General features: G+C 44.4%; 38 protein-coding genes. 21 read left to right on the forward strand and 17 right to left on the reverse strand.

What is annotated here, in order from left to right; all coding sequences use genetic code 11:
- Positions 1–2,569: tetratricopeptide repeat protein (locus tag VIN08_RS08310; RefSeq protein ID WP_331963026.1), on the forward strand; the 2,569-nt coding region annotated here is incomplete at its 5' end.
- A gap of 225 nt (positions 2,570–2,794) precedes the next feature.
- Positions 2,795–3,289: a thermonuclease family protein gene (locus VIN08_RS08315; RefSeq protein ID WP_331963028.1), complete on the forward strand. Its 495-nt coding sequence runs from the start codon at positions 2,795–2,797 to the stop codon at positions 3,287–3,289.
- A gap of 94 nt (positions 3,290–3,383) precedes the next feature.
- On the opposite strand, the gene VIN08_RS08320 is transcribed toward VIN08_RS08315, so the two are convergent.
- On the reverse strand, positions 3,384–6,653 hold the full coding sequence (locus VIN08_RS08320; RefSeq protein WP_331963030.1) for a S41 family peptidase: 3,270 nt from the start codon (positions 6,651–6,653) through the stop codon (positions 3,384–3,386).
- A 304-nt stretch (positions 6,654–6,957) separates the two neighbouring features.
- Here VIN08_RS08320 and VIN08_RS08325 point away from each other — a divergent pair, with 304 nt between their 5' ends.
- The 4 genes from VIN08_RS08325 to VIN08_RS08340 all read left to right on the forward strand — a co-directional run bounded on the left by VIN08_RS08325 (position 6,958) and on the right by VIN08_RS08340 (position 10,591).
- A complete protein-coding gene (locus tag VIN08_RS08325; RefSeq protein ID WP_331963032.1) occupies positions 6,958–7,332 on the forward strand; it encodes a co-chaperone GroES family protein in 375 nt (124 codons plus the stop codon).
- 89 nt (positions 7,333–7,421) lie between these two features.
- The gene (locus VIN08_RS08330) at positions 7,422–7,628 is read left to right on the forward strand and encodes a hypothetical protein (RefSeq protein WP_331963034.1); all 207 of its coding nucleotides are present in this window, start codon (positions 7,422–7,424) and stop codon (positions 7,626–7,628) included.
- Positions 7,629–7,728: 100 nt separating this feature from the next.
- Complete coding sequence (locus VIN08_RS08335) at positions 7,729–9,192, forward strand: aminopeptidase P family protein (RefSeq protein WP_331963036.1); 1,464 nt, start codon at positions 7,729–7,731, stop codon at positions 9,190–9,192.
- A gap of 166 nt (positions 9,193–9,358) precedes the next feature.
- Positions 9,359–10,591, forward strand: a complete 1,233-nt coding sequence (locus VIN08_RS08340; RefSeq protein WP_331963038.1) for a multidrug effflux MFS transporter — start codon at positions 9,359–9,361, stop codon at positions 10,589–10,591.
- Between the two features lie 16 nt (positions 10,592–10,607).
- On the opposite strand, the gene VIN08_RS08345 is transcribed toward VIN08_RS08340, so the two are convergent.
- Together VIN08_RS08345 and VIN08_RS08350 are read right to left on the reverse strand one after the other, a co-directional pair.
- Entirely contained in the window at positions 10,608–11,792 is a 1,185-nt protein-coding gene (locus VIN08_RS08345) for a helix-turn-helix domain-containing protein (RefSeq protein ID WP_331963040.1), read from the reverse strand.
- On the reverse strand, positions 11,756–12,028 hold the full coding sequence (locus VIN08_RS08350) for an acylphosphatase (RefSeq protein ID WP_331963042.1): 273 nt from the start codon (positions 12,026–12,028) through the stop codon (positions 11,756–11,758). The genes VIN08_RS08345 and VIN08_RS08350 overlap by 37 nt, the downstream gene beginning before the upstream one ends.
- 175 nt (positions 12,029–12,203) lie before the next feature.
- On the opposite strand from VIN08_RS08350, the gene VIN08_RS08355 reads away from it, so the two are divergent.
- The 3 genes from VIN08_RS08355 to VIN08_RS08365 all read left to right on the forward strand — a co-directional run bounded on the left by VIN08_RS08355 (position 12,204) and on the right by VIN08_RS08365 (position 14,470).
- Entirely contained in the window at positions 12,204–12,545 is a 342-nt protein-coding gene (locus VIN08_RS08355) for a YciI family protein (RefSeq protein WP_331963044.1), read from the forward strand.
- 204 nt (positions 12,546–12,749) lie between these two features.
- Positions 12,750–13,187 (forward strand): nuclear transport factor 2 family protein, encoded by a 438-nt coding sequence (locus VIN08_RS08360; protein WP_331963046.1) that lies wholly within the window; start codon positions 12,750–12,752, stop codon positions 13,185–13,187.
- Positions 13,188–13,195: 8 nt separating this feature from the next.
- On the forward strand, positions 13,196–14,470 hold the full coding sequence (locus VIN08_RS08365; protein ID WP_331963049.1) for an RNA polymerase sigma factor: 1,275 nt from the start codon (positions 13,196–13,198) through the stop codon (positions 14,468–14,470).
- Here the strand turns inward: VIN08_RS08365 and VIN08_RS08370 are convergent.
- From VIN08_RS08370 to VIN08_RS08385, 4 genes are all read right to left on the reverse strand, one after another.
- Positions 14,455–15,420 carry an AAA family ATPase gene (locus tag VIN08_RS08370; protein ID WP_331963051.1) on the reverse strand — a complete coding sequence of 322 codons (966 nt, stop codon included), beginning with the start codon at positions 15,418–15,420 and terminating at the stop codon, positions 14,455–14,457. The genes VIN08_RS08365 and VIN08_RS08370 overlap by 16 nt on opposite strands.
- Complete coding sequence (gene pnuC, locus VIN08_RS08375) at positions 15,417–16,082, reverse strand: nicotinamide riboside transporter PnuC (protein ID WP_331963054.1); 666 nt, start codon at positions 16,080–16,082, stop codon at positions 15,417–15,419. The genes VIN08_RS08370 and pnuC overlap by 4 nt, the downstream gene beginning before the upstream one ends.
- Before the next feature lie 136 nt (positions 16,083–16,218).
- Entirely contained in the window at positions 16,219–17,661 is a 1,443-nt protein-coding gene (locus VIN08_RS08380; protein WP_331963056.1) for an aldehyde dehydrogenase, read from the reverse strand.
- A gap of 5 nt (positions 17,662–17,666) precedes the next feature.
- The gene (locus VIN08_RS08385) at positions 17,667–18,452 is read right to left on the reverse strand and encodes an SDR family oxidoreductase (protein ID WP_331963059.1); all 786 of its coding nucleotides are present in this window, start codon (positions 18,450–18,452) and stop codon (positions 17,667–17,669) included.
- 86 nt (positions 18,453–18,538) lie between these two features.
- On the opposite strand from VIN08_RS08385, the gene VIN08_RS08390 reads away from it, so the two are divergent.
- From VIN08_RS08390 to VIN08_RS08405, 4 genes are read left to right on the forward strand one after another with little or no spacing between them, the layout of a single operon-like run.
- Complete coding sequence (locus tag VIN08_RS08390; RefSeq protein ID WP_331963061.1) at positions 18,539–19,069, forward strand: 3-hydroxyanthranilate 3,4-dioxygenase; 531 nt, start codon at positions 18,539–18,541, stop codon at positions 19,067–19,069.
- Between the two features lie 31 nt (positions 19,070–19,100).
- Positions 19,101–19,577, forward strand: coding sequence for a methylated-DNA--[protein]-cysteine S-methyltransferase (locus VIN08_RS08395; protein ID WP_331963064.1), 477 nt, complete (start codon positions 19,101–19,103; stop codon positions 19,575–19,577).
- 32 nt (positions 19,578–19,609) lie between these two features.
- Entirely contained in the window at positions 19,610–20,872 is a 1,263-nt protein-coding gene (gene kynU / locus VIN08_RS08400) for a kynureninase (RefSeq protein ID WP_331963067.1), read from the forward strand.
- A 14-nt stretch (positions 20,873–20,886) separates the two neighbouring features.
- Positions 20,887–22,233 carry an NAD(P)/FAD-dependent oxidoreductase gene (locus VIN08_RS08405; protein ID WP_331963069.1) on the forward strand — a complete coding sequence of 449 codons (1,347 nt, stop codon included), beginning with the start codon at positions 20,887–20,889 and terminating at the stop codon, positions 22,231–22,233.
- Positions 22,234–22,251: 18 nt separating this feature from the next.
- Here the strand turns inward: VIN08_RS08405 and VIN08_RS08410 are convergent, their stop codons facing one another.
- From VIN08_RS08410 to VIN08_RS08435, 6 genes are all read right to left on the reverse strand, one after another.
- Complete coding sequence (locus VIN08_RS08410) at positions 22,252–23,085, reverse strand: hypothetical protein (RefSeq protein ID WP_331963072.1); 834 nt, start codon at positions 23,083–23,085, stop codon at positions 22,252–22,254.
- 121 nt (positions 23,086–23,206) lie between these two features.
- Positions 23,207–24,646: a transglycosylase SLT domain-containing protein gene (locus VIN08_RS08415; protein WP_331963074.1), complete on the reverse strand. Its 1,440-nt coding sequence runs from the start codon at positions 24,644–24,646 to the stop codon at positions 23,207–23,209.
- A 157-nt stretch (positions 24,647–24,803) separates the two neighbouring features.
- The gene (locus VIN08_RS08420) at positions 24,804–25,589 is read right to left on the reverse strand and encodes a glycerophosphodiester phosphodiesterase family protein (protein ID WP_331963076.1); all 786 of its coding nucleotides are present in this window, start codon (positions 25,587–25,589) and stop codon (positions 24,804–24,806) included.
- A 137-nt stretch (positions 25,590–25,726) separates the two neighbouring features.
- Positions 25,727–26,833 (reverse strand): fasciclin domain-containing protein, encoded by a 1,107-nt coding sequence (locus VIN08_RS08425; RefSeq protein ID WP_331963078.1) that lies wholly within the window; start codon positions 26,831–26,833, stop codon positions 25,727–25,729.
- 2 nt (positions 26,834–26,835) lie between these two features.
- Positions 26,836–27,798: a hypothetical protein gene (locus VIN08_RS08430; protein WP_331963080.1), complete on the reverse strand. Its 963-nt coding sequence runs from the start codon at positions 27,796–27,798 to the stop codon at positions 26,836–26,838.
- Positions 27,799–27,824: 26 nt separating this feature from the next.
- Entirely contained in the window at positions 27,825–31,268 is a 3,444-nt protein-coding gene (locus tag VIN08_RS08435; RefSeq protein WP_331963082.1) for a TonB-dependent receptor, read from the reverse strand.
- Between the two features lie 588 nt (positions 31,269–31,856).
- On the opposite strand from VIN08_RS08435, the gene ruvA reads away from it, so the two are divergent.
- From ruvA to lipA, 4 genes are all read left to right on the forward strand, one after another.
- Complete coding sequence (gene ruvA / locus VIN08_RS08440) at positions 31,857–32,450, forward strand: Holliday junction branch migration protein RuvA (RefSeq protein ID WP_331963084.1); 594 nt, start codon at positions 31,857–31,859, stop codon at positions 32,448–32,450.
- A 4-nt stretch (positions 32,451–32,454) separates the two neighbouring features.
- The gene (gene sprA / locus VIN08_RS08445; RefSeq protein ID WP_331963086.1) at positions 32,455–39,720 is read left to right on the forward strand and encodes a cell surface protein SprA; all 7,266 of its coding nucleotides are present in this window, start codon (positions 32,455–32,457) and stop codon (positions 39,718–39,720) included.
- 121 nt (positions 39,721–39,841) lie between these two features.
- Entirely contained in the window at positions 39,842–40,216 is a 375-nt protein-coding gene (gene gcvH / locus VIN08_RS08450) for a glycine cleavage system protein GcvH (RefSeq protein WP_331963088.1), read from the forward strand.
- Between the two features lie 58 nt (positions 40,217–40,274).
- Positions 40,275–41,162, forward strand: coding sequence for a lipoyl synthase (gene lipA, locus VIN08_RS08455; RefSeq protein ID WP_331963090.1), 888 nt, complete (start codon positions 40,275–40,277; stop codon positions 41,160–41,162).
- Positions 41,163–41,256: 94 nt separating this feature from the next.
- On the opposite strand, the gene VIN08_RS08460 is transcribed toward lipA, so the two are convergent.
- Complete coding sequence (locus VIN08_RS08460; RefSeq protein ID WP_331963092.1) at positions 41,257–42,744, reverse strand: M28 family peptidase; 1,488 nt, start codon at positions 42,742–42,744, stop codon at positions 41,257–41,259.
- A 265-nt stretch (positions 42,745–43,009) separates the two neighbouring features.
- Between VIN08_RS08460 and gcvP the strand changes: the two genes are divergently transcribed.
- Both gcvP and VIN08_RS08470 read left to right on the forward strand, forming a co-directional pair.
- A complete protein-coding gene (gene gcvP, locus VIN08_RS08465; protein ID WP_331963094.1) occupies positions 43,010–45,901 on the forward strand; it encodes an aminomethyl-transferring glycine dehydrogenase in 2,892 nt (963 codons plus the stop codon).
- 129 nt (positions 45,902–46,030) lie between these two features.
- Entirely contained in the window at positions 46,031–47,698 is a 1,668-nt protein-coding gene (locus tag VIN08_RS08470) for a HAMP domain-containing sensor histidine kinase (RefSeq protein ID WP_331963097.1), read from the forward strand.
- 90 nt (positions 47,699–47,788) lie between these two features.
- On the opposite strand, the gene VIN08_RS08475 is transcribed toward VIN08_RS08470, so the two are convergent.
- Positions 47,789–49,351, reverse strand: a complete 1,563-nt coding sequence (locus VIN08_RS08475; protein ID WP_331963100.1) for a GAF domain-containing protein — start codon at positions 49,349–49,351, stop codon at positions 47,789–47,791.
- Positions 49,352–49,444: 93 nt separating this feature from the next.
- Here VIN08_RS08475 and VIN08_RS08480 point away from each other — a divergent pair, with 93 nt between their 5' ends.
- Both VIN08_RS08480 and VIN08_RS08485 read left to right on the forward strand, forming a co-directional pair.
- Positions 49,445–49,939 carry a DUF3299 domain-containing protein gene (locus VIN08_RS08480; protein WP_331963102.1) on the forward strand — a complete coding sequence of 165 codons (495 nt, stop codon included), beginning with the start codon at positions 49,445–49,447 and terminating at the stop codon, positions 49,937–49,939.
- Positions 49,940–49,987: 48 nt separating this feature from the next.
- The gene (locus VIN08_RS08485; protein WP_331963105.1) at positions 49,988–50,833 is read left to right on the forward strand and encodes a DUF4440 domain-containing protein; all 846 of its coding nucleotides are present in this window, start codon (positions 49,988–49,990) and stop codon (positions 50,831–50,833) included.
- A 28-nt stretch (positions 50,834–50,861) separates the two neighbouring features.
- Here VIN08_RS08485 and VIN08_RS08490 read toward each other — a convergent pair whose 3' ends face one another.
- Together VIN08_RS08490 and VIN08_RS08495 are read right to left on the reverse strand one after the other, a co-directional pair.
- Complete coding sequence (locus VIN08_RS08490) at positions 50,862–51,767, reverse strand: hypothetical protein (protein ID WP_331963108.1); 906 nt, start codon at positions 51,765–51,767, stop codon at positions 50,862–50,864.
- An 11-nt stretch (positions 51,768–51,778) separates the two neighbouring features.
- On the reverse strand, positions 51,779–52,325 hold a 547-nt coding region (locus VIN08_RS08495; protein ID WP_331963111.1), incomplete at its 5' end, for a hypothetical protein.

Genomic DNA, 52,325 nt, shown 5'->3' on the forward strand with positions numbered 1-52,325 from the left:
ACTCGGCACATGCCAGTATAAAAACAAAGAATATGCTGGTGCTATAGAATCCCTGAGCCGCGCGATCAATGCCGGAGCTACTGCAAAGGAAATATACCTCTATAAAGGAAATGCCGAGTATGCACAAAAGGATTACGACAAGGCACTTACCGACCTGGAGAAAGCTGTTTCATTAGGAGTAAGCGATGCCGAAGCATCTAAAAATATAGGCGATATAAAATTCCTGAAAAGTGATTTCGCCAATGCCATCAAGAATTACGATAACGCTATAAAGCTCGGCACCAACGATGCTATTGTCTATAACAATCGCGGCAAGGCAAAGCTGAATATCAATGATGCACAGGGGTCGCTGGCTGATTTTGACAAAGCCATTCAACTGAACCCCACCTATACCAAGGCTATGTTAAATCGCGGAACAGCAAAGTATATACTGAAAGACTATGCCGGAGCTGTTACCGATCTTGAAAAAGTAAAAACCACCGAAGGCGAAACCCCAGACCTGCTCAGGATGCTGGGTATAGCACAGTATACATTAGGTAAAAAAGATGCTGCTAAACCTTATCTTGATAAAGCTTTACAGTCCGGAGTTAAAGATGGCAAGGTTGCTCTTTATGCCGGATATCTGCGGTATGACGCCAATGAATACAAAGGCGCTATAGAAGCATTAACAGCGGCAGAGATGGCTGGCGAAAAAGACGATGATATACCCTTGAAGCGCGGTAAATCTTCATACCAGCAACGTGAATATACCGCAGCGATCATCGACCTGGAGAAAGTAGCGCAGAAAGGCAAAGCTGATCTGGCTGCATACGAAGCGCTGGCATTATCATATCTCGCCTCGCAAAAAGATAAAGAAGCTATACCTCACCTCGAAAAAGCTGCATCGCTCGATAGCAAGAATAAAGAGATATACTATCAACTGGGGAATGCCCGTTTCAAACAAAGTAATTTTGCCGGAGCCATTACAGCATATGATAAAGCTATAACACTGGGCGCGAATGACGAAGTGATCTATAACAATCGCGGCAAAGCCAAACTCAATGCAGGCAACGCAAAGGAGTCTATCGCAGATTTTGATCGCGCATTAGGATTGAAGAAAGATTATACACAGGCTTTAAAGAACCGCGCTACAGCCCGCTATCAATTGAAAGACTATACGAATGTAATTACCGACCTCGCCATTGTAGTAGCGCGTAACGAAGCCAGCGCTGATGAGTATGCAATGCTCGGAACATCCAAATATACCATCAAAGATTATGAAGGCGCTGTAACGGATCTTACAAAAGCTATTGATGGCGGAAGCAAAGATATAGGTCTATATACTGCCCGCGGTAACGCATTGTTCGAACAGAAAAATTATGAGAAAGCCATTCCTGATTTTGACAAGGTAATTGCCAGCGGAGCAAACGACACAAACCTGTTCTACAGACGCGGTGCTTCAAAATATTATCAGCGCGATTTTAAAGGAGCACTGCCCGACCTGGAGAAGGCCATTACCTCCGGAACCGGTGATGCCGTTGTATTTGATATGCGCGGACATTGCAAGTATGATAGTAAAAATCTCGAAGGCGCTATCAGCGATTTCAACCAGGCTATAGAAAAAGACCCGAAGCTCGCCACGGCCTATTATCACCGCGGCGATGCCAAGTTTAGTACTAACAATTTACCGGGTGCTATTCAAGACTATACGCAGGCGTTAACCCTCGGGTTGAAAGATGCTGTGCTCTATAACAATCGCGGTAAAGCATACTTTAAACAGGAAAATTACCAGGCCGCTATTGCTGATTTTACTGAAGCCATCGACCGTAAGTCAGACTATACCAAAGCATACGAGAATCGCGGGCAGGCATACTATAGCCTGAAGAAATATAACGAAGGTGTAAAAGATTTTCGCGAGGTTGAAAAACTTTCAGAGAAACCTGAACCAGAGCTCTATAAATTATTGGCCGATGGATACTATAACACCGAGCGTTTTGTGCCGGCTCGTGATTACTACGACAAGCTGATCGATGCAGGTGTGAAAGATAAAGACGCATACCTGAGACGCGGACTCATGCAATTGGAAGCTACTGAATATGAAGCAGCACTGAAAGATTTTGACAATGCCCAGAAAGCCGGAGAAAATTCAGTAACACTATATGTAAATCGTGGTCGCGCATATATAGCATTGGAGAATACCAAGTCTGCAGTGCTGGAGTTGAACAAAGCGATTGAGCTTGATCCGAAAAACGTAGATGCACTTTTCAATCGCGGGTATATAAAGGAAACCATACAGGATTACGAAGGCGCTATACTTGACTATAACAAAGTAGTTACACTCAATCCGAAAGATGCCATCGCATTTTACAATCGTGCTACCTGTAAATCAGAGATGGAAGATTATGGTGCCGGTGTATCAGATATGGATGAAGCCATCAAGCTTGATCCTAAAAATGCATCGTACTATAAACAACGCGGCAATTTTTACTATCAATTGAAAGATAAAGATAAAGCCTGCTTCGACTGGCGCAAGGCAGTAGAGTTTGGCGATGCGAAAGCACGTTTTCAGATAGATACATACTGCAAGTGATCCCGAACTGATCTTTTTGCGATCCAAAAATACTACGAGAGCAGCTCCTGATACGAGCTGCTCTTCGTTTTTAAAGCGGAAACGCAATCATTTTATAGTGGTAAAATTTTTGCTCGTATATCTGCAAAACTCTTCTCCAAATCTTACACAAGGAAGCTAACACACGCAAATGATCATTCCTGCACAGTAAGATTTATCAACTTGAACGCATCAAAGATTTACAACATGAGAACGATAAACATAACCCTGCTACTCCTGTGCATGAGTCTGGTTTCTGCTGTGGCGTATGATACAGTAACAGGCAAAGTGACTTCGGTTATTGATGGCAACACGCTGGAGGTATTAGGCGATGACAATCAAACCTATAAAGTAATGCTTGCCGGCATAGATTGCCCTGAGCTGACACAAGTATTTGGCAACCACGCCAAACTATATCTGCAAAAATTAACACTGAATAAAAAAGTAACGGTAAATATTACCGGTAAAGATCGCTGGGGAAATTACCTCGCAGTGGTTCTTGTTAAAGGAACAGACGATCCACGAATCGATCTTTTAAAAGAAGGACTCGCCTGGACATCCGAGAAAAATCCTGATCCGGATTTTGAAGCGCACCGTGTACGCGCGCAGGAAAAAGGGAAAGGCCTCTGGAAAGACAACAACCCTACTCCTCCGTGGACTTACCGCAGAGAGCAAAGCATGATGGAAGCCAAATCAAGTTGATCTATAGTATATATTTCAGCAAAGATTACTTCTTAAACAAACAGCCCACAGAAATCTGCGGGCTGTTTTTATTTATATCGTTCTATACTATATATCAGCGAACTTCATAAGCCGGTGGCTTGGGCACCGTAAAGCCTTTTGTTTTCAATTGATTCTGAATTTCAACAATAGCGCGTTCCAACTGTGTATCTATACCTTTCGCGCCTTGCGTTAAGTCTTCCGCTACCGCTATATCCGGATCAACACCATGGCCTTCTTTAAACCATGTGCCATCGAGATTATACATACGGAATGTGGGCACTGTTACTCCACCACCATCAATAAGAGAAGGTACACCGCTTATACCGATCAATCCGCCCCAGGTACGCGCACCAATCAGCGGGCCGAGTCCTGCCTTGCGGAAGTAATCCGGGAAAGCATCGCCACCACTTCCGCTCCAGCCATTGATCAGCATTACTTTCGGACCAAAGTTACCAGCCGGAGGCCACGGCCATTGTGCACCATCGCGTATAGCCCAGAAAACAACGGGAGGCCTATTGAGCATTTCAATAAAGCGATCAGGTATCTGGCCACCACTATTAAAGCGTTCATCAATAATCAGCGATTTCTTATCGAGCTGCGCGTTGAACTGGCGGATCAATTCATTCTGTCCATCTATACCTGTGCTGCGCACATATACATATCCGGCTTTACCACCGGTTGCTTCTTCTACACGCTTCCGGTTTTGTTCGATCCACGCCAGGTGACGAAGTCGTGATTCATCTCGCAACGTTTCCACTATAGCTGTTTTAGCACCACTCCAAGAAGGCGTTGTGTTATACGTTACTTCAATCGTTCTTCCGGCAAGTCCCTGCAAAGCAGCATGCGGCTCCGCTCCGGTTGTTACAGCAACACCGTTGATCGCCAGTATATAATTACCTTCTTTTATATCTATACCCGGCTGATCGAGGGGAGAACGTACTTCAGCATCCCACGGTGCACCGCGAATGATCTTCTTTACTTTATAGTATTGTCCATCCGCTTGCCAGTCAATCCCTAAATATCCAACAGCCATCTGGCGCGAGTTCTCTTCATCTCCACCACCACGATAGGTATGCGATGCATTCAACTCTCCAATCATTTCACCCAATACAAAGTTTACTTCTTCGCGTGTTATAGCACCGTTCAGCATTTTCAGGTATTGATCTTTTACAGCATTCCAGTTTACACCGTGCATGTTCGGATCATAGAAATAGTCGCGCTCCAATCTCCACGCATCGGTTAATATCTGTTTCCATTCCTCGCGCGGATTTACCAGCAACTGCATTTCATCCGTACGAAGTTTCTTATCCAGCTTTTGATTCTCTTCTACTTTTACAATATAGAAACCATTGTCTTTACGAATCAAAATCTTTTTACCATCAGCCGACACTTCATAGTTATCGACATTATCAACAATCGTTTTGGTTTCGCGTTTCTCCAGGTCGAAATATTTTAAAGGTCTGGTCTTTCCGTCAGAACCTGTATTCGGAAACTGGTGATATAGCAATTTACCTTTCACCGTTTGCAGGTTGCCAACATTACCCGGATCAATAGGCAACATTACCAATCGCGATTCCAAACCATCGAGGTCTATCTCAACCGGTTTTACTTTCTCTTCTTTCTTATCGTCTTTTTTATCATCCGATTTATCGTCTTTCTTCTTGTCAGTCTTCGCATCCTCTTCTTTCTTATCTTCCTTCACATTTACCGCATCGTTCTTGGGTGCGAGCACAGAAGGTGTACTTTTCTTCAATGATATAGCAGCGATCTTGGTGGTGTTCGGGTATATAAATGTATTATCGATATCACTATACGAAGGCTGGAAGAACTGATTCGTTAACAAAAACAAATGTTTACCTTCTGCATCAAACACCGGATCCATTCCGCTATAATAACCACTCGTTACCTGTGTGAGTTTCTTTGATTGATAATCGTACAGATATACTGCCTGATGACCGTTATCGAGATCACGATCATACGCCAGCCAACGACTATCAGGCGACCAGCTTGCCGAGAAGTTTTCCAACCCGTAGTGCATCAGGCGCAAGCCACGATCCACATCGGTTGTTTGATTGGTAGTCAGATCAAATATCTTAATGCGCATAGCCTTATCGATAAAAGCTACCTTCTTGCTATCGGGCGACCAGTATAAATTATACCGGAAGCCGGCACCGTATGCCGTGAGCTTGCGTTCACTGGCATCATTCTTTGTATCGCGTATAGTCAGTTCGTATTCACCGGAACGATCGCTCCAGTACGCTATATATTTACCATCGGGCGACCACGTAGGATTTCGCTCCGCTACTCCGGATGATTGTGTTACGTTCTTCACAAAACCATTCTCTGCCGGAACGTTAAACACTTCGCCACGCGCTTCTACCAGCACACGGTTTCCGTCAGGAGATATAGCACTGTGCTCTATATTTTTAGCCGCCTCTATTGTAGGCTTCAGGCTCGCACCATCCGTTACTACCTCTACCTTTACTTCTTTCGGCTGGCGCGAAGCAAGATTGAAGAGATATAGTTTACCACCATTTTCAAATACTATATCTTCCGGGCCGAGAGACGGGAAGTGTACATCATAATCTTTGAATGAAGTAAGTTGCTGAAATGCCTTGTTGGTAACATTATATTCCCAAAGATTCATGCGTTTCTCGGCACCACGGTCCGACAGGAAATATATACTGTTGCCACTCCACATCGGGAGTTCATCGGCCGCATCTGTACCGACCGATATATTTTCAGACGCCAGTGTTTCGAGGTTGAACAAATGGATCTCTGCATTCCATCCTCCGCGATAGCGTTTCCAGGTTCTGAACACCTGTGTGCGAAATGTAACAGCGAGTTGTTTTCCATCGGGCGATACAGAACCAAACTCGGCATACGGCAAGGGAAGTTTCTCAGGCAATCCTCCTGCTAATGAAGCTTTGAAGAATTGATTGAATCGTTCGCGACCACTCTCGCGTGGCGAGGCAAAAAGTATTTGCTTGCCATCCGGATACCAGTCAACAACACGATCGCTCAAACCATGATACGTTACCCGGTTGGGTATACCACCGAGGCTCGGGATAACATATACATCATCGTTGCCATCATAATTACCGGTGAACGCGATCTGCGTTCCATCGGGCGAGAACTTCGGGAAGACCTCCACACCGGCAGGCGAACTTAAGCGGTATGCAAGGCCACCAACTTTGGGCACTACCCACAAATCGTTGGCGTAAGTAAAAACGATATGCGTTTGTGATACATCCGGAAAACGCAGCAAGCCTGCATCGATCTGGGCCGACACAACGTGCACCAGCAGGCTGAACAACAGGGTTAATGAGCAGATTTTCTTCATGGGTTACAAATGGATTTTTGTTTAATGTTTACATGATATTTCAGGTGATACTATATTTTAAGGTTTCGGGAATCAAACAAATGTATTCTTCTGTTCTTCAGACAACCAACGTACATATACTTTGCGCGGTTGTATATCGTGAGAGGGAAATTACTAAATACCTGTACGGAATGTTAGACGCATGGCTAAAAACTTCCGGTCATTTCTCCTGAAGAAGAGGATGTGACGAACTGAAAAATAGTTTTTAGAGATGCCTCAATGTTTAGGATATTTGCACGTGAATGACTCAAACGCATTTAATAAAATGAAGATTACAGCAGACAATAAACTTAAAAAACTTATTGTTGTGGGCGACCGTGTGTTGATCAAGCCCACGAAACAATCTGACCAGACTGCCAGCGGATTATACCTCCCACCGGGTGTGCAGGAGAAAGAAAAAATTCAAAGTGGCTATGTTATAAAAGTAGGTCCGGGCTATCCGCTGCCCTTACCAGCCGATGAAGATGACGTATGGAAAGGAAAAGAAGACCAGGTAAAATATTTACCGCTGCAGGCGCAGGAGGGAGACCTTGCTATCTTTTTACAGAAGGGTGCCATCGAGGTGATATATGAAGAAGAGAAATATTTCATTGTGCCACAGGCCTCGATTCTGATGCTGGAGCGCGAAGAGGATTTATAGCAGGCGTTTTGTATTTTTGATTATGGACATGCCGGGGCCTATAATAACCAGGCATTTTTTGAACATCCTATATTTCGAAATATTTCTTCATGGCAGGTCTCTCATTCGATGTGTTGCGTACCGGTAAAAAATATCGGCTTATCAATTTTGGCGAACAGCATGAGTTCATTATTGAAAGCATACTGGCCAATGGCGATTTCAAAGTAAAAGACCTCCTTACCCTAGAACGCTATCATTTGAAAGAATTAATCCGCTATGGGCAGGGCAAAGACTTTATCCTGGAAGAAATTTATTAAGATATATAGCAACCACTTGCCCTCGATCGCAGCCGGATATAAAGTCTTGTGCAACGGAACACACAATTTTTACGAACTTTCAAAACTCATGAATACCTACATGCAAAAATTTATCCTCATCATTCTCCTCCTGGTTACGGTAGAAGGATTTGCACAAAATTCTGATATGCCGACCGATTTTCTGAACAAGGAGTTTCACAAAGATCGCAGAGCCAAGCTGCGCGAAAAATTACCGGCCAATTCAGTAGCGGTATTTTTTGCAAACCCGGTTCGTAACCGCGCCAACGATGTGGATTATGTATACCACCAGGATCCTGATTTCTTTTACCTTACTGGCTATAAAGAATCTGACGCTGTATTGTTCATCTTTAAAGACAAACAAACTGCCGCGAACAAAACACAATACGATGAGATCATCTTTGTACAGCCACGCAATGCACAGGCTGAGATGTGGACCGGCCGCAGACTGGGCGACCAAGGCGTAAAAGATCAGTTAGGGCTGGAGCAGGCTTTCAACAACAAGGAATTTAAAAAATATAGTGTAGACTTTTCAAAGTTCGATGAGATACTCTTCTTCGATTTTGAGAATGACGTACGCAACGATCCACGCGATTCTTCGGATCTGTATGACCTGATCGATCAGTTCAAGATGAAAGTAAATTATCCGTCAAAGGAAAAAGGTCTTACAGTATCGCGCGAGCCACAAAAAAGTAATCTCAACACAAAAGCGCTTACCGACATTATGAACAGCCTTCGCGGCTTCAAGACGAAAGAAGAGCTGGATATGATCCGCAAAGCCGTAAGTATATCTTGTATCGGCCAGCGCGAAGTAATGAAAGCAATGAAGCCCGGAATGTCGGAACGTGAGATACAGGGTATACATGAATTTGTATTCAAGAAATACCAGGCAGAAGATTTAGGTTATCCTTCCATAGTAGGTGCCGGTCATAACGGATGTATACTTCACTACATCGACAACTATAAGCCGAATGTAACGAACAAGGAAATGATCCTGATGGATCTCGGTGCGGAGTTCCACGGATATACTGCCGATATAACACGCACTATACCGATCTCCGGTAAATTCTCTCCGGAACAAAAGCAGATATACGAACTGGTGTTGAAAGCACAGGAAGAAGCGATGAAGGTTTGCAAACCGGGTGCAACATTCCAGGATCTTACACTGGCTACACGCACGGTAGTAAATAAAGGATTGAAAGACCTCGGCATTATTAAAACCGAAACTGAAAAACATTTATACTATCCCCACGGATGTTGCCACCACATCGGGTTGGATGTGCACGATCGCGGACCGTACGATAAACTGCAGGAGAGCATGGTGATTACCATCGAGCCCGGCATTTATATTCCTGAAAACTCCAACTGCGATAAACGCTGGTGGGGCATTGCTGTGCGTATTGAAGATGATTACCTCATTACCAAAGACGGATACGAGCACTTATCCATAGCAGCACCACGCAAAGTAGAAGACATAGAGGCATTGATGAAGCAACCGAGCGCGCTCGATGATTTTGTACTGCCCGACCTCAACACAAAGAATTAAACAACCCATAGTTTCTTTCTTTGGAAACGGGCCCGCGAGCAATCGCGGGCTTTTTTATTTACTGAAAATCGACTCCGATAGCGGTTAAAAAAATTCAGGGAACCATTTACCGCAGAAAGACCTTCTACTCCATAACTGCATTGTATCTTGCAGCGATTTACACCATATGACGCGAAAACAACACCTGGTTGTTATACTGATTCTTGGAGCACTGGCAACTATCAGCCCCTTTTCGATCGACATGTACCTTCCCGGTTTCCCCTCCATCGCAAAGGATCTTAACACAACCATCGACCAGGTACAGCTTTCTTTAACAAGCTACCTCATCGGTATTGCTATCGGGCAGTTACTATACGGCCCGCTGCTTGATCGCTTCGGCAGACGCGCTCCATTATATGCCGGGCTTGCAGTATATATACTCGCATCTATAGGTTGTTCTTTAACACACTCAATACACGCATTGATCATAATGCGCTTTCTGCAGGCACTCGGTGGTTGTGCAGGAATGGTAGCATCACAGGCATTGGTGCGCGATCTCTTTCCGATCGAAAAAACAGCACAGGCATTTTCATCACTCACCTTAGTTATCGCAGTATCACCGCTCATTGCTCCTACCATTGGCGGATACGTTACAGTAGCTTTCGGATGGCAATTTGTATTTGTGATCCTTACTTCAGTTATGCTGCTCATTACAGTATGTATATATTTCTTTTTACCGGAAGGCAGGCGGGCCGATGCATCACTATCGCTCAAGCCGCAGGCTGTAATGAGTAATTTTCTTACCGTTCTCAAACAACATCAATTTCTCATCTATGCATTTGCCGGAGGTATAGCTACAGCCGCACCCTTCGCATTCATTGCCGGCTCTTCGGATGTATTCATCAACCTCTATCACACAACCGAACAGGAATACGGCTGGATATTTACTATTGTAGCATCCGCTATCATCGGGTCAACACAACTCAACCATATACTCTTGAAGAAGTATAAAAGTCAGCAGATTGTGAAGGTAACGTTGATCGTGCAGACATTTGTTGGTGCCATCATGGTATTCGGCACCATGAATGGTTGGTACGATAAATATGGATTGGTAGCGATCATGTTTGTTTTCCTGATAGGCCAGGGATTAACCGGCCCGAATGGAACAGCTCTTGCGTTAGCACCTTTTACCAGGCTTACTGGTAGTGCTGCTGCTATACAGGGAAGTATACGCATGGGTGTTGGTGGATTGGTTTCGGCTGCGGTAAGCGCGCTGCATAACAACACGGCCGTGCCGATGGTAGGCATGATGGCGCTCTGCGGACTTGCAGGGCTAATTATACTCGGAGTAGGTAAAGGAACAGTGCGCTATCGCGCGCGCAAACGACAGGTGGAAGAACGTCCTTCTGTAATGATGTAGCGTATATATACTTACTTTATGCCGCGCGGTATTCCGAAGGAGTTTTACCGGCAATCTTCTTGAAAGCTGTATTGAAAGACGACTTCGAATTATAGCCAACCTGTTCAGCTATTTCTTCTACTTTAATATTGGGATGTTCTTTCAACAGGCGCTTGGCTTCTTCTATACGGTAGGTCGCTACCATCTCAAAGAAACTTTTTCCTAATCCATCGTTGATCACTTGCGACAAGGCGTGCACCGTTGTATTCAGTTGCTGTGCAAGATCGGGTAACGAGAAACCCGATTGCAGGTAAGGCTTCTTCCCGGTCATAACAGCATCGAGTTTGGTGAGTAAATCTTTCTGTACATCTACGGTTACGCTGGATGTTTTATACTTCTGCGGCTCGACCAGTGCTGTCTGCCGAAAGAAACCTGAGTGACTGATTACGCGAATACTGATCATATATACCATAAGCGAAATGAACGCAGCAAAAACATGATCGCCCGTATCATCGATGTTAAAGAATTTTACGACAAATACCGCTACCGTTGCAAGCATCATCTGCAAAGCACTGCCGCGTATCTTTTTCAACACCGGGTGCACGGGATTAAAAAATGATTCACGCCTGTTTCGAAAAGCTCTTATCGCTTCAATCATTCCCCACACAAAATATCCCAGTAAACTTATCAGGGATACTTCGGTGTGATTATCGGTGACCCACAACCAGCGCGCATCATAATCCACCGACACTTCGCGAAACGGCAAGGCCGGATGATATGAGTGTACCCACGAATTATACTTCACATCATCAGGCAGGATGAAAAAGGGTATGATGAGAATGAAATACACGATAGGAAATATATAATGCCACCATATCGTTTTGCGCGACACAGAACCCTGCACCAGACTTTTCATCATCAGGTAAAATGAAGGGCCTATCGTTAGTGCAAATGGTTCGGAGAAATCAACCAGGAAGAGACAGTCAGCAATATAGCCGGTATACATCAGGAATATTTCCAGGATGCAAGCTGCCATCGACAATAGCATAAGTCCCTGAAAAAAATTAGCCTGGTTCTTCCGGTTCTCTTTCGATAAAAAGAAAAATGAAAGAAATATAGCCTGCACAATGCCAAGCAGAATAAATACAGCAAACAGATCAACTCTATACGGCATGCTCACGATAATCAGCGCTTCACTACAAAATCCGTAAAACCTTGCCATGTACCATCCTGCACATCTACATCCGTTACGCGCGCGCGCACCGGGCCTTTTTCGCACCACGCTACAAATTCCGACAACGCTTTTTCATCGCCTTCGGCTTCAATATAAACCGAACCATCGGGCAGGTTTCTTACAAAACCTTTTAGCCCAAGTTTCTCGCCTGCCTCCTGTGCGGACACGCGGTAATATACTCCCTGCACCCGTCCCGACACTACAATCGAAATATGTTTCTGCATATACGTACCCAAAAGAAAATTCAAATTACACCTGTTTTAAGAGCTCTGCAACGACTAACCACGGCAGACCGTTGGCCCGAAAAAATATTTTAAAAATTTTTCAGGATTTATGTCCGGAACGATAAAGTTGGGCCGTCATGATGTAAATTTTGTTCAACCAAAAATCATTTACATTATGGAAAAGTACATGTTTTTATTCCGCGGTGGCGATGTAAGCCACTTATCTCCTGAAGCCCAGCAGGCGCACATGCAAAAATGGTTCGACTGGGTAGACAAGCTTCGTAAAGAGAACCGCTACCTGGCCGGTGAGGCATTGATACCCGCAGGTAAAACACTTGCCGGTTTAAAGAAAACTATAACCGATGGTCCGTATGCGGAAGGTAAAGAGATCACAGGCGGTTTCTTTGTGATCAACGCCAAGAACCTGGAAGAAGCTACGCAGCTCGCCAAAGATTTTCCCGATTTCGAATACGAAGGCAGCGTAGAAGTACGCGAGGTAATGAAGTTCGACATGTAAAAAATCACTGCAGCAACAGAAGATTTTACTTCACTACCAAAAAACATTGATGGTGTCGGATCGTTTTATCCGACACCACTCTCTACCATCTTTACTATAGATATAGTTATTCTTGAGAGCTTGCTGTCAAAGAAAGCATCCTCATGTCAGTTGGAAACAACTGATTTAACATCGTTTCCCTTTATCACTTTCTAACTCTTCTTTATGAAACAACACTATATATACCTTATACTTCTTTCATTGCTTACGGTGGCTTGCCAACCATCCCCGTCTGTATCTGACCAAAATATAGTTACAGCACACAAAATGTTTGAAGCATTCAACCAGCATCAATGGGAGTTGATGGCATCGTACTATGCTGACAGTGCTTTGTTTCTCGACCCATCACTCGGCAAAGCGTATATCCGCCAATCCCAAAAAGATATAGCAGCCAAATATATGGCACTCCAACAAGCCTTTCCGGATATTAACGACAGCATCACCGCTTTATATTCTTCCGGAGAGCACGTGATCGTTGAGTTTACTTCTACCGGCACCGTAAACGACAGCATCTCGTTCACACTTCCCATCATTACCGTATTATCATTTCATAATGGAAAGATCATTCGCGATGCTACCTATTACGATCAGGAAAATCCCTAATTTTATGAATGCACGAACCCAACGTTAATAACCTGGTCAGTCACCTCTTCCGTCATGAAGCAGGAAAGATGACAGCTGTACTTACACGACTGTTGGGTTTTGGTTCGTATGAGCAGGCGCAAGACATTGTGCAGGATGCCTTGCTGCAAGCCATGTCGGTATGGAAGTATAAAGGTATACCCGACAATCCTTCGGCCTGGTTATATACCGTTGCCAAGCGAAAAGCTATCGATGTTATACGACAGCAACGTGTACACGAACACCACGAAGCCAGTATAGCACAGGCACTACAATCAGAATGGACACTGACCCCGACTGTTAATCATTTATTCCTTGAGAATGAAATTGAAGACAGTCAACTGAGAATGATCTTCGCCTGTTGTCACCCGGCTATACCGTACGAGTCGCAGGTAGCGCTTACACTCAAAACACTTTGCGGACTAAGCACAGCAGAAATTGCCAATGCATTTCTCACCGGAGAGGAGACAATTGCCAAGCGTATATACCGCGCACGCGAAAAGATACGCGAAGAAAAGATCAATCTCGAAGTTCCTCCGCTATCAACATTAAACACACGGCTCGATGCTGTGCTGCATACGCTATATTTACTTTTTAATGAAGGCTATACTTCTTCGCATCCCGATCAGTTGATACGCCATGATCTCTGCGAAGAAGCGATTCGTTTATGTTTATTACTCACGCGCAACACGGCCACCAATATACCTTCCGTAAATGCTTTACTGGCATTGATGTGTTATCAGGCCTCACGTGCGGACTCGCGTATAGATGAAGATGGAAGTATCATTCTGCTAAAAGACCAGGATCGCAGTCGCTGGAATAAAGCATTGATCGAACGCGGCAATTATTTTCTGGAAACTTCTGCCAAAGGAGATGATCTTACTGAGTATCACCTCGAAGCCATCATTGCATCGTGTCATGCTGAAGCTGCTACCTTTGCCGAAACCGACTGGAATAAAATTCTCGATATATATACTTTGCTTTCAAACCTGCGCCAAAGTCCGATCGTGGAAATGAACAAAGCTATTGCGCTCGGATACGCGCAATCATTCGAGGCAGGGCTCACAGCACTTCAACACATTACGCAATTAAACGACTATTATCTATACCATGCTGCTGTAGCCGACTTTTATGCAGCACTAAACTACAGCGAAGAAGCGCGGCAGGCATACCTGCGTGCAATAGCGCTCACATCTTCCGGTGCAGCCAGGCGATTGCTGGAAAAGAAAATACAAATGCTGCAGAAAGATCAGATCAGCAGTTGATCGATCGCGGTCTTTATAATCACTTCGCGTTCTTCAAAAGAACCACGCACAAAGATATAGGGTATATTTCTGCGGATTAATTCGCTTCGAAATATCTCCAGCATCTTCTCGCGCTGGTTACCCAAATCGCGCAACTCATCGGCCACCCAGGGCACATCTATATCAAACAAAAAGTATAGGTCGTAGTGCACGTCTTTTTCTAATGTATAGATGGCATCGGGCACAGCGTGCAGATAGTATTGAGAATATATTTGCGTGGTGATGGCATCCGTATCGCAGAAGAGAATTTTGTTAGCAACTTTTGATTTCTCCTTTATACGATCAGCATGCGCATGGCCTATCGTTTCAATGTCTTTCAAGGTAAAAACATTGGACGTTAAAAGTTCGCGTGCTACTTCCGGCACAAAAACCGTTTTATAGTGAGCAGCCATTCGTTCTGCCATGGTAGATTTACCCGTGCTCTCGGGACCATAAAAACAAATTTTCTTTACAAAGTAAGGTCTTACTATATCGGGTATATATTCCCAGTATTTAAAAGGATGCTGACGAATAAGCGAAGCTGCTACAGGAAATTTCTCCCTGTCGGCATCAAATACTATCGATATAGCCCCCAGGTTAGCAGCAAAAGGTTCTCCATATACTTCTGAGCTGAACAGTATATCGACAGGCGGATATGTTTTACGAATAAAATCTGCCCATACCTTGGTTCGCTCCGGCCATGCGAGCTGTTCATTATCAAAATCATCACGTACCATTGCTGGCTTGACAGAAGGCCGGTCTTTAAACAATTGTGCGATCCACGAAAAGCGAAGCGATGCATCAATAGCATCATGATCGGTATAGCTCATCGAAACGATCAGTTCGTCACATCGTTCCGCAGCAAATTCGATCAGGGCTATATGTCCTTTATGGATCGGAAGAAATTTACCAATAACAAGTCCACGCTTCATGCAGGCTGTGTTTGATAGCCCTTGTATTCCTTGATCCAATGCCAGAGGCCAAAGCCGGCAATTACAGTAAACACAGCGTAGAGTAAACTATATAGCATTACACCTTTTACGTAGTATAAATAGGTAGCTACGGTATCTACGATGATCCAGATTACCCAGCATTCTATTCGCTTGCGGATCATGAAGAATGTTGTGATGATACTCATGACGGTAATAAACGAATCAGCATACGGGAAGGCACTTGGTATAGGAAAGAACGATGGGAACCAGTGATGCAACTGACTGGCCAGCGCACCGAGCACAGCCGTACCAACAAGACCACCTATACATATACCCAGAAAAGCATATAGCCCCATGAAGCTTACCTTCAGTTCATTCCTGCGATCTTCTTCGCCCGGCTTTGGATGCGTCCATTGCCACCAGCCCAGTATATTGGTTACAAAGAAAAAGATCTGCAGAAACATATCCGGGTATAATTGTATCTGGTAATATAGGAAGAACGACAAGACTACATTTACAATACCGATGGGCCAGCTCCAGATGTGCGCCTTGGCCGATAGCCACACGGCTATAGCTCCCGATACAAAACCATAGAACTCGATATAGCTCATTTTATAGCCAAGCACTTCAAAGATGATGCTGTTGATGTCGAAGAATTTCATATCTCAAAATCGCATTACGATGCCGCCTCAAGATTACTCTACATCAAAACAAAATCCTAGCATGATGGATACAGGCGGAGCACAAACAGAAAAATTAATACAGATCTGAAACAAGAAGGATTAATCAGGCTTCTTCCTAAAGTTTGATACAAACATTCTTCGCTTCCGTAAAAAATCGTAAAGCCTCCCAACCGCCTTCGCGACCAACACCGGATTGCTTCATGCCACCAAAAGGAGTTCGCAAGTCGCGAAACAACCAGCAATTTACCCAGATGATACCGCTCTTCACACCAGCCGCTACACGATGTGCGCGTTTTAAATTCTCCGTCCAGATCGTAGCCGATAATCCGTAAGGTGTACTGTTTGCATAGCGCAATACTTCTTCCTCTGTTTCAAAAGGCATGATCGTAACAACCGGGCCGAAGATCTCTTCCTGGTTTGTACGACATTGATGATCGAGCCCGGTTATAACAGTCGGTTCAACAAAATATCCTGACTCGCACCTTCCGGGTATAATTACACGCTTGCCACCGGTAAGGATCGCGCCTCCCTCCTGCCGCGCTAAATCTATATATGACAATACTTTATTCATGTGCGCCTGCGATACCAGCGAACCTATACGTGTATTGCTATCCAACGGATCGCCTACGGTAAGTTCTTTGGTTCGCTTTACAAAGTCGGCAACAAACTTTTCATATATAGGTTTCTCCACAAAAATGCGCGAACCACATAAACATATTTCGCCTTGATTAGAGAAAGACGATTGTAACGATGTAGCGAGCGCCTGTTCCCAATCACAATCTGCAAAAATGATGTTGGGATTTTTACCACCCAGCTCCAATGAAAGTTTCTTAAACATTGGCGCTGCTGTTGCCGCTATACTTCTGCCGGTAACAGTTCCACCTGTAAAAGATATAGCGGGTATATCCGGGTGTTCCACAATAGCCTGCCCTGCTTTCGGGCCAACACCGTGCACTATATTTAGTACACCGGCAGGTAATCCGGCTTCTATACAAAGTTTCGAAAACAGAAAGGCCGTCATAGGTGTGATCTCGGAAGGCTTTGCCACAACAGTACAGCCAGCGGCCAGCGCAGGGGCTATCTTCCACGTAAACAAATATAGGGGCAGGTTCCACGGAGATATACACCCTGCTACTCCTACGGGTGCGCGAAGTGTATAGTTAACAGCCTCCTTTCCGGTGATGTGTGTTTCACTTGCAAAATGTATAGCACCACTGGCATAGAACCGCATGTTAGACGATGCACGCGGTATATCTACCACTTTCGCCAGCGACACCGGCTTTCCATTATCGATACTCTCCGCCAGCGCCAACGCATCGAGGTCGCGATCGATAAGATCGGCAACACGTTGCAATATAGCAGCACGGTGTTCTACCGTCATACCCGACCAACTTTCAAATGCAGCCTGCGCTGCAGTTACAGCATTGGCTACATCACGCTTATCTGAATCCGGAATCAGACTATATACACGCCCTTCAGCCGGCATATAGTTATCGATATATTGTGCCGACACTGGCTCAACAAGCGCTCCGTTAATATAGTTATATATCTTTTCCATATATACTATAAGCTTCCGGTTCGTCCGCCATCTACCGGAACATTAATACCATTGATATAGCCGGCAGCCGGTGTAGCCAGAAACGCTATAGCCGCAGCCACTTCTGCTGCATCGCCAATACGACCCAGTGGTATCTCTTCGGTAACTTCTTTTTTTACTTCATCAAAACTCTTTCCCGCTTTGGCTGCGCGGGTGTTCATAATCTCTTCCAATCGGCCGGTCATAGTAGAGCCTGGCAGTACATTATTTACGGTTATACCAAACGGCCCCAGTTCCAGCGACAAGGTCTTCGACCAGTTGGCCACAGCACCACGTGTTGTGTTGGATACACCTAAACCCCGGATAGGAATTTTTACCGATGTAGAGATCACATTAATGATTCTGCCATCGCCGGCCTGCTTCATACCTGGTACATACGCCTGCACCAATATCTGATTGCATAGTAAATGACTGGAGTATGCTTTCAGAAAGTCATCTACGCTGGCATCGATAGCTTGTCCTGCTGGTGGTCCTCCTGTATTATTTACCAAAATATGAACAGCCTGTTCTGCTGCATGCTGTTTTACTTTTTGTTGCAACACGTCAGGCGATTGAAAGTCGGCCACGATATAATTATGTTGCTGCCCGGCTTTAGTCGCAAGTTCTTTGATCACAGCTTTGAGTTTCTCCTCATTACGGGCAATTAAAGTAACATGCGCGCCCAGCAACGCGAGTTCAACAGCAGCGGCTTTTCCTATACCTTGCGTGCTGCCGCATACAACGGCACGCTTACCGGTTAAATCTAGATTCATAACACCAAGTATATAACTGAATTGTTGCTAAATTTAAGAAGGATTAGATTGTTCGCACAGTAACCGTGAACATTAAAAACAGCGCTATGGCCATTCGCAGACCTTTCAACTTGAATCAGTGGATACGCGATAACCGCGATCTGCTAAAGCCTCCGGTAGGAAACAAAAATTTGTATGCCGATGCGGGCGACTATATTGTGATGATCGTTGGCGGCCCCAATGCACGCAAAGATTATCACTTCAATGAAACGGAAGAGTTATTCTATCAACTGGAAGGCGATATCAATGTGCGCATCCAGGAAGATGGCAAACCGGTAGATATACCGATAAAGTCTGGCGAAATGTTTTTGCTGCCTGCGCGTGTTCCGCACAGACCGGAGCGACCTGCTAACTCCGTTGGCTTGGTGATTGAATGTAAACGTATTGAACCGCAGATTGAAGACGGACTCATCTGGTTTTGCGATAACTGCAACAACAAGCTTCATGAATATCGCTTTCATCTTGATAACATTGAAAAAGATTTCCTTCCTCGATTCCGCGAGTTTTACGGATCAAAAGAACTGCGCACGTGCAAAAAATGCGGCACGGTGATGGAAGCCGATTCCCGGTTTGTATAAATAGTCGCATATTGCCACCCTATACTTACGCATGAAGGGAACTGCTTACTATACATCACCGGTTGGTGAACTTCTGATCGAGTCGGAAGATGAGAAGATCATCACCGTAAATTTTCTAAAAGACACCAAACGCGAAGAAGTACCTACACCGGCCACTGATCAATGTATAACGGAGCTGGATGAATATTTTTTTAAAGGGAGAAAATTCTTTACCGTAGAACTTGATCTGCGAGGCTCCACCTTTCAACAAAAAGTATGGAATGCTTTGCTTGCCATTCCGTATGGCAAAACGGTTTCGTATGAAGAGATCGCGTTGCGCGTGGGTGATATAAAATCTATTCGCGCAGTAGGGCTTGCCAACGGCCAAAATCCCATTGCTATTATCGTACCGTGTCACCGCGTGATCGGGAAGAGCGGAGATCTGGTTGGCTATGGAGGCGGACTCGAAAACAAAGAGTGGTTACTATACCACGAAGGTGCCATGCTTCGCCAGCTCTCATTATTTTAGGAACAATTATTTATTACGTACTGCCTATACGCATGAAATTTACCAACACACTTGCTTTTGCTAAAAAGACCGATCGCGAAGATCCGTTGCGCGGCTATCGCAACAGGTTTCACATTCCATCGCTCAACAAGAAACCCGCTATATATCTTATAGGCAACTCACTGGGTCTTCAACCTAAAACAACGAAAAAGTATATACAGCAAGAGCTGGATGATTGGGCTGCATTGGGTGGTGAAGGTCATGAACATGCCAAACGTCCGTGGCTGCATTACCATCAGTTTGCAAAAAAAGCATTAGCCAATATAGTAGGCGCCAAGCCCTCTGAAGTTGTAGCGATGAATCAACTCACCGTTAATCTGCATTTGTTACTGGTGTCGTTCTATACACCCACTACCGAGCGGTACAAGATCATTGCAGAAGCCGGAGCATTCTCATCGGACCAGTATGCATTTGAAACGCAAATCCGGTTTCATGGATTAAACCCGGATACCGCGTTGATCGAATTAAAGCCGCGCGAAGAAGAATTTGCGCTGCGCACAGAAGATATACTCAACGCTATAGAAGAGCACGGTAAAGAAACAGCGTTAGTATTGTTGGGAGGCGTGCAATACTATACCGGGCAGTTCTTCGATATAAAAAAGATCACAGCAGCAGCACATCAGCAAGGTTCTATAGCGGGTTTTGACCTGGCGCATGCTGTTGGCAATGTTCCACTGCAATTACACAAAGACGAAGTTGACTTCGCTGTTTGGTGTAGCTATAAATATCTTAATTCAGGTCCGGGTGCTATAGCAGGAGCATTTGTACACGAGAAACATAGCGAAACCAATCGTCCGCGTTTTGCAGGCTGGTGGGGACACGCAGCAAACGAGCGCTTCCAAATGAAGAAAGGTTTTAAACCTATGCCGGGTGTAGATGGCTGGCAGGTTTCGAATGTACCTATATTTCAAAGTGCAGCACACCTTGCTTCGCTGGAGATATTTCAGGAAGCCGGTATAAAAGCTCTGCGCAAGAAAAGTATAGCGCTTACCTCCTACCTCGAATATATACTAAAGGAAATTGATCCGCTGGAGAATACAGTAAAGATCATTACACCAGCTAATCCGGATGAACGCGGCTGCCAGCTCTCGCTCTTCATGAAACAAAATGGCAAGAAAATATTTACACAACTAAGTAAGCATGGAGTAATTGCCGACTGGCGCGAGCCGAATGTTATACGCATTGCACCTGTACCGTTGTATAATACGTTTGAAGATGTTTTCAGATTTGGTGAGATCATTAAAAAATTCCTGTAACACTTCTATCATTTATGACGGCACATTCAAAGCACATTGCCATTGTGGGCGCAGGACTGGTAGGTTCGCTGCTGGCTATATATTTGCGAAAGCGTGGCTACAAAGTATCGCTTTTTGAACGCAGGGCAGATATGCGCAAAAATATGCTGCAGGCCGGCAGATCGATTAACCTGGCCTTGAGCAACCGGGGTATCCGCGCACTGGAAGAAGTTGGTCTGGCAGATGCCATCCGACCGGTAGCCATACCGATGCACGGACGTATGATGCACGATGTGAAAGGCAATCTCACCTTTCAGGCATACGGCAAAGAAGGACAGTATATAAATTCTGTATCACGCAGCAACCTCAATATAGTGTTGATGAATAAAGCTGAAGCCGAAGGTGCTACACTACATTTCAACCAGCGCGTTACACAAATTGATACGGATAAAACTACGATCGCCGTTACCTCTCCGGAGAATCATTTAGAGATACATACATTCGATCTGATTATTGGCGCTGATGGCGCATTCTCGGCTATACGCCAGTCGTTACAGGCAACAGATCGTTTTGATTTTTCGCAAGCATATATAGCACACGGTTACAAAGAACTACATATTCCTGCTGGTACAGCGGGAGCTTTTCAACTGGAGAAAAACGCCTTGCACATCTGGCCTCGTCAAAGCTATATGATGATTGCACTGCCTAATCCGGATGGAAGCTTTACCTGTACACTATTCTTTCCATTTGATGGAGAAACTTCTTTTACTGCGCTCTCTTCCGATCATGCTATAAAGGATTTCTTCAACGCTAACTTTCCGGATGCAGCGAAGCTTATGCCTTCGCTGTTGCGAGACTTTTATCAGAACCCAACATCTTCACTGGTTACCATGAAGTGTTTTCCCTGGGTGAAAAATAAAACGTTACTCATCGGAGATGCGGCGCATGCTATAGTGCCTTTCTACGGACAAGGGATGAATGCCGGCTTTGAAGATTGCCGGATACTAAATATACTCCTGGGTAAATATCACGACCAGTGGGAAACGGTATTACCGGAGTTTCAAAATTTGCGCAAGCCGGATACGGATGCTATAGCACAACTGGCGTTGGATAATTTTATAGAGATGCGCGACCTGGTGGGCGATGCCGATTTTCTGCTACGTAAAAAAATCGAAGCGAAGCTTCACAGCGCTTACCCCGACCGTTGGATACCGCTCTATTCCATGGTTACCTTTAACGACAACATCCGCTACTCCGAAGCCTACTCGATCAGTCGTTCACAAAAAAAGATCATGGACGAAGTGATGAGCAGACCTGGAATAGAGACCACGTGGGAATCATTGGATCTCGCATCCATCATTCAGCGTTTACCGAATGGATAAAAGATCGCAGCACACTTGTTAATCTTCGTCTGAACCAAAGGAGCAATTATACTCGAACGCATAATTCTTTGTAGTGCTTATATATAGATCGGTCCATGCGATAGACTTCACGGCATCACCATTATATATATAGTCGAAAGTCTGATCCTGGATGATGGCGCCACCGCCAACATCATAGCGGCTCTTCTTGGGGTTATTTTTAGAAAATATACTCAGGATGGAGATGTCATAATCTGCCACCGGGAATGACACGAAATTACACGCAGGAAAAAATGCCGGGTTGCCAACAGCATTGGCAAGCTCGCGGAATGGATTATTCTTTTTATCATACTTCTGTCCGAAGTATTTTGTAAAAGGATTACCGTTCACCAAACCATCTACCAGCGTAACATTCCCTCCGCTATACGATATATACTTGGTGATAACAAAAGTAGCCGGATCGCCCGGAGCTCCGCCAAATTCACTATCCACATAATAATCAACCTGCGAGGGAGATACGTAATGAAAATCAACTGTGCGCACAAAACCGCCAGGGCCGGTAATAGTCGATTTAATTATACCGGAAGGTCCTTGTATATATTCGAATTTATATTGCGGAGCAGGATTGGTAGTATATATTTCCGCATGCGTTAATTTATCGGCACCGTCATAATAAAAAAGAACTTTACTATCGGTTGCTTCCAATCTCACCAAACGGCCACTGGTACTGTAGTAAGCTTGATGCCATTTACCTTCCCAATAGAATTTACTGATACGACACACATCATGATGTGGACACCAATGATCGCACGATGCGACCACGATGAGGCATAGCAATAGCGATGACCTCACCAATGTTTTGAGGGTTTTCATTTTTTTAAAGAGGGTTTTAATTAATAAGAAAAGTTATCAAGGCAACGGCTATAAAGCAATCGTTAAACAACCACTTTTAACGTGTTGAAACGTGCATCATGCAGATAAAAGAAAGGAAATATCAATTAGACGTCACAGCACTTCGTATAGCATTCTCATCAAACAGATCGTCTTTGATGTGTGTTTTATACTCTTCAAAACGATCGAACACATCTTGTATATAGTTAACCGGCTCTTCACATTTACAATATCCAGCCGTTACAACGGGATCGCGATAAAATTTTGATTCTGATTTTTTCAGCAGGTATACCTGAACGTTATCATCCCACCTTGTTACATCTTTATCCTTTCCATACTTCAGCAACAGCTTCTTGGCATCAAGTATATGTGAGAGTCCTGCATTATAAGATGCCAATATAAATTTCAGGCGTTGTACAGAATCCGGCACCGACTTCGTCCAGTACTTATCGAGGTATTTAAGATATCGCACACCGGCATGTAAACTTTCTTTAGGATCGTTGAGATTGTGTGCTCCAAAACGTTTTGCTGTTTCCGGCATAAGCTGCATCAGTCCGCGAGCACCAGCCCACGACTCACCATTCGGATTGAATTTTGATTCCTGGTATACTACCGCTGCAAGCAGGCGCCAGTCCCACTGAAGTTCAGTAGCACCCGCTTTAATAAGATCATCATACGGTGAAAGACGATTGCTTCCATACGAAAAGTAATCGCTCTTCATACGCAGCAAGGATGTGCGCGGACTTTTAAAGTAACGATTATAGATTACCATGAACGTTGGTTCTTTCTTTATTTTACCAAGCCATTGATCAAGTGTTTCTAACAGTACAGAAGAATTTTTACGAACGCCCCACGCTATTTGTTGGGGCACACTCAGCACCGTATTTACATCGAGGTTCGGATAGTATGCAGCATTCACCTGCGCCATCGTATGATCGGCCACCGTATAGTCAATTTCTCCGGCTGATACTTTACGAATCAGCGATTCACTTTCTGCCGTAATTGTATCCTGATGTATCAGTATATCTGAACCTATCTCTTCGGATAAATTATGCATACGTATCTCATGGCTGGTGCCTTTAATAACATACACATCTTTACCTCCTAATTCTGCAGGCGTGCGTATAACGCCAGCGTTGATCTGATCATCGTTTAACTTGCGCCAGTTATCGGGCTTGCGCTGCACCAATACCTGATATGTATTGAATAAAGGTCGCGTAAAAGAAACACGTTCTTTGCGCGGCTTGTTGATTGTCATCGGGAATGCTATAATATCGCCTTCACCTCTGTTCAATTGATCTATAGCGCTCTCTACACCATTAGTAACTTTTATTTTAAGACCAACATTCAAGTCTTTGGCAAGCAGTTGTAGGAGCTCATATTCATAGCCCATGGGTCTGCCCTTATAAATAAAATAACTAATGGAATTATTATCCACCAATGCATTCAGATAGCCTCGTTTGCGGATCGCATCGAGGTCTAAACTAACGGCAGTTTCAGAAGAAAAACCTTCTTTCTGAGTCGGATTGCAAGAAATTGCCATGATAGAGAGGAGACAAACTCTCGACCAGGATCGTACTAAAACCAACATACTGGGGTTAAAGGTACAGATTTCCTGCCCGCAAACAAAAAGGCGTACACAACGGCACGCCTATACGCAAATATGATTTATACTATATATACTTAGGTAAGCTATATATTTACTGCAGTTTTTCTGATGCCTCCACGGGATAATCTGTGATCAGGATGTCCAGTTTTTTATTTTTAACAAGCCCGCGATAGTAGCTTGCATCCATCGCTGATGTATTTCCTTTATTATTTTCGCTTATATCGGTCATTACCGGTATACCTTGCTTCTTCAATTCGTTTATCAACGTCTCCTTGGTAGTTTCATGTATATAGGCGATAAGCTGTTTTGCAGGGATACCAAGTTTCTGTATAGCGCTCCATTGACTTTCATCTTTTATCAGGCAGGATATAGCCACTGTTTTTGTGATGTCATATACTTTCTTGCTGATAGCCGGATCGAATGTAAGCACCATACACTTATCATCCAGATCATTTTTATGCACAGCCTCTAACGTTTCTCTCCATACATCTGTTTTTATATCGAGCATCAGTATAACATTTTCATGTTTTGCATATTTCAGCAACTCTTCAAACGTCAGTATCTTCTCACTACTAAGTTCTCCGGTTGAAAGCTTGAGATGTATCGTGCTTAAATAAGCATCTGTCTGCTCGGCAATTTTACCCTGGCCGTTTGTAGTGCGATCAAGTGTTTCATCGTGCAGTATATATAGCGTACCGTCTTTGCTCTTGCGTATATCTACTTCCACAATAGCCGGCTGTATTTTGCTTTTACTTACCGTATAGTCAATCACCGGCAATGAATTCTCCGGAAACTGTGCATAATACCCGGCACGATGCCCGCATACAAGCGGTAACTTACCTGCACGTAAAAAATGATTTGTCTTTGATTGTGCCATTGCCAATCCTGTTATAAGCCATGCTATGCAGGCGCAAAGAATTATCCGTCTCATATTTACTCTATACATCAAATATAAAAAAAGAAGCACCCGGTGAGGGGTGCTTCTCAAACTATAATAAGCTATTAAGAAAATTATTACTCGTAATACAGTATATTGTCTATACCATGAAGCACACCTGCGTTTGTCAACACATTGGGTCTGACAACAACGGGATCTGCTACATTCGCATCATTATCTATCAGAGTAATAGTGCTTCCTGCAACAGAAGCAGTGAATGACTTACCGGTAAGAAGCGTACTTACTTGTTGTCCGTCTGTTAAATCAGTAGACAACACGCGACCTGATACTATATGGTAGCTGAGTATATCTTTAAATGCTGCAATGTCATTGGCTGAAAAACCATTGATCAGGGTAATTCCATCTCCTTCTGTAGCCACTCCTAAAAATGCTTTTACAGCATTGTCGTTCGGAGCAAAGATGGTGAAATCCGGCAGCGGAGACTGGTTCGGCTGAATTGTTGGCACAAGACCAGTCTTCTTCAGTAAAGCAGCGAACAGATCGTAGTCAGTACCATCAGCATCCGAAGCAGTTCCACCTGAGACAACCGGAGGATTTGAAGTATAGCTGATAGAAAGCCCCAGGTACGACAATACGCTGGTTGTACCTACAGGAGCAAGAACTTTATCGATGGTATGTATAACACCATTAGAAGCTTCTTTATCTACTGCTGTTACTTTTGCTGCTCCAGCATTGATCACGATATCGCTACCTGTTTTTGACAACGACAATCTTGATGAGTTCAGCGTAGTAAACACCTGGTCGCCAGTGATGCTTGCCGATGATATATTAGAGCTTATAATGTGATACGTTAAACGCGCGCTCAGTGCTGCCGTAGTAATTACAGCATTCGATGCAGACGATTTTGTATTGATATAAGCAATAACGCTGTCTTCCGTATAGGGATCAGATTTACCCAGTGCACTTTTAAAGTACGTAACGAAAGCATCATCCGTTGGTGCAAAGAGTGTAAACTGTCCGGAGTTATTATTATCCAAAGAAGTAGCCAGACCGGTTTTTACCAGGGCTGCTGTTAATACATCAAAGTTGCTATCATCTGTAGCCAGCGCTGTAATCGTAGAACCTGATGGTGTAGCAGGCAGGGTAAAATCGTCATTGCACGCTGTCAGCACAACAGAGGACAGAGATGCTGCCACTAAACACTTTATTATTGTATGTCTCATTCTTATTTGTGTTTAATAATCGATGTCTTCAGTGTACCGTCTTTCAGCACACCGGTAATATATACAGTATATACGCTTTTCTCAGTAAGCGTTTGAGCATCCAAACGTGATACTTCATTACCTGCGGATTTAACCACGGCATCATACGTTCCGGCATCTATAGTCTGGAAGCCAGCGGTTGTTCCCCTTGATCCAACAGAAGGTGTGAATGTTGGGAAACGCATCGGGTAAGAAAATATACCGCTTGTTACCGATGTTGCACCTAAAGTTGCAGTAAGTGTACCGGCATCAGGAGAAAGGTGTATAAAGCGAACTGAAACTTTGCCTGCAGCAGGCGAAGGAAGTGTTTCTGTAAGAACCAGGAAACGAACGCCTCCCGGATCACTGCTTCCCAATGGAATGGTACCCAGTGGCACAAGCTTAGCTTTCGCTTCTGCTGACAATGCTTTTCTTTCCACTACAGAAAGTTGCTTTCCGGTAGGAGGATTAAAAAAAGTAGTATCACCAAAGCTACTGGCATTCAACGTACGCAAAGGTTTTACACGATCTGTCGTATCTACTGCAAAGATGGTATAGTATGCATTTGCACTTGCCTGAAAGTTGTTGGAGTTATTGTTACCGGCACGATAGATCAGGTCTGAAGAACCAAGTACACCTCCGATTGTTCCGGAGCTTGCTTTCGCACGGATGTTTGTATTGGCAAACACTCCGTTTGAAACGATTGGTACAGCAGTATAGGTATCTTGATTAGCACCACTCACTACGCTGTTTCCGCTCTTTACATTGTTAATGAACAGATCCAGTGACGGAGCATCCGGTGACGCATTTACAAACAAAAAGTTTGCTGACAAGTTAGAGGCCGATGTTGCCGGAACAGGTTCTGCGTAATCCGGATCGCTGCAAGACGTTCCGTATACAAGAGCCGAGATCGCTATCAGGCTGGCCAATTTATATTTATAATTCATAGATAATTTCAGTTAGTAAATGAACATTAGAATATATAACGAACACCTAATTGTAACTGCCAGCGACCACCTGATGTTAATGTCTGATCAGGGATAAAGCTTTTGTTCAAAGGAGTTCCATCTGCATTTGCTTCAAATGTATAGATAGGCTTACCGGTTGTTGCTGTAGTGGTAGTTACCTGACCGTTTGCTCCTACAGTACCAGCTGTGTGCGGTTGCTCATATCCGAGGAAGCGGATAAGCTGGTTTCTTGCAGGGTTCTTGATCAAGCCCCAGCTTGAGTTGAAGAGATTCAACGCGTTATCCAGGTTAGCAGACAACTGGATGGTGTGTCTCTTACCTTTTACTTCTACATAGAAATCCTGCAGCAAGCTTAAGTTAAGACGGTTAACCCATGGGCTATACGCTGCGTTACGCTCTGCATATTTACCTCTTCTGCTGTTCAGGTAATGATCCTGAGAGATATAGTTATCAAGTTGTTGCCAGATCTGATCGAGTGTACGGCTATCGGTAGCACTGGCTGTGCTGAGTACGATCTCTTCTTTAGATTTCGGAATATAGATCAGGTCGTTACCAGTAGTTCCATCGCTGTTAGGATCTCCGTTATACAGGTACGAGAAGTTGCTACCTGAGCGACCTTCGTATGTTAAACCGAATGTAGTAGCAAAGTGCTTGAAGTATTCTATACGATATGTACCATAAGCGATAACACGATGAGGCGTTAATGCACCGGCATAAGAAAGCTCTGTGCGATTAGGGCCTAACACGTTAGCTTGTGATGAGAAAATACCACCGGCAGTTGAACCGTTCTGAGGGTTGATCTCGCGTGCATCAGTATAGGTATAGGCAGCCGATACCTGGAAATTACGATTGAAGGTCTTCTGCAATTGCGCAGTGATACTCCACTGGTAGCCTTTGTTCGTATTGTCAAGAACAAGTGCTTGTCCTATATCTCCGTTTATACGGCGATCATTTGAAATGATAGCACGATCAACGTTCGGTGAACCAGGAGCTGCACCATACAGTGGTCTTCCGTCACCCGCCAATGTAGCTTTCGAATCAGCAAGGTTTGCATCACGCAGGTAAACTGCGTTTATATCTTTTGTATAGATGAACTCCAATGTTCCTACAACACCACCTGGCAATTGCTGATCAATGGCAATGTTGGTTCTCCACACTTGTGGGAATTTAAAGTTCTTGGCAACAGTATTAACAGCTGGCACGATAGCAGAACGTCCGTAGTTTCTATCCAGCGGGTTGGTGATCAGAGCAGGTGTACCGTTTTGCAGGTTTGAGTATTGCTCAGGATTTCCAACATACGGCTTGGTGCTGAAGTTATACGGGAATCCATCACCAGTAACATCAAATGGAACAGAAGTAGTATTCAACTGACCAAAGAACAGACCGTTGTTACTTACTGCGTTAGACAACCACACGAATGGAACGCGTCCTGTCAGTACGCCTGTACCACCACGCAATTGTGTTGTACGATCGCCTTTCACATCCCAGTTGAAACCTATACGAGGTGATATCAACGGACGAACCTGTGGCCAGCCACCCACACGAAGTTGCTCACCATTCAGGTTGATAGAATTGATATAGTTATTCTTCGGAAGATCTGTGAGATATAGCGGTATATCTACACGCACACCACCGGTGATTTTAAGATTTTCAAAACCGGTATATTCATCCTGAGCAAAGAAACCAAGTTGCAGTGCTGACCATTTTGCAGCTGTTGCAGACGGACCACCCGGGACTGCTACATATTGCGTAGTATACTGTGCAGGTCTTGCAGTAGTAGTGGTTGCCGGATCAGCATCCGCATAGAAATCAGCCAAGCTGTTATAGCGGTATACACCATTTACTACCTGCGTAAATACGTTGTTGAAAGTATATAATTCGTTCGCGGTACCTACTGTAACCGTATGATTTTTCAGGTATATATTGAAGTTATCGTTCAACTGAATTACGTTCTGATCCAGTTTGTTATTCTTTGTGAAAGGATCAGGACCAAAGGTTGTCATGTTTTGTCCGTTAGGTCCAAGTATATCAACCAACGGGAAATCAGGAACTGCTAAACCACCGGCATTTTCACGGAAGTCGCGGAAGGAGCTAAATCCTGCCACGAGGTTGTTAGAGTATTTACCACCACCAAGAATTGAGTTCAACTCGGCAGTAACAGAGTATTGATTGTTGTTAATTCTATAGTATGAAGAAGAGAATGATAACACGTTGTTTGTATTACCACGTCCCCCCGGAGGGCCTCCCACAAAACCACCTGATGTGCTTGGTGGCTGATCCTGGTAAGCATTTGTAACGTTACCTCTCAGCGTAAGCTTATTGTTCGCGTTGATGTTATAGTCTAAGCGAAGCACATAGCGAATGTTATCCGTTGCACGGTTGAAGTCTTTGTATACACCGGGATCATAGTTATACTTGGAGATCAGGAAGTCGCGCAGACCGGCAAGACCTGTTTCAGGATCGTTGTCGTCTGTAGCTTGTGTTGCTCCTTGTGTAGATGCCGCTTTATTAGGACGCACGGGGTTTGTGTAGAAAGGATCTGTTCTTTTCTCGAACTCCAAGTTAGCGAAGAAGAAAAGTTTATCCTTAATAATTGGACCTCCTATACGAAAACCATAATTCTTGAAATTGAAGCTTGGCACCGGAGAATTTACACCGTCTACTTTTTTACCGGCCATTCCCTGGTTACGGAAAAAGAAATAGGCAGATCCTGTAAATTCATTTGTACCACTGCGGGTAACAGCACTTACACCGGCACCTGTAAAGTTACCTTGACGAACATCATAAGGAGAAAGAGAAACCGTGATCTCCTGGATAGCATCCATACTGAACGGAGTAGCATTTGATTGTCCGCCAGGCAGCGGGTTAAGACCAAATACGTTGTTTACAGTAGCTCCATCAATTGTTAAGTTGTTATATAGGTTACTTCTTCCACCGAAGCTGAAAGCCGAACCACCTGCTTGTGGTGTTAATCTTGATATATCTCTGAAGTCACGACCAATAGAAGGGATGGTCTGAATCTGATTTACGGAGAAGTTAGACGAGGCTCCCATCTTATCCGAGTTAAGCGTAGGATCCTGCGTGCCCGATATCACAACTTCAGCCAGTTGTGTGCTCTCATCTGAGAGTTTATAGTTAGACGAAAAAGTTTGGCCAAGTTGCAGGTATACATTTTCCTTCACTTGCTCTTTGTAGCCAACAAAAGATACCTTAATGGTGTAAGGTCCGCCAACACGCATAGCGGGGAAGTTGTAATAACCATCGGCACGGGTAACAGTTCCGTAAACAGTTCCTGACGGAACGTGGGTTGCTACAACATTTACACCCGGCAATGGTTCGCCGTTCTGATCACTCACTTGTCCGCTCATACTGGCCGTAGTAACCCCCTGCGCAAGCGCAGCAGATACTACCCCAGTCGCGAAGACTAAAAACAGTAGAATTCTCCTCATAGATTTGTGAATTATTTAGATTAATGGTTTGTAAGAGTTCGGCAAAAGTATCGGAAGGCACACAATTAAACTTTAAAGCACGTTTAAATCTTTCCACAAATTGTTTACAATAAGTTAACACCATTTCTTCTACTCGTACTTGGGTTGTTGATAACCGTTTGAAAGAGAATTGCTTATGCCAATGTTAAAAAAATAATCGCATTGCGGATGCAGGCATCGAGTTTATTTTAGGGAAATTTTTCTTACATCGATTGCAGAAATTTCTGACATTCCTCCTGTCTACCCCAGTCTCGGTAGAATGCAGTTTTCGGAAGTGATGGAAATAACATAAATTTCATTTAGCCCTATAGCTATACTCTCATCAGCCGGAGCATCTATAGACTTCCCTATATCCGGGCGGGTAAATCTGTGAAGTGTTCCCTATATAATATACCGTGCCAGCCTGTTGTTGTAGAATTAATTTCACCCGGGCGAGTTGCGATCTGAATATTTAGCAGAATGTATCCTTGCTATAGCGCCTCCACTCTTTCAGGTTTCGATTCTTTTGCAATCTTTGTAAACCCAAAACAACCCTATTTTTTAACCTCTATGATCGCATTTCTTAAAGGGCGGCTAGTACACCGTGACCCAACGCATGTTGTGATCGATGTAAATGGTGTAGGCTATCAAGTCAACATTTCGCTTCAAACATTTTCAGATATCAAAGAGCAGGAGAACATCATGCTCTATACACATCTTTCTATACGCGAAGATGCGCATGTATTATTCGGCTTCAGTGCCGAGTCAGAGAAACGACTGTTCCAACAACTGATCTCGGTAAATGGTGTAGGCCCGAGCACGGCTGTAGTAATGCTCTCCTATATGAACAGCCATGAGTTAAAATCTGCGATCGTGCGCGAAGACGCTGCTGCATTGCAAGGCATAAAAGGTATAGGAGGAAAGACCGCGCAGCGTGTGATTATAGAATTACGCGACAAGCTCAAGAAAGAAAACTGGGAAGAAAGCCAACCTACTATTTCGACAGGCCCTCACAATACCCTGCGCAAAGAGGCGTTATCTGCTTTGCTTGTGTTGGGCCTACCCAAAGCAGCTGCAGAGAAAAGTGTAGATGCCGTCCTGAAAAAATCGGGAAATACCATTACCTTAGAAGATTTAGTTAAACAAGCCCTAAAAAACGCCTAGACGTTTGAGAGTCTTTACTCTACAACCCCACGTTACCCTCAAGGTTGGCCGCGTCATCATTGCATGGCTCAGCTTCTTTTGGCTAGCCGATGAAGCGATTGCTCAACGGCAAGACACTACGCGTGTATCTTCTGATACCACACGAAATTTACCCTATAAACCCGACAAGCGCCCAACGTACAGGCCATCCGACAGATATGGCGATCCGTTCTCAAACCGACAAAGTGAGTCACCGCTATACCTGAAAGATCCCAACCAGATGAAGCTGGATGTTGAGATCGACACTGCACTAAACTATACTATCTACGAAAAAATAGGAGACCTCAATTACCGGCCTACATCGAGTATGTCGTTTGAGGAATTTAAAAAATACCAGGACCGTCAGATACTCAAAAGTTATTGGCAAGGTCGCGCCAAAGCACAGGATGGAGAAAGCCCGGTAAGCGGGCGCGGGTTCGTTCCTAAAATATTTCTGAGCCCGGTACTCGATCGCATCTTCGGTGGAAGCTATATAGAATTAGTACCGCGCGGTTTTGTTACACTGGATTTCGGTGCTTCCTTTCAACGCCTGTTCAATCCTACACTCGCTATACGTCAGCAACGTAATGGTGGCTTTGAGTTCGACCAACAGATCAACATGAGCGTGGTGGGTAAGATCGGTGAGAAGCTTGCTGTTACTGCGAACTTCGACAACAACAACTCGTTCGACTTTCAGAATAACATGAAAGTGGAATATACCGGCTTCAAAGAAGATATACTTCAGAAGCTTGAGATCGGTAACGTAAGTCTCCCGCTGAACAACACGTTGATACAAGGTGCGCAAAACCTCTTCGGTATAAAAGCCCGCATGCAGTTTGGTAAACTCAATGTAACAACTATCGCCACTACACAACGCGGTAAAGCTTCATCTATAGATGTAGGGGGCCAAGGATCTAATGGTGGGCAGGGACGTCCGTTTGAAATTATAGCTTCGAATTATGATGACAACCGACATTTTTTCTTAGGACATTTCTTCAAGGATAATTATGAACGTGCTGTTGGTAATTTACCGCAGATCATCTCCAACGTAAACATTACGCGTGTTGAAGTATATGTACTGAACCGGAACAACGATACGCAAACACTGCGCAACGCGATTGGTTTGATGGACCTTGCGGAAGCAAAAACGATCTATAACAAAGAAACAGTTATAGCTGGTAACGCTGGTCTTCCCAATGGCAATGGTTCCAACAACCTCTTCAGTAAAGTAACTACGTTCGATCGTAACCCGGATAATATCAACTCATTGCTGGAAGGATATTTCTCTGGCGACAATAACAACGGTACGGACTTTGAAAAAATTACCGGGGCACGCAAACTCGCACCGAGTGAATTTACATTCCATCCGCAGTTAGGCTATATTTCGCTTTCGCGCAAACTTCAGAATGACGAAGCGCTCGCAGTTGCCTATCAATATACCTATAACGGAGTAACCTATACTGTTGGAGAACTTACCGAGAAGTATGCCAACCTGAAGGATGATGAAGTAATCTTCCTGAAGTTATTGCGCCCGCGCAAAGTAGCTATACGCGATGAGTTGAAAAGACCTATACCTACGTGGGAGTTGATGATGAAAAACATTTACAACCTCAACGTTAGCCAGCTTACACGCGATGGTTTTCAGTTGCGTATAGTATATCGCGATGCACGCAGCGGTGTAAACAACCCTCAGTTACAAGATGGTTCTGCTGCCCTCCGCGAAAAACAACTCATTGAAATACTCGGCCTCGACCGACTCAACCCGGTAAACGACCCCGGCCGTGATGGTAACTTTGACTTTGTTGAGAACATAACGATCAATACACAGACAGGTGCCATCATCTTCCCGTACCTGAAGCCGTTTAGTGAAGGGTTACGAAAGGCATTTAAGGGCGAGCAAAATGAAAGTTACCTGATACAGAAATACTCCTACGACTCGCTATATAACACAACAAAGGCCGATGCCGAGCTATATGCCACCAAGAACAAGTTTTATTTGATGGGTACATATAATGCCGGTTCATCCAAAGAAATTCTTATTCCGGGTTTTGGCGTATCGCAGGGATCAGTAAAACTATATGCAGGAGGTATACCACTCAATGAAGGAACAGATTATGTAGTAGACTATACTTTCGGAAAAGTAACGATCCTCAACGATGCTATATTAAGCTCGGGTAAAAATATAGAAGTACAATACGAACAGTCTGACCCATTCGCGTTCCAGACGCGAAGCTTACTCGGCACGCGCCTCGACTATAAGTTAAGTGATGATGTAAACCTCGGCTCTACGTTGCTATACTATAACGAGCGCCCCATCATTAGTCGTAACCAGATAGGAACAGAGCCTGCACGCAACATTCAATATGGTTTCGATTTTAACATGAACAAAAAGAGCCGCATGCTTACCAAGATTGTAGATGCGCTCCCCTTTTTACAGACCAAAGAACAGTCTACTGTTAATGTCACTGGAGAATTTGCCCAGTTATTACCCGGTACTTCCAACGTAATCAACGGACAGGGTACTGGCTATATTGATGATTTCGAAAACTCAGCAACACCCTATACCCTGATGAATCCTCAGGGATGGAAGCTGGCTGCTACACCCAAGACCAATAACAATCTATATGGCCCTACACTTATCAACGATTTGTCTGCAGGCTTTAAGCGCGCCAAGATTGCATGGTACTCTGTAGACAATCAATTCTACAGAACAGGTGGACGCTTTAAACCCGATAACATTAGTGATGATGATCTGAAGAATCACTATGTGCGTGCTGTTGGTCCGCAGGAGATCTTCCCTAACCGCCAGTTAAATCAAGGTATATTTTACGAACAGATCTTTGATGTAGCCTACTATCCAAAGGAACGCGGCCCCTATAACTATACTACATCTTTTGATGCCGATGGTTTTCTTACAGCACCGGAACAGAACTGGGGTGGTATAACTACCGCGGTGCGCACGGAAGTAGATTTTGATAAAGCCAACATCGAGTATATAGAGTTCTGGATGCTCGATCCTTTTATCCAGGGAACGAATGGTTTGATCGATGATGGTAATAAAAACCCGAAACATGCTACCGGTGGTCGCCTGATCTTTCAATTAGGAAGTATATCCGAAGATGTGATCATCGACTCGAAGCATGCCTTTGAAAATGGTTTACCTCCCGATGGCGATCTGGTAAATGGCGCTGTTACTTCTAACGAATGGGGCTATGTTACTACACAACAATACCTGACAAGCTCTTTCGATAACCAGGCAAGCTCTCGCCAGAATCAGGACGTAGGTCTGGATGGTTTATCTACTGAGAACGAACGGAATTTCTATAATGAAAAATTCCTGAGCAAGATCACCAACCCTACTGCGAAGGAGAAAGCGCAACAAGATCCATCGGCTGATAACTTCCGCTATTACTTCGACAGTGAATTTGATGGTGGTAATCTCAATGCAAAAATCCTGCAGCGCTATAAAGACTTCAACGGTATGGACGGCAACTCTCCTATCATTACCGGGAGCGATCTGATTGCCCGCGCTGCCACTACTATACCGGACAACGAAGACTTAAATGCCGACAACACACTAAGCGAACTGGAAGAGTATTACGAGTACGACATGAATATACTTCCCAACCAGATTCGTACGGGAGGTGAATATATAGTTGACCAGATCTCTACCAGCAACAACAACTCCAAAGAAACCGTAACGTGGTACCTGGTGCGTATACCGGTGCGCGTACCGGAGCGTCAGTATGGTAACATCGATGGCTTCAAATCCATCAAATATATACGTATGCTGCTTACCGGCTTTAAAGATCCGGTGGTATTGCGTATGGCAAACTTCCGCATGGTGGGCAGTCGCTGGAGAAGATATACCGGTAATTTACAGTCCGGTGGATTGGTGCCGAACTACGAACAGACACAAGACGACTTTATGGTTTCGGTAGTAAACCTTGAAGAGAACGGTGCCGGTAATGACAACAAACCTCCGTATGTAATTCCTCCGGGCGTTGTGCGCGATCGCGATAATACATCTTCTGTACCTCGCCAGCTCAACGAGCAATCAGCACAGCTCTGTGCAGATGATATAAAAGATGGCGATGCGCGTGCCATGTTCAAGAATATGGCGGTTGACCTCTTCAACTACGGTCGCGTTAAAATGTATTTCTCTGCGCACAGTCAAACAGCACATGACGATGATCTGCGTGCTTTCCTCCGCCTGGGTAAAGATCTTGACTCTAACTTCTATGAAATAGAGATACCGCTGAAAATTACTTCTACGCCGGTAACAGGTGATCGTGAACGTGCCGTATGGCCGGAAGAAAACGAGATCGATATGGCGCTGGATGAACTGCGAAGACTCAAGGCCGACCGCGATCGTGAAAACATTTCACTCAATCAATTTTATCCGATAGAAGGAAGAGAAGTAGGCCGCCATCGCATTCGCATATTCGGAAGACCCGATCTTACTACCGTACAGTCGCTCATGATCGGTGTACGCAATCCGCGCTCGGACGATAAGCGATCGTACCAGGTATGTATATGGGCTAACGAATTACGCGTTACGGATTTCAATCGCACACCGGGCTGGGCGGCCAATGCTACACTCAGTGCGAAGCTTGCCGACTTTGCTACTATAACAGGTGCAGTACATCACACCGGTTTTGGTTTTGGTGGTGTAAGTTCCAAGATCTCAGAGCGAACGCGTGACCAGACAACGGGTTATGATATATCTGCCAATGTAAATGTCGATAAACTTTTGCCGGGCAATACGGGTATAAAGATTCCGATGTTTGTGAGTTATGAAAAAACAACGATCACTCCGTTGTATGATCCTGCCAACCCCGACTTAAAACTGGATGCCGCGCTGCAATCCTTTAATGAGGATCAGCGCAGTAATTATCTCAACATTGTAAAAGACCAGACGGTCGGGCGAAGTTTGAACTTTGTGAATGTGCGCAAGGTAAAAGTAAAACCCGATGCCAAGAGCCACATCTGGGATATCGAGAACTTTTCGTTCAGCTATTCCTATAGCGATCGCGTACGGCATAATTTCAATACAGCAGAATCATTGCAGAAACAACAGAAGGGATCTATAGCCTATACCTTTACTCCCAAGGCAACAGGTATAGAACCTTTTAAAAATTCCACAGGGCTTTCCTCTCCCTGGCTGAAGCTGATTAAAGATTTCAACTTCAGCTTTATGCCGAGCAGCATTGGTGTACGTGCCGATCTGAATCGTTCGTTCACGAAAACAGCGTATCGCAATCCGGATGGTCTTGGTAACTTCATCGAATCGCCTGCCAACTATATGAAGTACTTCACCTTCGACAGGCAATATAATGTTCGCTGGAATTTCTCGAAGAACTTATCGTTCGATTATAACTCCCGCGCCAACGCGATTATTGACGAACCAACGGGAGAGCTGGATACACAGGAAAAGAAAGACAGTGTATGGCATAACCTGAAACGCTTTGGCCGTATGAAAAACTTCGACCAGAGTATAACCGTAAACTATACGCTTCCGCTGGACAAGATTCCTGCAACGGACTGGCTGGGCGCTGACTATCGGTTCCAAGCAAGCTATAACTGGAAGGCCGGTCCTATCAATCGTCCGGATGCACTCAATATACCGGATGATATAGCCGATGAGTATGATTTCAAGAACACCATTCAGAATAACCGCGATCAGAATTTCTCCGGGAAGATCGATCTGGTAAAACTATATAACAAAGTTAAATTCCTGAAGGAACTGAATACCCCGAAGCGACCGCTGTCGGTACAGCAGCGCGTGCAACAGGCGCGACAAGCCAAAGCCGACACGGTAAAGGCTCCGGCTGAAATGCCTGGCTTGTTAAAAGGATTCTTCCGCATGCTGATGTCTGTGCGTTCAATCAACGGTACATTCTCTCTTACAGAAGGAACTATACTTCCGGGCTTCGATCAAATACCGAAGTTCTTTGGTATGAGTAAAGATTGGAATGCTCCCGGCTGGGGCTTTGTACTCGGCAGCCAGGATCCGAGTATACGAACAAAAGCTGCACAGAATGGCTGGCTCACTACGAACACTGAGTTATCGGTGCCGTTCAGCCAGGTGAGAACAGAAACATTGTCGTTGCGTGCCAATGTAGAACCTACTACCGATTTCAAAATACAACTTGATCTGAAGAAAGAGATCTCCAGTATGTTCCAATCTATATTCCGAAATATAGCCGATAGCACCAGCAGCACACCGCTATATGCCGATCTTAGCCCGAACCGCAGTGGAAGCTACCGCATATCGATCATCAGTATAAAAACAGCATTCAACAGCAGCAACAACGAAGTACATTCTTCTGTATTCGAGAAGTTTGAAAGCAACTTACTGGAAATGAAATCGAGACTTGAGGCAGTAAACAAAGGTGAGACATACGATACTACTTCGCAAGATGTATTGATCCCGGCATTCATTGCGGCCTATACCGGCAAAGATGTAAACAAGACTAGTCTCTCTCCGTTCCCCAAAACTCCGCTACCAAACTGGCGTCTTGATTATACTGGTCTGAATAAACTGGAAGCGTTCAAAGATGTATTTCAGTCTGTCACTATATCACATGCGTACCAGTCGTCATACTCGGTTATGAACTACTCCAGTTCACTTGACTCTAACGCGGTGAATGATGTAGACCGCTTCTTGATTAACAAGCCCGTTACCGATTACAACAATTCTTATTTCGGTACCAGGCCACGACAAACTGCTGATGGCACTGACCTCATCCCTATATATGTAATCAGCCAGGTATTGATCTCCGAGCAATTCTCTCCTCTCATTGGTATCAGCGTACGCACCAAAGGAAGATTGTCAGCAAACTTCCAGTATAAAACAAAGCGGGATGTAGCGCTCAATATCTCCAATGCGCAGATCACAGAGTTGAACAGTAAAGATTTTTCGTTCGAACTGGGTTATACGAAAAATAACATGAAGCTTCCGTTCAAAACGCAGGGGCGAACCACGGTATTGAAGAACGATGTTACTTTCCGTATGAATGTTACTGTGGGTAACACCAAAACCATTCAGCGGAAAATCGATGAACTGAATATCATCACCAATGGCAATATAAACTTCCAGTTGCGTCCAAACATCAGCTATGTTGTTAATCAGAAGCTGAACATCCAGCTATATTTCGAGCGCACTATTAACGAGCCGCTGGTTTCCAACTCTTATCGCAGAGCTACTACGCGATTTGGTGCGCAGGTGAGGTTTAGCTTGGCGCAGTAACTTCCTTGTTCAAGGTTAAAGTTATAAGGTTTAAAGTTCAAGGTCGGGTTTACTGAACATTGAACTTTAACCTTTTAAAACTTTACCTTATTTTTGCCCGCACCTAAAAAACTGAATACTCATGAACATCCCGGAAGGACTGAAGTATACCAAAGACCACGAGTGGGTTAAAATTGAAGGAAACACTGCGATTGTTGGTATTACTGACTTTGCTCAAAGCGAGCTTGGCGACATCGTTTACGTTGACATTACAACGGTAGGACAAGACGTTGCCGAACATGATATTTTCGGAACAGTAGAAGCTGTGAAGACTGTATCAGACCTTTATATGCCGGTAGCCGGTAAAGTGCTGGAAGTAAATCCTATACTCGATGGCAGTCCTGAAAAAGTAAACGAAGATCCATACGGAGATGGCTGGATGATCAAAATTCAGCTTACAGGTTCAGGCAGCGATCTGCTTACCGCAGCGCAGTACAAGGAACTTATTGGAAAGTAATATCCGTTAAGCGTTAACGGTTATAAGTTTATCTGTGTAACCGTTTAACTTTTTTATCATGATCGAATTACCCGTCATATCGCAGGAAGAGACGCGCAAGCGCAAGCCGGACTGGCTTCGCGTAAAATTGCCCGTGGGACCGGAATACGCTAAAGTGCGCAGGCTGGTAGATAATTATAAGCTTCACACTATTTGTGAAAGCGGTAATTGCCCGAACATGGGCGAGTGCTGGGGAGCTGGCACCGCTACGTTTATGATTCTGGGAAATGTATGCACCCGAAGCTGTACATTTTGTGCTGTAGCTACCGGAAGACCAACTGAATATGATGCAGAAGAGCCCAAGCGTGTAGCCGAAGCGATAAAACTGATGGGCGTGAAACATGCCGTGATCACGTCAGTAAACCGCGATGAGTTGAAAGACCGCGGTGCCGAGATCTGGTATCAGACCGTTGTAGAAACAAAAAAAATAAGTCCTGAAACAACCATCGAAACACTTATACCCGATACAAAAGGAAACTGGGATGCCTTGTATAGAATGATAGAAGGCAAACAGGAAGTTGTTTCGCACAATATGGAAACTGTAGGACGGTTATATCGCATGGTGCGTCCGCAGGCTAAATATGAACGCAGTCTCGAACAGATAAAAAGAATTCGCGAAGCAGGTATGCGTACCAAGACCGGTATTATGCTGGGACTTGGCGAAACCAAAGAAGAAGTTTTCAAAGCGATGGATGATCTTGCTGCTAATGGCCTCATGATTCTTACGCTGGGTCAATATCTGCAGCCTACTAAAATGCACCTGGAGGTAGCCGAATTTATTCATCCTGATACGTTCGAGATGTATAAAGAAGAAGGTTTGAAACGCGGCTTGAAATATGTTGAATCCGGTCCGCTGGTTCGTTCAAGCTACCATGCTGAGCGACATGTAAACGTACCGTTGGATTAACTTCTATACTCTGTAATTACTCCAAAGATTTTAAAATAAGAAAAGCGGGTGATGAACCCGCTTTTCTTTTATCTATACTATAACACTATAGCTTCTATTTTTTATCCGCCACTATACGCTGATCGCGATTGGCAATTTCCCATGCTGTATAGAAAACGCATTGCGCGCGCAACGCCATCAGATCAAACTCAATCTTGCTTACTTCATCGCTAGGCTTGTGGTAGTCTTCATGTATACCATCAAAGTAAAACACGATCGGAATATTGTTCTTTGCAAAATTCCAGTGATCGGAGCGGTAGTATAATCTGTCAGGGTGATTCTGATCGTTATAGGTATAATCGAAAAGTAAATTTGTGTGTGCTTTGTTTTGCGCTTCGTTCAGGTTATGTAACTCAGTAGAAAGTTTATCAGAGCCAATCACATATACATACGGAGCACTGTCTTTGTGTTGAGGATCTCTGCGGCCAACCATGTCAATATTCAGATCAACTACAGTTTTATCCAGGGGGAATACAGGATGCTGTGTATAATAATCAGAACCCAGCAAGCCTTTCTCCTCTCCTGTTACTAACAGGAAAAGTATACTTCTTCTCGGACCTTTCCCCTCTTTCTTCGCTTGTGTAAATGCTTTCGCCAGTTGTATTACCGATACTGTACCTGAGCCATCATCGTCTGCACCGTTGTTGATCAGGTCGCCTTCTGTGCCTTTAATTTTACCGATGTGATCGTAGTGCGCAGAAATCACCAGCAGTTCATCTTTCTTATCGGTTCCTTCCAGGTAGCCCAGCACGTTATCACTTTTCAGCACGTGTATATCCATCGCTGTTTTATAGGTGATGGTTGCCGGCTTTACTTTCTTCACGGTGTTTTCAGTAACAGCCTTCGAAAGTTTTTCAATCGTTGTGTTCAACACTTTAGCTGCGGCTGTCTGCGAAATGAAAAATACACCTGCGCGTTGTTCACCGGCTTCAGGCTTCTTTACCGACAATATACCTTCGCTCAGATAGTCTTTCAACTGCGCTGATAATTCTTTATAGGCATTTACATCTGCGTTGTAGATCAATACAACTTTTGCTTTACGCTCGCGTGCCAAGGTTAACGCAGCGCGATAATTTTCTTCAGCGCCTTGCTGTATAACGGCAGCCTTGCCTTCTACATTGATCAGATCGAAATCTTCTTTACGTCCTTTGCCTACAAAGACAACTGGCACTGTAACTTCTCCACCTGAATCAGATGATCCATAGAATACAACCTCCTGGAAGTTCAGAAATTTTGTCTGGCCGGACTTCAGATAAATATCACCGGGCATACTAGTATAGAGTTCAACATTCTGATAGAAGCCACCACTTACAGGGCCGGCTAATCCGAAGTCTTCAAAGTTTGCTTTCACAAAAGCAGCTGCCATCTTTTGTCCGCGCTTACCGGTTTCACGGCCTTCCATAGCATCGGAAGCGAGGATCGATAAATTTTCTTTGAGGTCAGCAGGAGTGATCAGGTCGCCATATTTTTTAGCGGCCGGATCTTGCGCAAGCAGGTTGCCAGCCGTTATCAGCGCCAGCACCATGCACATACATTTCTTCATGATCAATGAGTTTTTTTGAAATTAAAAATCCTGGCAATATGAAAAGGAATTTTGTCAATACAGAAATCGTTCCTGTTAAAGGCAAAAATTTTACAGGAAAGGAAAGCGATTACACAAGGTTATGCAGTGCTATACGTATACAAAAAATTACTTTCGGCCTTCATTGGCAACCTGCTTCCGCACTATCGTGCTATCTATTACCTTTGTGCGCCAATAACTCATGCTCTTTTCTCATTTACCTAAAACATTGAAAATCATACACTAAATGAATATTGACTCCCGATACTCCGAAAAATTCGAAAGCAGACACATTGGGCCTGATGCACACCAGGTAGAGGAAATGTTGAAAGTGATCAAAGCTAAATCGATTGATGAGCTGATCGATCAAACCATCCCCTCAACGATCCGCCTCAAGAAAGCACTGAGCCTGCCTGCAGCAAAATCTGAATATCAGTTTCTGCAAGACTTCAAGAAGCTTGCTTCCAAAAACAAAGTCTATAAATCATTTATCGGCACAGGATATTATAACACCATTACTCCGGGTGTAATTCTGCGCAACATCCTGGAAAATCCGGGATGGTATACAGCCTATACTCCTTACCAGGCAGAGATTGCCCAAGGGAGATTAGAAGCGCTGATCAATTACCAAACGATGGTAATCGATCTTACCGGCATGCAGATTGCCAACGCATCGCTACTCGATGAAGGTACTGCCGCTGCTGAAGCTATGCACCTGCTATATGCTTCACGCAAGGCTTCTAAAAAGAATGCACATAAATTCTTTGTTGATCAACATACCTTCCCGCAGACTATAGATGTGTTGAAGACGCGTGCTACACCTATAGGCGTTGAGCTGGTAGTAGGCGATATCAATACAGTAGATGTTACCGATGCAAACCTGTTTGCCGTATTCATTCAGAACCCGAACAACAACGGTGAACTGAAAGACTATACTTCCTTCAATGCATCAGCACATGAGAAAGATCTGTTTGTAGTGATGGCAGCTGATCTCATGAGTCTGGTACTGGCGAAATCACCAGGAGAAATGGGTGCCGATGTTGTGGTTGGATCGTCACAACGCTTTGGTGTACCCATGGGATTTGGCGGACCTCACGCTGCATTCTTTGCAACGAAAGATGACTTCAAGCGCCAGATGCCGGGAAGAATTATAGGCGCTTCGATCGATGCTTCCGGAAATCCGGGCTATCGCATGGCGTTGCAAACACGCGAGCAACATATACGAAGAGAGAAAGCTACTTCAAACATTTGTACTGCACAGGTTCTTCTTTCAGTAATGGCCGGTATGTATGCGGTATATCATGGCGCAGAAGGCCTGAAGAAAATAGCTGGTCGCATTCACGGCCTTGCACAATCGCTCGAAGCTGGTTTAAAAGCACTCGGCATAAAACAGGTAAATGAAAATTACTTTGACACACTGAAAGTAGCTGTTACCGATAAGAAAGCGATAGAACGCGAAGCACTGAAACACGAGATCAACTTCCGTTACTTCTCCGATAATCATGTAGGTATAGCGTTAGATGAAACAACATCTGCTGAAGATATAACCACTATACTCAACATCTTTGCTGCTGCAGAAAACAAGAAGGCAACCAACGTTTCGTCCAACGGACAACAACTGCACTGGCCTGCTGCACTTATCAGAAAATCTTCTTTCCTCACGCACCCGGTATTCAACACGCATCATTCAGAACATGAAATGCTGCGCTATATCAAGCGCTTGGAAAATAAAGATCTCTCGATGGTTCACTCGATGATCTCACTGGGATCATGTACCATGAAACTGAATGCTACCGCAGAGATGGTTCCTGTAACATGGCCTGAGATTGGAAATATACATCCCTTCGCTCCGATAGATCAGGTGCAGGGATATGCTGATCTTACTACGAATCTTGAGAACTGGCTGAAGGAGATCACAGGCTTTACGGGTGTATCACTGCAACCGAACAGCGGTGCGCAAGGTGAGTACGCTGGCTTGATGGTGATCCGCGCTTACCATGAAGATCGTGGGGAAGGACATCGCACTATATCACTTATACCAGCATCGGCTCACGGTACAAACCCTGCCAGCGCTGTAATGGCCGGTATGGAGGTAGTAGTAGTGAAGTCTGACGAAGAAGGCAAGATCGATGTAGCTGATCTGAAAGCAAAAGCAGAGCAGTATAAAGATAAACTCTCCTGCCTGATGGTAACATACCCTTCTACACACGGTGTGTTTGAAGAATCGATCATGGAGATCTGTGAGACTATCCACAAGAACGGTGGACTGGTATATATGGATGGTGCTAACATGAATGCACAGGTAGGCCTTACTTCACCTGCCACCATTGGCGCTGATGTTTGTCACCTGAACCTGCACAAAACATTTTGTATACCACACGGTGGTGGTGGCCCGGGCATGGGTCCTATCTGCTGCAACGATAAACTGAAAGCCTATTTACCTGGCCATGCCGTTGTAAAAACCGGTGGCGATAAAGCAATCAGCGCAGTATCAGCAGCTCCATGGGGAAGCGCCAGCATTCTGACTATATCTTACGCCTATATAGCGATGATGGGTGGCGATGGCCTGACCAACGCTACACGCTATGCTATACTGAATGCTAACTATATCAAGAACCGCCTGGAAGGCCACTATAAGATCTTATATACCGGAACAAAAGGCCGCTGCGCACACGAGATGATCGTGGATTGCCGCGACTTCAAAAAGGCTGGTATAGAAGTAGAAGATATAGCGAAGCGCTTAATGGACTACGGCTTCCACGCACCTACCGTATCATTCCCGGTAGCCGGTACGTTGATGATCGAGCCTACAGAAAGTGAACCGAAAGAAGAACTGGATCGCTTTGTAGATGCGCTGATCGAAATACGCAACGAGATACGCGAAGTAGAAGAAGGCAAAGCCGACAAAGAACAGAACGTATTGAAGAATGCACCGCATACCGCGGCCGTTATAACCGCTGACGAATGGACGCTGCCCTATAGCAGAAGTAAAGCTGCTTACCCGCTGCCGTATGTTCGCGAAGCGAAGTTCTGGCCAAGCGTAAGCCGTGTAGACAATGCGTATGGCGACCGTAACCTGGTATGTAGCTGTCTGCCGATTGAAGAGTATACTTCCAAAGAAGAATCGGTTACTGCATAGTAATCAGTAGTACTATAAAGAAGGCCTCTGCATCGAATGCAGGGGCTTTTTTATTTTAACAAAAACTTGATCCGCCAGGCTGCTATCCTTTCGTATAAAAAGTGAGTATATTTAGCATGTACCCTACCCGTGTTGCAAGCTTTAACAACAGATATTGCACCTCAGAAGCCTCCCTGGTGGGCATGGTTACTCACAATAGTGATCTTGCATACCGGCTCGCAGATATCACTGCTGTTTGAGTATTCACAGGGCGTTACCGACTATTATCTGCCCACAGCCCTATCGTTGATATTAATAAACTGGTGGGGGCCTCGCATCGTATTGCCCATCCTATATATAAATGCAACGCTCAGCACATACTTGTGGGGTGTACCGTTAGACCAATGGTATGAATGGCCTATATATGCCTTACCCGAAACGTGTTTCACCTTTCTCGGCTGGCTTCTTTTCCGGAAAATGTACCAGGGCAAATACTGGCTTCCGGATATACGTAATCTGCTGGCATTCTTATTTCTCGGAACGGTAGTTCCGTTGTTCATTGAAATTCTGGGACTGCAATTGTTGCTCTCGTATTTTGGCGAACAATCGTGGAGCACGTTCTGGCCCCTGGTAAGGCGTAACGCCCTGGGTGAATTTACTTCCAGCTTCGGTCTCGCATTACCATTGCTATATTATGGTTCGCACTATATGCAGAAAGCAGGGCTTCTCTATGAGCAACACGAAAGCATACCTTCTTCCAACTTACTTAACCGGAACCAAAGACTTGAGCTGATCGGCATATACATCATTCTCCTGCTATTAGTGTTTAATATTGACTTCGAGAAGTTCTGGTATATATACGGATTGCTGTCGCTATATATAGCGATTCGCTTTGGGTTTGGACCGGTTACATTCACCAACTACTATATATTTCTGATCACCTATATTATACCGAGGCTCTTCACACAATTCGGCTACAAACCATTCTCGCAAGAATTTGATGTAACCAATATACTCCTGGGAGCGAGTTTGCTGTTAGTGTTTGCAGCCGTAGTTGGCCGAGTGATTACCGACCTGAAAATTGCCGAGATACGTTTACAACAACAGAACCAGGAGCTTGACCAGATCAACAAAGAGCTCGATCGTTTTGTATATAGCGTTTCTCACGACCTGACAGCCCCATTAAAATCTATTTTAGGCCTGGTAAATATCAGCCGCATTGCTCATGAACCGAAAGATGTATCACACTATCTGAGTCGCATTGAGCAAAGTGTGCGCAAGCTGGAAATATTTATATCCGAAGTGCTGGACTACTCCAAGAACAAACGACAAGAGGTAAATATCGAGCGAATAAAATTACTGGAGCTGTGCACCGATATACTGGGCAATCTTAAAAACATGGAAGGTTTCAGCAACATTACCATCGATCTTTCTAACCTGAAACATGAAGAGATTAACCAGGATAAGATGCGGCTCAGCATCATTCTCAATAATCTGTTGACCAATGCTATAAAATTTCAAAAACGTTTACCGGAACATCAGCCCTATATACGCGTGTCTACGCGCAAGAGTCAGGAGAAAGTAATTATCGAAATTGAAGACAACGGAGAAGGTATACCGCCCGGTGTGCAGGATAAAATATTCGACATGTTCTATCGGGGCACCGAGAACTCCAGCGGCTCTGGTTTAGGCCTATATATAGCACGCGAAACCGCCAGCAAGATCGATGGCAATATCTATGTGCAATCCGAGTATGGAAAGGGATCGGTGTTTATTGTAGAGCTGAAGGAACTGGCAACGAAGAGCGTATGGAGTTAGTACAAGCGAAAAGCAGAAAGCTTAGAGCCAAAAGTGGAAAGCAGTCGGTATTTACTTTCTGCTTTCCACTTTAAGCCTTCTGCTTTCCACTCAACGACCAGCGGTCATCTCCATTCTCTTCTGCATCTCTCTTTCTTTGCGCACCAGTTCTTCCTGCGTGGCTTGCAGCTCTTCCATATTCTGACGCATCTCTTCTTCGCGTTGCTTCATTTGTTCTTCATTGATGCGTGCATGATCCAGCAACTCTTTCATCTTGTGTGTATTCTGCGTATTCAATATAGCAGAAGCCAGAAACTCTCCGGCTTTCTTCAGGAAGTTGATATGGTGCTCCTGAAATTCTTCGAACGAAGCAAGTTCCAGTATGGCTACCGTTGTAACATCGTACTTCAACGGAACAATAACGAGATTGCTCGGTGTAGCATCACCAAGCCCCGATGTGATCGCTGTATATCCCTGAGGAACCTGTCGAAGCTCGATAGTATCACCTTCCAGGTATGCCTGCCCGATAAGACCCTGCCCTATATCTATTCGTTTTTGTACCCACTTCTTCTTATCAAAAGCAAAGCAGGCTTTCAACTCCAGATATTTCTCTCCATTACTTTCTTCCACCACAAATAAACTTCCCTGTTGTGCGTGTAAATATTTTGTAAGAAAAGAAATACAACGATCCGCCAACAAATTATTATCGTGTTGATTGTTTCGCACAAGCTCCGAGAATGTAGCAAGCCCTTCGTTTATCCAGTTCCGTTTTTCATCTTCCAGTCGTACGCGTTTTAGTTGTTCGCGCATGCGCACCAGGTTGCCCGCAAGGGTCTCTGCATTTTGATCTGCGTTCGATTGATCCAGTCCTTTCCAATCAACATCATAATTACCATCGGTCATGTGTCGGATAAAATCAGATGCCTTCCGCACATTTTGTATAGAGCTCTCGTTGATCTCGCTGGCCGACAACGCCTGACTTTCGCCCGGGTCAAATACATACTTCCGGTCATTCTCCTGCACTTCCAGCAACAATGCCTGGCGCGCATCACGCTCCTTTCGTACGCGTTGTATAAATATGAACAAGAGTGGCAGTGCCAGTACTGCGATTGTTATTTGCAGGATCAGATTGTTTCGTATTGCAGCATTATAATTAGCACGTGCTTCTTTATTCAACTGATCTTCGTATGCTAACAGCGGCTGCGAAAATGCTGAGTATTGTTTCCATACTTCATACCCTTTATCCTGCTTCAGCATATCCTTAAAAATATTTATACTGTCGATGCGCGCAGTATCTACCATCTGCTTGCTGAACACTATATAGGCATCCACTTCTTTTCTAACAGCCATCAACTTTCCATCATCGTTATACGTTTGCTTTTTCAATAACGAATCGAGCTGATGGAATGTAACTGTACTGATCTGGATGGCTTCGCGATAAGGCCGCAGCATATTGTCATCGCGTGTTAATCCATAGCCGCGCACGCCCAGATCGAGCCCGTGCATTATACCGCTGAGGATTTCGCGGGTACGTTGTTCCACAAGTTCGGTTTGTTGCTGCAATAAATTATTCTGCTGAATAACGAAATGATTACGAATAGCAACAATAACACTGGTGGCGAGTGCCAGGCCCAGTACGACAACAATCCAGTTGTCGGCAAGGAGTTTTCTCATAATAGATTTTCTAGTAGGTTTGGTTTAGAAAAAATAAGAAAACCAGATTCGTTATACAACGGGATGCATGGTAAAAATAAAAATGGAAGAAAAATGAAAGTATTGAAAACGGTTTCAACGATCTCTAAAAGTATATTTCTGGTATTCCTGATAAGCCTCATGGCCCTTTCTGCCTATAGCCAGAAGAAAGCAGCCTATAAAGGATTTCCTTCACTGGTGTGGCCCAAACTCTATAACATCACTTTTGTAAAAGCACAGGACCGCCTCGGAGAAGTTGATAAGCCTGTATTCACCGATGCCGTAAGGGCATTGAACGGAAAACAGGTAACACTGCCAGGCTATATGGTGCCTTTTGAAAACGGCATGAAAGGGAATCACTTTATGCTGTCATCTCTTCCGCTCAACGCCTGTTTCTTCTGTGGTGTGGGCGGACCTGAAACCGTAGTAGAAGTATTCAGCACTAAAGCCGTTAGCTATACCGAGAAACCGATCGAGATACAAGGCAAGTTGATGCTGAACGACAAGAACCCTGACCAGATGATCTATATACTGGAAAACGCAGAAGTGATCGGAGAAGCCGGTCTGTAATCAGTATACATTCCTCAATATGTAGTCGTATGGCGTAAATACTATAGTATGAAAAAGTCCCTCCTATATATACTCTCGCTAACTACGTTGCTTCCTGCGTTGGCACAGGAGTTTACCAATAACGATCTGCAATCGCTGGTAAATGCCGAACGTGCTTTTAGCCTGCAGGCAAAAGAGAAAAACACACGCGATGCTTTCCTGGCCAATCTTACTGACGAATCGGTTGCCTTCTACCCGAACACTACAAAAGCAAAAGCCTTTTGGGAAAAAGCTGCAGCTGGCACGGAGTGGCTATACTGGCAACCGGTATATGCAGATATAGCTGCCTCCGGCAACTTTGGCTATACCACGGGACCGTGGAGTTTTCGAAAAGATAAATCTGCAGAAGCCTCTGCCTTTGGAGAGTATATTACCGTTTGGAAGAAACAGAATGATGGCAACTGGAAAATATTGATCGATGCCGGCATCAATCATAGCAGTTACCCGGTAGATGGCCATTCGGTAAAAACATCGGCTATAGCATCGCAGCCTTCGAAGAAACCAGAAAAAGATTTAGTTAACGAACTCACTGCATGGGAAGCCGCCTTTATTAAAGAGGTTCCTGCCGATGGACTCAAAGCTTTTACACATCACGTCTCGAAGGAAATACGATTCTATCGTCAGGGTCATTTGCCATTGACAGCTATAGAAGAGGCTTGCAAAGTATCTGACATCATCACCTATACTCCAATCGGCACACAAGTTGCCCCGAGCGGAGATATGGGCTTTGCGTATGGTAGCGTTACCGTTGTGAAACATGAAAATGGTGAACAGAAAACCAACACATCCAATTACCTGCGCATCTGGAAAAAAGAAAATGGTACGTGGAAAATTGTGATCGACCTGATCACTTGATGCTATACAGTATACTACAGCAGGCGGGTTAAAATACTTTACGAATACCCAGGTTGAAAGTCTTCCAGCGATTGCTGTTCTCGCCCGAGAATACATCGCTGTAAAACAGATTTATAGTAAACATGGTATTGTATTGGTACTGCAATCCTACACCATAGGTAAAGAATTGTCGTGTATGATCGAAGTTATAATCCCACGCATTCGTCATTCCGATCAAGGCAAATGGAAATATATGTTTCGTGAGCAGGTAAGAGGTATATACATTGATAGGATTGGTAAAATCCGCATTAGCACGGGCATCGCGAAAACGAACCAGTATATCTGCCTGCACAAAGAGAAACATCTTGCGACTGATAAGATAATTATATAGCAGCTGTGTATTAAGCGCATAACGATTATCGCCCAGAAACATACTTTGATTGCTCGCTGCTCCCAACGGAATATAGAAGGTTTGCTGCACCACAAAGTTATTCGTCATAAATGGCAGGTAACGTGCCCGTATACCTACCGATGTAATGGCCCGTTCGTACTGGATCAGCCCCTTGTTATCATTACCCAATACCTTTAGCGGAGAGCTCTTGGCATCTATATCCTGCCGGCCTGTGCGATACGAGAAATCCAACCCAACATTAAACCTCCCTGATTCAGATATACCATGCGTAACCTGCAGCGTATTGATGAGATAGGTATAGCGCTGATTCATATTGATCGACACATGATCTTGCGTGAAATACGTGTTCGTGGTAAGCAGCGCGTTTGAGAGTATAACTTCTGTATAGCTCTTGGGCATCATCACCGAAGAAACCGCAGGCGTAATTCTATCACCCACCAACAGGGAATCGTACGTATAGCGTCTATCCGAAATTTGTGCCAGCACTCTATCCGCTATACATAGTGAGCACACAACTAAAAACAGGAATAATAAAAATTTCATATAGACTTATTTCATGGGCATTCAAAGTCTTTCACATCCAGTGTGAGTTGTTTGCCAGACTGCGTGGAGATCAGCGTCATGTGATGGTAGCAGTATTTCTTCAATGTCTCATTGTATACTGTAGGAGCAGTCCACACACCAACATAGCGTACACTGTTTACGGTAAACTCGATATAGTTATTCATTACGCCTCCTACTACCGCCTGATCATATATACCATTTCCTTCGGCATCGTTCGAGTTATTCCGGAAGTTTACCGATAATGTACCATCACCATTATCGCTTAGTAAGAATGTTTCATTGCCATTCAGCTCAAAAGGATTGTCCCACTGATTAGATATAGGGGGCACATAGCCCGCAGGCAAGGATGTAACCGTAGCACCATTTACCAGCGAAGCTCCTCCCGTTACATCAGGCTGTGTACTCACCACTTCAAAAGTTTTTCCTTCTGATATACCTACCGATGTTTTTACTTTCACCGAATAGTTACCCACTGCCAGATCGGAAGGTATAATTACTGTAACTACTTTACTGGTAGCGGTCGCTATATCTGCCTGT

Source organism: Ohtaekwangia sp., assembly GCF_036568665.1.
Taxonomy (GTDB): Bacteria; Bacteroidota; Bacteroidia; order Cytophagales; family Cyclobacteriaceae; genus Ohtaekwangia.

What these genes read in the sequence shown, in the direction of transcription:
- VIN08_RS08315 (WP_331963028.1), top strand. Translation starts at nt 2,795, where the DNA reads ATGAGAACGATAAACATAACCCTGCTACTCCTGTGCATGAGTCTGGTT.
- VIN08_RS08320 (WP_331963030.1), bottom strand. Translation starts at nt 6,653, where the DNA reads ATGAAGAAAATCTGCTCATTAACCCTGTTGTTCAGCCTGCTGGTGCAC.
- VIN08_RS08325 (WP_331963032.1), top strand. Translation starts at nt 6,958, where the DNA reads ATGAAGATTACAGCAGACAATAAACTTAAAAAACTTATTGTTGTGGGC.
- VIN08_RS08330 (WP_331963034.1), top strand. Translation starts at nt 7,422, where the DNA reads ATGGCAGGTCTCTCATTCGATGTGTTGCGTACCGGTAAAAAATATCGG.
- VIN08_RS08335 (WP_331963036.1), top strand. Translation starts at nt 7,729, where the DNA reads ATGCAAAAATTTATCCTCATCATTCTCCTCCTGGTTACGGTAGAAGGA.
- VIN08_RS08340 (WP_331963038.1), top strand. Translation starts at nt 9,359, where the DNA reads ATGACGCGAAAACAACACCTGGTTGTTATACTGATTCTTGGAGCACTG.
- VIN08_RS08345 (WP_331963040.1), bottom strand. Translation starts at nt 11,792, where the DNA reads ATGGCAAGGTTTTACGGATTTTGTAGTGAAGCGCTGATTATCGTGAGC.
- VIN08_RS08350 (WP_331963042.1), bottom strand. Translation starts at nt 12,028, where the DNA reads ATGCAGAAACATATTTCGATTGTAGTGTCGGGACGGGTGCAGGGAGTA.
- VIN08_RS08355 (WP_331963044.1), top strand. Translation starts at nt 12,204, where the DNA reads ATGGAAAAGTACATGTTTTTATTCCGCGGTGGCGATGTAAGCCACTTA.
- VIN08_RS08360 (WP_331963046.1), top strand. Translation starts at nt 12,750, where the DNA reads ATGAAACAACACTATATATACCTTATACTTCTTTCATTGCTTACGGTG.
- VIN08_RS08365 (WP_331963049.1), top strand. Translation starts at nt 13,196, where the DNA reads ATGCACGAACCCAACGTTAATAACCTGGTCAGTCACCTCTTCCGTCAT.
- VIN08_RS08370 (WP_331963051.1), bottom strand. Translation starts at nt 15,420, where the DNA reads ATGAAGCGTGGACTTGTTATTGGTAAATTTCTTCCGATCCATAAAGGA.
- pnuC (WP_331963054.1), bottom strand. Translation starts at nt 16,082, where the DNA reads ATGAAATTCTTCGACATCAACAGCATCATCTTTGAAGTGCTTGGCTAT.
- VIN08_RS08380 (WP_331963056.1), bottom strand. Translation starts at nt 17,661, where the DNA reads ATGGAAAAGATATATAACTATATTAACGGAGCGCTTGTTGAGCCAGTG.
- VIN08_RS08385 (WP_331963059.1), bottom strand. Translation starts at nt 18,452, where the DNA reads ATGAATCTAGATTTAACCGGTAAGCGTGCCGTTGTATGCGGCAGCACG.
- VIN08_RS08390 (WP_331963061.1), top strand. Translation starts at nt 18,539, where the DNA reads ATGGCCATTCGCAGACCTTTCAACTTGAATCAGTGGATACGCGATAAC.
- VIN08_RS08395 (WP_331963064.1), top strand. Translation starts at nt 19,101, where the DNA reads ATGAAGGGAACTGCTTACTATACATCACCGGTTGGTGAACTTCTGATC.
- kynU (WP_331963067.1), top strand. Translation starts at nt 19,610, where the DNA reads ATGAAATTTACCAACACACTTGCTTTTGCTAAAAAGACCGATCGCGAA.
- VIN08_RS08405 (WP_331963069.1), top strand. Translation starts at nt 20,887, where the DNA reads ATGACGGCACATTCAAAGCACATTGCCATTGTGGGCGCAGGACTGGTA.
- VIN08_RS08410 (WP_331963072.1), bottom strand. Translation starts at nt 23,085, where the DNA reads ATGAAAACCCTCAAAACATTGGTGAGGTCATCGCTATTGCTATGCCTC.
- VIN08_RS08415 (WP_331963074.1), bottom strand. Translation starts at nt 24,646, where the DNA reads ATGGCAATTTCTTGCAATCCGACTCAGAAAGAAGGTTTTTCTTCTGAA.
- VIN08_RS08420 (WP_331963076.1), bottom strand. Translation starts at nt 25,589, where the DNA reads ATGGCACAATCAAAGACAAATCATTTTTTACGTGCAGGTAAGTTACCG.
- VIN08_RS08425 (WP_331963078.1), bottom strand. Translation starts at nt 26,833, where the DNA reads ATGAGACATACAATAATAAAGTGTTTAGTGGCAGCATCTCTGTCCTCT.
- VIN08_RS08430 (WP_331963080.1), bottom strand. Translation starts at nt 27,798, where the DNA reads ATGAATTATAAATATAAATTGGCCAGCCTGATAGCGATCTCGGCTCTT.
- VIN08_RS08435 (WP_331963082.1), bottom strand. Translation starts at nt 31,268, where the DNA reads ATGAGGAGAATTCTACTGTTTTTAGTCTTCGCGACTGGGGTAGTATCT.
- ruvA (WP_331963084.1), top strand. Translation starts at nt 31,857, where the DNA reads ATGATCGCATTTCTTAAAGGGCGGCTAGTACACCGTGACCCAACGCAT.
- gcvH (WP_331963088.1), top strand. Translation starts at nt 39,842, where the DNA reads ATGAACATCCCGGAAGGACTGAAGTATACCAAAGACCACGAGTGGGTT.
- lipA (WP_331963090.1), top strand. Translation starts at nt 40,275, where the DNA reads ATGATCGAATTACCCGTCATATCGCAGGAAGAGACGCGCAAGCGCAAG.
- VIN08_RS08460 (WP_331963092.1), bottom strand. Translation starts at nt 42,744, where the DNA reads ATGAAGAAATGTATGTGCATGGTGCTGGCGCTGATAACGGCTGGCAAC.
- gcvP (WP_331963094.1), top strand. Translation starts at nt 43,010, where the DNA reads ATGAATATTGACTCCCGATACTCCGAAAAATTCGAAAGCAGACACATT.
- VIN08_RS08475 (WP_331963100.1), bottom strand. Translation starts at nt 49,351, where the DNA reads ATGAGAAAACTCCTTGCCGACAACTGGATTGTTGTCGTACTGGGCCTG.
- VIN08_RS08480 (WP_331963102.1), top strand. Translation starts at nt 49,445, where the DNA reads ATGAAAGTATTGAAAACGGTTTCAACGATCTCTAAAAGTATATTTCTG.
- VIN08_RS08485 (WP_331963105.1), top strand. Translation starts at nt 49,988, where the DNA reads ATGAAAAAGTCCCTCCTATATATACTCTCGCTAACTACGTTGCTTCCT.
- VIN08_RS08490 (WP_331963108.1), bottom strand. Translation starts at nt 51,767, where the DNA reads ATGAAATTTTTATTATTCCTGTTTTTAGTTGTGTGCTCACTATGTATA.